Consider the following 42946-nt stretch of genomic DNA (forward strand, 5'->3'; position numbering starts at 1 on the left):
GGCGGGTGGCGGTGTCGCGGCGGAACGTGTTGCGGTGGGCGGGTGTGGCGGTGGCCGCGGGTGGTGCGATCGCGGAGGCGCGGCCCGCGCGGTGGGCGCGGTTGCGTGCCCGGTTGGACGGTGAGCTCCTGCTTCCTGGTGACGCGGCGTACGAGACGGCGCGGCTGCCGTTCAACTCGCTGTTCGACCACCACCGACCGGCCGCGATCGCCCGCTGCACGAGAGCCGAGGACGTCCGGCACTGCCTGGAGGAGGCCCGCCGGTCGGGTCTCCGGGTGGCCGCCCGAGGTGGCGGGCACAGCTACGCCGCCTACTCCACCCCGCACGACGGCCTGGTGATCGACCTCGCGCCGCTGGACGGCGTCGAGGTGCGGCCCGACGGCACCGCCGTGGTCGGCGCGGGCGCCCGGCTCGGTGACGTCTACGCGGCGCTCGCCGCCGCGGGCCGGTGCCTGCCGCTGGGCAACTGCCCGTCGGTCGGCATCGCCGGCCTCACCCTGGGCGGCGGCCTCGGCTGGGTCGGCCGCGCGTACGGCCTGACGTGCGACTGGCTGCGTGCCGCCCGGGTGGTCACCGTGGACAGCCGCGAGGTGACGGCCTCGGAGGACCGCGAACCCGACCTGTTCTGGGCTCTGCGCGGCGGAGGCGGCGGCAACTTCGGCGTCGTCACGTCGTTCGAATTCGCCACCGCGCCCGCCCCGGAGGTGCTGACCGTGTTCCGCATCCGGTTCCCGGCCGGGTCCGCGGCGGACGTGCTCGGCGCCTGGCAGCCGTGGAGCGTAGCGGTGCCCGAGGGGATCTCCAGCACCTGCGTGGTCCTGCCGGACGGCTCGGTGGACCTCACCGGCTGCTCGATCGGCCCGGCGGCTCTCCTGCTCGGCGAACTGGCCCACCTCGGCGTCGACGGTCCGCTGGAGCACGCCGAAGTCGACTACCCGACCGCGACGGCGATCATGACCCAGGGCCACCCACCCCGCAACGCCTTCCGCGCGTCGTCACGTATCGCCGATGACGGCTGGGACGACCCGGCGGCGGTGGCGGACACGGTGCGCGGCAAGGACAGCGCGCTGCTCATCGTCGGCGCGCTCGGCGGCGCAATCGACCGGTTGGGCCCGACCGACACCGCCTACCCGCACCGCGGTGCGCCAACGTCCGTCGAGGTCTTCGGCACTGTCGGCAACCTGCCTGCTGAGCATGTGACGCGCGAGGTGGACGACGCGCAGTCGGCGTTGGCGGGCCTGATCGGCACCGGGACTTACATCAACTACCTCGACCCGGAGCAGGAGGACTGGGCGGAGACGAGCTACCGCCACAACCTCCGCCGGCTGCGCACCATCGCCCGTCGCTACGACCCGGACCGCGTGCTGCGGTTCCCGCAGTCGGTGTCCTGAAAGCAAGAGATTAAAAGCATGTCCTCGCCGGACGGGCAGATCAGCAGGATGACATCCCTCGGTTCCGGCTTCCTCCGGGCACGTCCTTTTCCCCAATAGGAGGGCTTCGTGTCATCCCGCCGACCTGGCGCAGCCTTACCGCACGTGTCAAGGGCGGCGCGTCCACCTTTGCCTGCTACTTCACTGGAGCCTCGCGCCGCCCTTGACACGTGTGGTAACCCGGAGGGAGGTCGGTGGGATGACACGGAGTCCGGGACCACGCTGGGACAGCAGTTCCCGACACAACGAAACCCCGAACGGGACCGGGGGATGTCATCCTGCTGATCTGCCCGTCCGGCGAGGACGCTTTTCAAGCTTTCAAGCTTTCAAGCCTTCAAGCCTTCAAGCTTTCAAGCCTTCAAGCTCTTGCAGCCCCCACCTACAGGAGCGTCAGTTGCTCTTGAACCACAGGGCCATTCGGGGCCGAAGACGGCAGGCTGCCCTCCGGCCACAATCCCTCGTCGTCCCCAGGCACGCCGGACACGCCGACCGCGTCACGCTTGCCCCGCACGTCCAACCCGTGCCGCACCAACAACGGCTGGATCCGCCCAGCCAACCACCGTCGGTACCGGGCGTCCACATAGGACCCGCGCGCGTACAGCCGTCGGTAGTCGTCGACCAGGTCCGGCCGTTCCCGCACCAGCCACCGGGCGAACCACTCCCGCGCACCCGGCCGCAGGTGCAGCGGCAGGACGGTCACGCCGGTCGCGCCCGCCTCCGCGATCGAGGCCAGCAGCGCGTCCAACCGCTCCTCCGAGTCGGTCAGCTTCGGCAGCACGGGAGCGACGAACACGCCGCACGGCAACCCGGCGTCACGCACCCGGCGCACCAGCTCCAACCTCGCCTGAGGGCTCGGTGTGCCCGGTTCCAACCCCGACTGCAGCTCACGGTCCAGCAGCGCCAACGACACCCCGATGCCCACCGGCACCGACGACGCCGCCCGCGACAGCAACGGGATGTCCCGCGACAGCACCGTTCCCTTCGTGAGGATCGAGAACGGCGTGCCGGAGTCGGCCAGCGCCCGGATGATGCCCGGCATCAGCGCGTACCGACCCTCGGCCCGCTGGTACGGGTCGGTGTTCGTACCCATCGCCACGTGCTCCCGCTGCCAGCGACGGGACCGCAGCTGGGCCTTCAGCACGTCCACCGCGTTGACCTTCACCACCACCTGGGTGTCGAAGTCGCGCCCGGCGTCCAGATCGAGATACGTGTGCGTGTTGCGGGCGAAGCAGTTGTGGCTGACCAAACCGTTGGCGACGAAGTCGCCGGTGCCGGTGGTGATGTCGTACAACGTCCGCGTCACGCCGAGCGACTCCACCGACACCACCGCGAGCCCGGCCGTCACGGGCACCGCCATGCCCTCCACCGCGTTGCCGCGCGGGATCGCCGGGCACACCAGGTGCAGGAACCGCAGCCGCTCGGCCAGCCCGCCGACGATCCGCACCCCGCGCACCTCGACCACGTGCGACACGCGCAGCCGCGTCAACGCCAGCACCACCGCTTCGAACACCGCGCTGTCCGAACTGGACATCACCAGCTCGCCGCCGGTCGAGCTGCCGCGCGCGTCGAACACACCAGCCAGGAAGCCCTTCGACCACTCCTCCCCCGGCGTGGTCGGCCACTCCACCAGCTCGTTCTCCCTCGGCACCCGACCACCGGAGAACTCGCGCACGCGCGCCAGCACGTCGGGGTGGCTGGGCAGGCCGCCGCGCACCACACCCCACAGGTACCCGGTCCGGTACTCCGCGCCCTGCGCCGGCGGCGCGGCGAACCGGCCCGTCCCGACCAGCTGCGCGCCCTTGACCAGGTACGGCCGCTCCTCGAAGTCGTCGCACCGGCCGGGCGTGACGTGCTTCCAGCCCTCGTCGGTGAGGAACCGGTGGTCACCGCCCGCCACCACCCGCGTGCCGTCGCTCAACGTCAGCCGGTAGGCGGGCTTGGACGTCGTCCAGTGCGCCCGCACACGCGTGACCACGTACCGGCCCTCGGACGTCCCGAACACCTCCTCACCCACGGCCAGCTCGGCGATCGGTTTGGTGCGGCCGTCGGCCAGCAGCACGGGCGTGTCACCCGTCAGGCAGTACGTGCAACCGTGCGTGCACCCACGGTAGGGGTTGACCGTCCAGTTGAACGGCAACCCGCCACCGGGCACCTTGTTCAGCACGGACTTGGCGTTCACCTCGTGGAACACGACGTCGGCGAAGTCGGGAGTTCGTACGCTGCGCACCAGCCCCGGCAAACCCGGCAGAGCCTGCTGTCGGTCCGCCCCGTCCTTCTGCCCGTCCCATCGCATGTCCACATTCGAACACGTGTTCGAACCATGGTCAAACGGAGTGCCTGTGCTCGACATCATCCTGTGGCCGTTCAACAACACCGCGTTCACGTTCGCCGGCGCCGCCACCAGCTGGGGCGAGATCGCCGGTTTCGTCACCGGCGCGCTGTGCGTGTGGTTGGTCACCCGGCAGAACCCGCTCAACTGGCCGATCGGCATCCTCAACAACCTCGCCTTCCTGGTCCTGTTCGCGACCAGCGGCCTCTACGCGGACTCGGGCCTTCAGGTCGTCTACGTCGCGCTCGCGCTGTACGGCTGGTGGGCGTGGCTGCGGGGTGGCACCGAGCACACCCCGCTGCCGGTCAGCCGCACGTCCCGCGCGCAGTGGTGGTGGCTGCTCCTGGCCGGCGTGGCGGGCACCCTGCTGCTGGTGTGGGTGCTCACCACGTTCAGCGACTCGACCGTGCCGTGGCCGGATTCCGTGACCACCGTGCTCTCGCTGCTGGCCACGTGGGGCCAGACCCGCAAGAAGGTCGAGTGCTGGTGGCTGTGGATCGCCGCGGACGTGATCTACGTTCCGTTGTACGCCTACAAGGGCCTCTGGCTGACCGCGATCCTCTACGTCGGGTTCATGGCGCTGTGCGTGCTCGGCCTGCGCAACTGGACGAAGGCGCTGCGCGAGGACGAGCTGGTGGCCGCGTGACCGACTTCGACCACGTGTTGGTGCTCGGCAAGTTCTACCCCCCGCACGCCGGTCACCACCACCTCGTCCGCACCGCCGCCGCACGCAGCCGGCGCACCACCGTCACCGTGCTGGCGTCCAGCGCCGAGTCCATCCCGGTCGCGGACCGGGTGGCCTGGCTGCGCGCCGAGCACGCGGGCACGCCCGGCCTGGTCGTCCTCGGCGACGTGGACGACCACGAGATGGACTTCCACAGCGACACCGTGTGGGAGCTGCACATGGGCGTGGCCCGCGCGGTGCTCGCGCGACGGGCCATCCTGGACGGCGACCCCGCGTCGGCGACGGTCGACGCGGTGTTCTCCAGCGAGCACTACGGCGACGAGATGGCCAAGCGGCTCGGCGCCCGGCACGTCCTGGTCGACCTCGACCGCGCCGCGTTCCCCGTCTCGGGCACCGCGGTCCGCGCCGACCCCCGCCGCCAGTGGTCGCACCTCGCGCGGGCGACGCGGGTCGGCCTCTGCGCACGCATCGTCGTCCTCGGCGCCGAGAGCACCGGCACCACCACCCTGTCCCGCGACCTCGCCACCGCCTTGGACGCGCCCTGGGTGCCCGAGTACGGCCGTGAGCACACCGAGCTCAAGCTGGCCGCCGCCCGCGCGTTCGACCCGCGCGCCACCATCGACAGTCTCGTGTGGACGGTCGGCGACTTCCAGGACGTGGCGCGCAGGCAACGGCAACTGGCCGACGCCGCCGTGGACGGACCGGTCCTGGTGTGCGACAACGACTCGTGGGCGGCGACCGTGTGGGGTCACCGCTACCTCGGCGCGCCGCACCCCGACATCGCGCCGGACGCCCACCGCCCCGCCCTGTACCTGCTGACCGACCACGTCGGCGTGCCGTTCGAGCAGGACGGGTGGCGGGACGGCGAGCACCTGCGCGCCTGGATGACCGCCGAGTTCAAGACCCGCCTCACCGCGCGGGGCGTGCCGTGGCGGCTCGTCACGGGATCGCCGGACGAGCGGCTGCGGCAGGCCCTGGCGGCGTCCGAGGAGGCGGTCGCGGCGCACTTCCGGTTCGCGGACCCGTTGGCGCCTCAGACGGTCACCACGACCTGATCCAGGGACTTGCGGACCAGGTTGGGCACCACGCAGTCGTCGGCCGGGTAGCCGATCGGGATCACCGCGAACGCCTTCTCGTTGCGCGGGCGGCCCAGCACGTCGCCGAGGAACTTCATCGGCGACGGCGTGTGGGTCAGCGCGGCGAGCCCGGACAGGTGCAGCGCGGTCAGCAGCATGCCGACCGCGATGCCCACCGACTCGTCCACGTAGTAGTGCTTGCGGCGGGTGCCGTCGGGCTCCAGGTAGTAGCGCTGCTGGAACACGACGACCAGTTCCGGCGCGTCGGTCAGGTGCGGCTTGACGTCGTCGGTGCCGAGCGGGCGCAGGGCGTCCAGCCACTCCTCGCCGAGCCTGCCCGCGTAGGAGACGCGTTCCTCGTGCTCGGCGGCCTCACGGATGCGCCGGCGCACCTCGGGGTCTTTGACCAGCACGAACGTCCAGGGCTGCTGGTGGGCGCCGCTGGGTGCGGTGGAGGCGACCTCGACGGCGTCGAGCACCACCTGTTCGGGTACGGGATCGGAGGAGAACATGCGCACCGTGCGGCGTTCCCGCATCCGGGCACGCAGGTCGGCCGCCGTGCGCAGGGACTCGTCGACCGGCATCCTGGCCGGTCGGTACGGGACCGGCTCGAAGGACCGGCCGTGGATGGGTGTCCAGTTCGTGGTCACGCGGCGAGCGTCGCACCGACGGCGTCCCGGTTGAAGGGTTCACCCCGGAATTCGCACTGAAGTGTCCGGAATGCGGACGTACGGGGTGGGCGGGCACTATGTGCGCGTGCGCGCCAAGGACCTGATCGCCGCCCATGGACACGGGCACGGCGGACCCGTCGAGCCCTCGTCCCGACCCGTGCGCAAGTTGTTGCTGGTCCTGTTGCTGCCGTTCGTGCTCGCGACCGTCGTCGGCGCGCTGCTGCTGTACCCGTTCGGGCACGAGCAGCGGACGGGCGCGGAGGCCGGGCTGGCGCAGGTGCCGGTGCGCGGCGACGTGACCGCCGTGGCGCAGGGCGGGTGCGGCCCGGACCCCGCCGAGCCGGGCGCGACGGGCTGCGTGCTGGTGACCGTGCGGATGACCGACGGCGCCGCGACCGGCCGCGAGATCCGGGTACCGGTACCCGACCAGCCGGGCACGCCGAAGTTCGCCGTCGGCGACGCCGTGGTGCTCTCGTACGGCGGCGGCGACCCGAACGACAGCACCTCCTACCAGCTGGCCGACTTCCAGCGCGGTGTGCCGCTGCTGCTCCTCGCCGTGCTGTTCGCCGCCGCCGTGCTCCTGCTCGGCCGCTGGCAGGGCCTGGCCGCGCTGGGAGCGCTCGCGCTGAGCTTCGTGGTCCTCGTCCTGTTCGTCCTGCCCGCGATCCTCGCCGGCGAAAGCCCACTGGCCGTGGCCGTGGTGGGCGCCGGTCTGATCATGTTCGTCGTCCTGTACCTGACCCACGGCCTGTCCGCCCGCACGTCGACCGCGGTCCTGGGCACCTTGGTGAGCCTGGCCCTGATCGGCGTGCTCGGCGCCCTGTTCTCGGCGTTCGGCAAGCTGACCGGCCTGGACCAGGACACCGCCAACCTGGTGTCGCTGCTCGGGCACGGCATCGACACCCGCGGCCTGCTCCTGGCGGGCACGATCATCGGTGCCCTCGGCGTGCTGGACGACGTGACCGTCACCCAGACCAGCGCCGTCTGGGAACTGCGCCGGGCCAACCCGTCGCTGAACTTCCGCGACCTCTACGCCGCGGGCTCCCGGATCGGCCGCGACCACCTGTCCTCCGTGGTGAACACCCTGGTCATGGCCTACGCGGGCGCCGCACTGCCACTGCTGCTGGCCTTCTCGCTGTCCGGTCGGGACGTGGGCGAGATCCTCACCGCCCAGGAAGTGGCCCAGGAGGTCGTCCGCACTCTGGTGGGCAGCATCGGCCTCGTCGCCGCCGTCCCCATCACCACCGCCCTGGCCGCCTTCGTCGCCGGCCGCGAACCCGCACCGGCCACGCCCGAGGCGACCGCCGAACCCGCCGGAAGCGACGAGCCGACCCGGGCCCGCACCACCCCGCCGACCCGCAATCGCATCACCGGCGACCTGCGCACCGGCTACGACCCGGCCAAGGGGCCGTGGCGCCGCCCGTCGCCTACCGGGCCAGCAGGACCAGCAGCAACGCGATCGCGGCGGGGACGGACTGCACGACCAGGATCCGACGACTGACCGTCGCCGCGCCGTACAGGCCCGCCACGATCACGCAGACCAGGAAGAACACCGCGAACGCGAACCCCGTCGACCCCCTGACCACCAACGCGAGGATCAACCCGGCGGCCAGGAAGCCGTTGTAGAGGCCCTGGTTGGCGGCCAGCACCTTCGACTCGGCGGCGAACTCCGGCGTCGTGCCGAAGGTCGCCCGGCCGCGCGGCGTGGTCCAGAGGACCATCTCCAGCACGACGATGTAGAGGTGGATGGCCGCGACCAGCGCGGTCAGAACATCTGCGGCGATCTGCACGGATGGGTAACGTACTCGCATGCTGCGGACCGTGTTGGGCCTCACCGCCCGGGTCGCCACCGGGCTGGTGTCGGGCGTGCTCGCGCTGCCGCGGATCGCCGACGCGCTGGAGAAGCTGACCCCGCTGGCGCAGGCGTTGCCGCAGGTGGCGGAACTGCGGGGCACGCTGGAACGGCTGGAGCAGCTCGCCACGTTCCTGGCCAACGAGATGCCCGAGGCGTTGCACCAGCTGGAGGCGGTGCAGCAGCAGCTGGCCGAGCTGGAGCCCAGGATCGCCACGCTCACCGGGAACACCGGCCAACTCGACGAGTCGATCCGCGTGCTGGCCGCCGCCCTCGGCCCGTTGCAGGGCACCACGGAGCGGCTGGGCAGACTGGTGGACCGCCTACCGGACCGCAAGCGCCGCACGCAGGCGCTACCGGGATAATCGTCGGGTGGGACGGATCCGGAAAGCCGACGAGACCATCAGCCGGGAGGTCGACTCGGGCATCGCGGAACTGATCCCCGACCCCGACGTGCCGAGGGCGTGGATGCTGCGCCTGAACGGAACCCCGCAGTCCCACGTCGACCTGGACGACCCCACGCACCTGGAGTTCGAGTACCTGCGCAGGCTCGGCCACGTCGCCGACCTGGTCGCACCGGGCAGCGACCCGATCCGCGCCCTGCACCTCGGTGGCGGCGCGCTCACGCTGCCCCGCTACATCGCCACCACGCGCCCCCGCTCCAGCCAGCAGGTCGTGGAGATCGACGCGGCCCTGATCGACCTGGTCCGGGCCATCCTCCCCCTGGACCGCACCTGGCGCCTGCGGATCCGCAACGGCGACGCCCGTGCCGTGCTCGCCAAGGCCCCGGAGGCCACGTTCGACCTCGTCGTGACCGACGTCTTCGCCGGCTCCCGCACCCCCGCGCACCTGACGTCGGTGGAGTTCGTCGCCCTGGCCTCCCGCACCCTGCGCGCCGGCGGCGTCTACACCGCCAACATCGGCGACGGCGGGAAGCTCGCCTTCGCCAAGGCGCAAACCGCCACCGTCCGCGCCGTCTTCCCCCACGTCTGCGTGCTGGCCGAACCAGCCGTCTTCCGCGGCAGGCGGTTCGGGAACTTCGTGCTGGTCGCCTCCCACACCGAACTACCGATCGCCGCCCTGACCAGGCTGACCGCCGGTGACGCGTTCCCCGGCCGTGTCGAACACGACGACTCGCTGATCCGCTTCATCGGCGGCACCCCACCCACCACTGACACCACCGCCACCCAGTCCCCCGCACCCCCGAAGGGCACCTGGGGCCTCCCCGACGACTGACCCCGCCTCCGCCCTCTCGCGGACGGGTCAGGACTGGTCGAGGGTGGAGACGAAGCGGGAGATGGCTTCGGGGTTCAGCTTCTGGGCCAAGCGACCCGTGGGGGCCATGGAACCCAGCTGGTACAGCGGCCGATCGGCGGCGGCCAGGCCACGCGCCTCCGCCCGCAACTGGGCCACCAGCAGCTCGGAGAACACCAGTCCCGGGGCGTCACCGCGACCGGCCAGCACGTCGGCCAGCTTCCGCAGCGGCAGCACGCCCTGCTCGCGGCCGCCCGTGCCGGCGTAGATGGCCAGGGCGAGGTTGATCGCCTTACCCCCACCGCGCACGAACAGCCCCACCGTCCGCGCCCCACGCACATCCGTCACCAGCAGGTCCAGCTGCTCGGCCGTGTGGAGGTCGACCGAACGCGTTCCGAACGCCCGCACGGACAGGACGTGACCTTCCAGCCACACCCGCCGCCGCGCCTCCGACCACGCCAACATCAACAGCGGCACCGCGAACACCGCCGCCGTGACCAACCCGGCCGTCCGCCCCGCGAGCAGCCCCAGCAGCCCGCCGAACGCCGCGGCGACGATCAACGCGCCGATGGCGACCGTCCGCGCGCGCTTGCGCACCGCCTTCGGGTCAAGCAGGTCAAGGGCAATCCGCTCGCTCACCGGCCCAACGCCTCCAGCACCGAGATCACCACGTCCGCCAGCGGCACCTCGCGCTGGTCGCCCGACGACAACTCCTTCAGCTGCACGACCCCGGCCTCGATGTCGCGCTCGCCCAGCACCAGCGCGAACCGCGCACCGGACCGGTCGGCCCCCTTCATCGCACCCTTGAGGCCCTTACCACCATAGGACAGGTCGAACCGCACACCGGCGGCCCGCAGCGGCGCGGACAACGCGACCAGCCGCGCCTTGGCCGCCTCGCCCAGCGGCACGCCGTACACGTCGCACCGCGTCACGTCACCCGGCGTCACGCCCTCGACCTGGCACGCCAGCAGCGCCCGGTCCACCCCGAGCCCGAAGCCGACCCCGGACAGCGGCTGCCCGCCCAGTTGCTCCATCAACCCGTCGTACCGCCCGCCGCCGCCGATGCCGGACTGCGCGCCCAGCCCGTCGTGCACGAACTCGAACGTCGTCTTGGTGTAGTAGTCCAGCCCGCGCACCATCCGCGGGTTCTCCACGAACTTCACGTTCAGCTCGTTCAGGTAGCCCTTGACCTGCTCGTAGTGGGCCAACGACTCGGCCGACAGGTTGTCCACCATCAGCGGCGCGTCGGCGACCAGCTCGCGCACCTCGGGCCGCTTGTCGTCCAGCACCCGCAGCGGGTTCAGCTCCGCCCGCCGCCGGGTCTCCTCGTCCAGCGGCAGCCCCGACAGGAACGCCTGCAGCTTCTCCCGGTACCGCGGGCGGCACGTGGCGTCGCCCAGCGATGTCAGCTCCAGCCGGAACCCGGTCAGCCCCAGCGCCCGGAACCCGGCGTCGGCCACCGCGATGACCTCGGCGTCCAGTGCCGGGTCGTCCACGCCGATCGCCTCGACACCGACCTGGTGGAACTGCCGGTACCGCCCCGCCTGCGGCTGCTCGGCGCGGAAGAACTGCCCCGCGTACGCGAGCTTCACCGGCAGCTGGCCGCGGTCGAGGCCGTGCTCGATCACGGCCCGCATCACGCCCGCCGTGCCCTCGGGCCGCAGCGTGATGGACCGCCCGCCGCGGTCGGTGAACGTGTACATCTCCTTGCTGACCACGTCGGTCGACTCGCCGACACCGCGCGCGAACAACGCGGTGTCCTCGAAGACGGGCAGCTCGATGTAGCCGTAGCCGGCGCGGCGCGCGGACTCCACGAGCGTGTCGCGGACCGCCAGGAACTGCGCGGAGCTCGGCGGGAAGTAGTCGGGCACGCCCTTGGGCGCGGCGAACGTGGTCACGGTTCTACAGTCCTCGGTGCGGTGCGGGTGCCGGCGCGTCGTCGGGTGAGCCCAGGTCCAGCAGGAACGGGTTGCTCACGCGTTCGCGGCCGATGGTCGTCGTGGGGCCGTGGCCGGGCAGCACCACCGTGTCGTCGGCCAGCGTCAGCACCTTCGTGCGCAGTGACGTCAGCATCTCGCGGTGGTCGCCGCCCGGGAGGTCGGTGCGCCCGATGGAGCCGGCGAAGAGGGTGTCGCCGGACAGCACGAGCCGTCCGCCCTCCTCGGTGCCGGCGCGGAACATCACCGACCCGCCGGTATGGCCCGGGGTGTGGTCGACGGTCAGCCGGAGACCGGCCAGGTCCAGCTCGCCGCCGTCGGCCAGTTCGCGCACCTCGCGCGGTTCCCTCATCTCCAGGTTGCCGCCGAAGAAGGCCCGTGACTGGGCGCTGACGCCCTTGAGCGGGTCCGACAGCAGTTCCCGGTCACGCGGGTGGACCCACGCCGGGATGTCGTTGCCGTCGCAGACCGGGGCCACCGAGAACGCGTGGTCGAAGTGCCCGTGCGTGAGCAGCACGGCGACCGGGGACAGCCGGTGCTCGCGCAGGGCCTCGGCGATCGGCTCGGCCGCGTCCTGGCCGGGGTCGACCACCACGCACGGCCCGCCCGCGCCCGTGGCCAGGAGGAAGCAGTTGGCCTGCAGGGCTCCGGTGGGGAACCCGATCACCAGCACGGGATCACCTCTCGACGGCAACGGATCGGCAACGGATCCCTGTGGACCCCGTCCAGCAGCCTATCCGGCATACACCAGTCACATGCGTGCCCCCTAGACTGCTCTCCGATCGTCGCCGTCGACGCAGAGATCAGGGAGGTTGCAGGTGCCGACCAACGTGCAGCGCCGCGAGCAGGCCAAGCGGAAGCTGGAACGCCAGCTCGTCCGCAGGGCGGAGCGCGCGAAGCGGCGCCGGGTGATCGCCGTGGTCGCGACGGCGGTCGCCGTCGTCGTGGTCGCGGGCGGTGTGTACTTCCTCGCCACGACCGACTTCAGCAGCTCCGGCGACGACGCCGCCGCGGCCAGCTCGACCGCACCGGCGCCCGGCTCCGACGGCGCCCAGTCGATCGCCACCGAGCTGCACCCGGCGGTGAAGCGGACCACGCCCCTCCCGGCCCAGGTGACCTGCGAGTACCCGGCCGACGCGCAGCCCGCGAGCAAGGAGGTCAAGGCTCCCGCGGGAGGCCAGACGTCCGCGGAGGGCACGGTCGGCGCGACGCTGGCCACCTCGGTCGGCGACATCAAGCTGACCCTCGACCGCGCGCTGGCGCCGTGCGCGGTGAACAGCTTCGTCAACCTGGCCGAGCAGGGCTACTACAACGACACCACGTGCCACCGCCTGACCACGTCCGGCATCCAGGTGCTGCAGTGCGGTGACCCGAGCGGCACCGGCAGCGGCGGCCCCGGGTACAGCTTCAAGGACGAGGTGTGGCCGGAGCTGACCTACGGCCGCGGCCAGCTCGCCATGGCGAACTCCGGCCCGGACACGAACGGCAGCCAGTTCTTCATCGTCTACGGCCAGACCCAGCTCGAGCCGAAGTACACCGTGTTCGGCTCGGTGGACGCGGAGAGCCTGAAGCTCGTGGACGAGGTCGCCAAGGCGGGCACCGACCAGGGCCAGGGCGACGGCAAGCCGAACAAGGCCGTCGACATCAAGACCGCGACCGTCGTCAAGTAGTACCGCTTCGACCTTCGAAGGGCCGCCCGACCGGGCGGCCCTTCGCTGTGCGGTCCCCGGAGAACGCGCAGGGCCCGCCACCCGGGAGAGGAGTGCGGGCCCTTGCGTCTTCCCCGGCGGCCTGACCAGGCCGACCTGCGCCGATGCTCCCACCGCCCGATGACGTTTCGCTGACGCCACCGGGTTCACCCAGGCCTATTGAAATTCGATAGGTACCGAGCGATACTCGATGCATGAGGTACTTGGTCGCCGTCGTCGTGATCGCACTCGGCATCGCCGCCGTCGTCTTCGGGGAGGCCGACGACTCACCGGGCCTCCAGGGCATCGGCGCCCTGCTCGTCCTGGGCACGCTCGCCTACACCGCGCGCGCCACGATCGCCGCCCGGCGACGCCGCTAGCCGACTACGACGCCGACGTCACGCGGTACACGTCGTAGACGCCCTCGACGCTCCGCACGGCCTTCAGCACGTGGCCGAGGTGTTTCGGGTCGCCCATCTCGAACGAGAACCGCGACACCGCCACCCGGTCCCGCGACGTCGTCACCGACGCCGACAGGATGTTGACCTTCTCGTCGGCCAGCACCTTGGTCACGTCCGACAGCAGCCGGTGCCGGTCCAGCGCCTCCACCTGGATCGCCACCAGGAACACCGACGAGGACGACGGCGCCCACTCGACGTCCAGCAGCCGCTCCGGCGTCCTCAGCAGCTCGTCCGCGTTCGTGCAGTCCGTCCGGTGCACGGACACCCCGCCACCCCGCGTCACGAAGCCCAGGATGTCGTCACCCGGCACGGGCGTGCAGCACCGCGCCAGCTTCACCCACACGTCGGCCGCGTCCTTGACGATGACCCCGGCGTCCCCGGTGACCCGCCGCCGCGCCACGGTGGACGGCGTCGAGCGCTCGGCCAGCTCGTCCTCGGCGTGCTCCACGCCACCGAGCTGCGCCACCAACCGCTGCACGACGTGCCGCGCGGACGTGTGCCCCTCCCCCACAGCCGCGTACAGCGCCGACACGTCGGGGTAGTGCAGCTCCTTCGACAGCGCGCCCATCGAGTCGGCCGACACCAGCCGCTGCAGGGGCAGCCCGACGCGGCGGACCTCCTTGGCGATGGCATCCTTGCCGACCTCGATGGCCTCTTCCTTGCGCTCCTTCGCGAACCACTGCTTGATCTTCGCCTTGGCGCGCGGCGAGGCCGCGAACGACAGCCAGTCGCGCGACGGTCCCGCACCCTCGGCCTTCGAGGTGAAGATCTCGATGACCTCACCGTTCTCGAGCTTGCGCTCCAGAGCGACGAGCCGCCCGTTCACGCGCGCCCCGATGCACCGGTGACCCACCTCGGTGTGCACGGCGTAGGCGAAGTCCACCGGCGTCGACCCGGTCGGCAACGTCACCACGTCGCCCTTCGGCGTGAAGACGAAGATCTCCCGGGCGGCCAGGTCGAACCGCAGCGACTCCAGGAACTCGCCCGGGTCGGCGGCCTCCCGCTGCCAGTCCAGCAGCTGCCGCATCCAGGCCATCTCGTCGACCTCGACGCCCTTGCCGCTGTGCGTGCCGCGCGTCTCCTTGTACCGCCAGTGCGCCGCGATGCCGTACTCGGCCGTCCGGTGCATGTCGTAGGTGCGGATCTGCACTTCCAGCGGCTTGCCGTCCGGCCCGATGACCGTGGTGTGCAACGACTGGTAGACGCCGAACCGCGGCTGCGCGATGTAGTCCTTGAACCGGCCGGGCATGGGCTGCCACAGCGCGTGCACCACACCCATCGCCGCGTAGCAGTCGCGGACCTCGTCCACCTGGATGCGCACGCCGACCAGGTCGTGGATGTCGTCGAAGTCCCGGCCGCGCACGATCATCTTCTGGTGGATCGAGTAGTAGTGCTTCGGCCTGCCCTCGACCTTGGCCGTGATCCGGGCGCCCTCCAGCTGCTGCGACAGCTCCGTGATCACGCCACCCAGGTAGGTGTCCCGGGACGGCGCGCGGTTGGCCACCAGGCGCACGATCTCGTCGTACTTCTTCGGCTGCAGGATCGCGAAGGCCAGGTCCTCCAGCTCCCACTTCACCGTCGCCATGCCGAGGCGGTGCGCCAGCGGCGCCAGCACCTCCAGCGTCTCGCGCGCCTTGCGGGCCTGCTTCTCCGGCGGCAGGAACCGCATGGTGCGCATGTTGTGCAGCCGGTCGGCGAGCTTGATGACCAGCACCCGCGGGTCCTTGGCCATGGCGATGACCATCTTGCGGATGGTCTCCGCCTCGGCCGCCGCGCCGAGCTTGACCTTGTCCAGCTTGGTGACGCCGTCGACCAGCAGCGCGACCTCGTTGCCGAAGTCGACCCGCAGCTGGTCCAGCGAGTAGTCGGTGTCCTCGACCGTGTCGTGCAGGAGGGCGGCGACCAGGGTGGTCGTGTCCATGCCCAGCTCGGCCAGGATCGTCGCCACGGCCAGCGGGTGGGTGATGTAGGGGTCGCCGGACTTGCGCCGCTGGGGGCGGTGCTTCTCCTCCGCGACGTCGTAGGCGTGCTGCAGCAGCGCCAGGTCGGCCTTGGGGTGCAGGTCGCGGTGGACGGCGGCCAGCGGTTCGAGCACCTGCTTGACCGGCGCGGCGCGCTGGGCGGTGATCCGACGTGCCAGCCGCGCGCGCACGCGCCTCGTCGCCGACGGCGGCCGTGCGGGCACGGGCTGCGACGTCTGGGCGGGTTCGGTGTCCTGGCTCAACCACGCTCCTCGGGTCTAGGAACCGAGGATAACTCCGCAGCGGCGACGACTTCGGCGGTGAGCCGATGAGCGGTGCGGTTCACACGACGAGCAGCAGCGGCCGTTCAGCCCGACCAGTCGGCATTCACCAGCGTGAACGTCCCCGCGACCCCGCTACCGAAGCCCTCCGGGGACGTCACGAATCTCTCTCGGAAAATCCCGACCCCGGTGTGCTCAGACCGTCAGCAGGGCGTTGACCTCGCGGCCGGCCAGCCGCTCACGCCCGCCCAGCCCCGGGATCTCCAGCACCACCGACACCCCCGTCACCACGCCACCGGCCCGCTCGACCAGCTCGCACGCCGCCGCGGCCGTGCCACCGGTCGCCAGCACGTCGTCGACCACGACCACGTGCTGCCCCGGCACGACGGCCTCGGCCGGCAGCTCCAGCGTGGCCGTCCCGTACTCCAGGTCGTACGACACGCGGTGGGCGACGGCGGGCAGCTTGCCCGGCTTGCGCAGCGGCACGACGCCGTAGTGCCAGCCGTAGCCGAGAGCGGCACCCAGCAGGAAGCCGCGCGACTCGATCGCGGCCACGACCTGGGTGTCCGGGTGGATCTTGTCCTGCAGGGCGTCGACCACGGCGCGCAGCGCGTCCGGGTCGGCGAGGACCGGCGTGAGGTCCCGGAACACGACCCCCGGCAGGGGGAAGTCCGGGACCTCACGCAGCAGCCCTAGGGCGCGGTCCAGCTTCAACGGTGCTTCTTGCCCGTCGGGCGCCGCCGCGCGTCGCCTGCCTTGCCCGTCCGCGCCGGCACGCTCGCCGCCGCCGACAGGGCCTTCTCCTTGCGCAACTCGGCCTGCAGCGACTCGTCGTCGGTCGACTCCACGATGTCGCCACCGCCGGGGACCTCGCCGCCGGCCGCCTTGCGGGCCAGGTTGTCCCGACGCGCCCGCACCCGCGCGGCCTGCGCCTTGTAGCGGGCGTCGCGCATCTTCAGGTCCACCGCGACCGGGGTCGCGATGTAGATCGAGGACAGCGCGCCGATCGCGATACCGGTGAGCTGCACCAGCGCCAGGTCCTTCAGCGTGCCGACGCCGAGCAGGCCGACGCCGATGGCGAGCAGGCCGAGCACCGGCAGCAGCGCGATCAACGAGGTGTTGATCGAGCGCATCAGGGTCTGGTTCACGGCCAGGTTCGCGGCCTCGCCGTAGGTGCGGCGGGTGAGGCCGAGCAGGCCGCGGGTGTTCTCCCGGACCTTGTCGAACACGACCACCGTGTCGTACAGCGAGAAGCCGAGGATGGTGAGCAGGCCGATCACCGTCGCGGGCGAGACCTCGAAGCCGACCAGCGAGTAGACACCCGCCGTGATCAGCACGTCGTGGAACACCGCGACGAGCGCGGCGATCGCCATCGACAGCTCGAAGTACAGCGCCAGGAAGATCATCACCGCGACGAAGAACACGAGGAGCGCGATCAGCGCCTGGCTGGTGATCTCACCGCCCCACGAGGCTGAGACGGCGCTGTCGCTGATGGCACTCGCGCCGCCGGTGGGCTGGAGGTCCTCGGTCAGCGTGGTCTTGAGCTTGAGGACCTCGTCGGCGTTCAGCGCCTCCGACCGGATCTGGATGGTCGCCGAATCGCCGGTGCCCACGGTCTGCGTGGCCGCGGGCTCCTTGCCGAGTGCCTTCTCGAACGACTCCTTGGCCGCCTCGACGCTGATCACGCCGGACGCGCTCTGCGCGGGCATCTGGATGCGCGTGCCGCCGGTGAAGTCGATGCCCAGGTTGAAGCCCCGGAACACGATCGACCCGATGCAGACCAGCAGGATCAGGCCGAAGATCACGTACCAGCGCTTGCGCTTGCCGACGATGTCGAACGCGCCGTTGCCGACGTAGAGCCGCTGGAAAACGTTGCCCTTCTTCTTCTCGGCCACGTCAGACCTCCTTCACAGCGGTGCTCTTCGCACCCGACAGCGCGCGGTCGTCGACCGCGGCTTGGACGGCGCCGCCCAGACCCACCAGCTTCGGGTTGGACAGGCGCTTCGACTTGGAGATCATGCTGACCAGCGGGTGCGTCACCAGGAAGACCACGACCAGGTCGAGCACGGTCGACATGCCGAGGGTGAACGCGAAGCCCTTCACCTGGCCGACGGCGAGCACGTACAGGATGGCCGAGGCGAGGAAGCTGACCGCGTCCGCGGACAGGATCGTGCGGCGCGAGCGGACCCAGGCGCGCGGCACCGCCGACCGGAACGTCCGGCCCTCGCGCATCTCGTCCTTGAGCCGTTCGAAGAACACCACGAACGAGTCCGCGGTGATACCGATCGACACGATGAAACCGGCGATGCCCGCGAGGTCGAGGGTGAACCCGATCCAGCGGCCGAGCAGCACCAGCACCCCGTAGACGATCACACCGGAGAGGGCCAGCGACAGGATCGTCAGCACGCCCAGCAGGCGGTAGTAGAACAGGCAGTACACGAACACCAGCGCCAGACCGATGCCGCCGGCGATCAGGCCCGCCTTCAGCGACGCCAGGCCGAGCGTCGCGGACACCGTCTCGGCCTCGGAGGCCTCGAACGACAGCGGCAGCGAGCCGTACTTGAGCACGTTGGCGAGGTGGGTCGCCTCGGTCTGCGTGAACGTGCCGCTGATCTGCGTCGAACCGCCGAGGATGGGCTCGTTGATGTTCGGCGCGGACACGACCTGGGTGTCCAGCACGACGGCGACCTGCTGCTGCACGTTCGCCGAGGTGAACTTGCCCCACTTCTCGCCACCCTCGCCCTTGAAGGTGAGGTCGACCACGAAGCCCGCGCCCTGCGGGTCGGTGCCGGACACCGCGTTGTCGATGTCCTCACCGGTCAGCCGCGAGTACAGGCTGAAGTCGTCTTCCTTCACGCTGCCGTCGGCCGGCGGGGTGACCGGGGCCAGCACGTACTTCTCGGTGAGGTCCTGGTTGCAGGTCAGCAGCGGCAGCGCCGGGTCGTCGTTGCCGATCAGCGGGTCCTTGGTCGGACAGGTGAACGCGCCGAGCGCCTGGGACACGGTCTGCGCGTCCAGGGTCGTCAGCTGCGGGTCCTGCCGGCAGGTGCGGGACTCCTCGATGGCCTTGGTCGGGTCCTCCGAGTAGACGCCCTGGAACACCGCGCGGCAGTCGACCTGCGACTGCTGGCCCTCGCCCTCGGCGGGCGGCGCGGACGGGTCCGCGGGCGGCGTCGTGGTCTCGGCGGGCGGCGTGGTCGTCTCCGGCTGCCCCTCGAAAGCCGGTGCCGGGCGGCCCTGGGCGGTCGTGGTCGGCGCGACGGAGGCCGCGGTCTCGGTCGGCGCGGCCGAGCCCGTGGTCGTCGGCGCGGCGGAGCCCGACGTGGACGGCGGGGTGCTGCTCTCGGTCGGCGCCGGCGCGTTCGGCACCGGGGAGCCGATGACCTTGCGGAAGTTCAGCTTCGCCGTCTGACCGAGGCGCTTGGCGCCCTCGCTGTCGTCACCGGGGACGGTGATGACGAGGTTGGTGCCGTCGCGGACCACCTCGGGACCGGCCACGCCCAGGCCGTTGACCCGCGTCTCGATGAGCGCGCGAGCCTGGTTGAGCGACTCTTCGGACGGCGTTTTCCCATCAGGAGCCCGGGCGGTCAACGTGACACGGGTGCCACCCTGCAGGTCGATGCCGAGCTTGGGGGTCGCCTTGCCGTTCCCGGTGAAGAACACCAGGGAGTACAGCGCGACCACGATGAGGACAAATGCGCCCAGGTACTTCGCGGGGCGGATTTGCCCGGCCGGAGGTGCCACGGTCCGTCCGTCTCCTGATAGTTGACAAGGTCAGCGAAGCGGGAGCGTACCCCTGATGGTGTGAGCTGCGCGTCACTGCCTGGAGTCGGCACGTTGACAGTTGCCGGCTCCAGGCCGAGGGGTCCGCTGGTTACTTCTGGTTACTTCTTGCTCTCCTGCTGTGCGCGGTCGACGTCGGCGGTCTCGTCCGCGACGTCGTCTTCCACGTCGTCCACGACCGCGTCGGTCTCGGTGTCCACCGCGACCTTCTCGCGGATGGCCTGGCGCAGCCAAGTGGTGACCACACCGTCCGCGACCTCGAGGTCGATCGTGTTGTCTTCGTCGTTCACGCCGGCCACCGTCGCGAACAGCCCGGAGGTGGTCATGACCCGGTCACCCGGCTCCAGCGAGTTGAGCAGCGCCTGCTGTTCGGCGACCGCCCGCTTCTGCTTCCGGGCGCTGAGGAACAGCGGCACCGCGAGCAGCACGAGCAGCAGCGGGAAGAGCAAGGATTCCATGATTCTCCGATCAACCGGACGAGTCTCGGGCTGCCTGATCAGCGCCCGGTACGTCCGAATTTCTGGGGTGCCGACGCCGATTGTGCCAGGTGAGTTATCCCGATCACTCGGTGGCGTCGTCGAACAGGGATCGGGTGGCCTCGCCGGGTGCCTGCGGCGGCGGCCGCAGGCCGAGGTGCGACCAGGCGGCGGCGGTGGCGACCCGACCACGGGGAGTGCGCGCCAGCATGCCCGCGCGCACCAGGTAGGGCTCGCAGACCTCCTCGACCGTGGTGGGCTCCTCACCCACCGCGACGGCCAGCGTGGAGACGCCGACGGGTCCACCGCCGAACGACCGGACCAACGCGCCCAGGACCGCCCGGTCCAGCCGGTCCAGACCCAGTTCGTCCACGTCGTAGACCTTCAGGGCGTCCCGGGCGACCTCCAGGGTCACCGCGCCGTCCGCGCGCACCTCCGCGTAGTCCCGGACCCGGCGGAGCAGGCGGTTGGCGATGCGGGGCGTGCCGCGGGACCGGCCCGCGATCTCCCGGCCGCCGTCCTCGCGCAGGTCGACGCCGAGGATCTTGGCGGACCGGCGGACGATCAGCTCCAGCTCGTCGGGGCTGTAGAACTCCATGTGCCCGGTGAAGCCGAACCGGTCCCGCAGCGGGCCGGTCAGCGCGCCGGACCGGGTGGTGGCGCCGACCAGCGTGAACGGGGCGATGTCGAGCGGGATGCTGGTCGCGCCGGGCCCCTTGCCGACGACCACGTCGACCCGGAAGTCCTCCATCGCCAGGTACAGCATCTCCTCGGCGGGGCGGGCCATCCGGTGGATCTCGTCGATGAACAGCACGTCGCCCTCGACCAGGTTCGACAGCATCGCGGCCAGGTCGCCCGCGCGTTCCAGGGCGGGACCGGAGGTGATGCGCAGCGAGGCGCCCAGCTCGGCGGCGATGATCATGGCGAGGCTGGTCTTGCCGAGGCCGGGCGGCCCGGACAGCAGGACGTGGTCGGGTGGCGCGCCGCGGCGCAGCGCACCGCGCAGGACCAGTTCGAGCTGTTCGCGGACCTTGGGCTGGCCGACGAACTCGTGCAGGTCCTTCGGCCGCAGGGTCGACTCGACGTCCCGCTCGGTCGGGTCGGGCAGCGGGTTGAGGGTGTCGTCGGCGTAGTCGTCTTCGTGGTTCATCGCTTGCGGCCCAGGGTGGCCAGGGAGCGGCGGAGGACCTCGGAGGTGCCCAGCGTGCCGTCGGCGGCCAGCACGGCGTCCACGGCCTGCTCGGCCTGCTTGGCCGGGAAGCCGAGCCCGAGCAGCGCCTCGGTGACCTGCGCGCGGACCTGGCCGGTGTGGTCGCCGGTGGCGGTCGGCGCGGGCGCGAGTTGGCCGACCTTGTCGCGCAGTTCGATGATCAGCCGTTCGGCGCCCTTGCGGCCGATGCCCGGCACCTGGGTGAGGACGGTGATGTTGCCCTCGGCGAGGGCGGCGCGCAGCTTGTCCGGCTCCAGCACGGCCAACGTGGCCAGCGCCAGCCGCGGCCCGATGCCGGAGACGGTCTGCAGGAGGCCGAACAGCTCGCGGGCCTCGGTGTCGGCGAACCCGAACAGCGTCAGCGAGTCCTCGCGCACCACCAGGGCGGTGGCCAACAACGTCTCCTCGCCGCGGCGCAGCGTGGCCAGCGTGGCGGGGGTGGCCTGCACGGCGTAGCCGACGCCGCCGACCTCGACGACGACGTGGTCGAGCCCGATGGACAGCACCTGCCCGCGCAGTGACGAGATCACTGGCTCCTACCTCCGGTCTTCGTCGGCTTGGCCGCCGCCTTCGCGCCGGCCTGCGCCAGTCTCGCGCGGTGCGTCCGGGCGATGTCGGCGGCCCTCGCCTGAGCCTCCTCCAGCCTCGACCGCATCGGCGCGCGCCACAGGTGGCAGATGGCCAGCGCCAGCGCGTCGGCGGCGTCGGCGGGCTTCGGCGCGGTCTTGAGGCCGAGCAGCTTGGTGACCATGGCGGTGACCTGGGCCTTGTCCGCGCGACCGGAGCCGGTCACGGCCGCTTTGACCTCGCTGGGCGTGTGGAAGACGACCGGCAGGCCGCGGCGGGCCGCGGACAGCGCGACCACACCGCCCGCCTGCGCCGTGCCCATCGCGGTGCGGACGTTGTGCTGGCTGAACACCCGCTCGATCGCCACGACCTGCGGCTGGTAGCGGTCCAGCCACTGCTCCACGGCGTCGGAGAGCTGGAGCAGCCGCAACGCCAGGTCGACGTCCGCCGGGGTGCGCACCACGTCCACCGCGACCGGCCGCACGGTGCGGCCCGCGCCGCCGTCGACCACCCCGAACCCGCACCGGGTCAAGCCGGGGTCGACTCCGAACACGCGCACGCTGGTCCCCTCAACCGCCGACGAACACCCGTTCGAACCTTAGCCGGTGATCACGGTGAGGACCCTTCATGACACGCGCACGGTGACGAACAGGCACCCCCAGATCGACACAGCGTCACGAGGTCACTACAGTGGCTCGGTCGACTGATCGACTCCAGTGGCGGCGTGAGCGAGGTGCCATGACCGTGAGGCGGTTCGGCGTCATCTGCGGCGCCGTCTGCGCTCTCGTGATCGGCATCGTCAGCCTCGTCGTCTCCGGGGTGTTCGACCGGCCGACGTCGGTCGCGATCGACAAGTTCACCCAGCTGCTCGCCGCGAGCGCCGCGATGATGTCGTACTGGCGGGCCGCGCGGGGACGGCACGGCGTCGCGCGGCACTGGCGGCTGTGGATGGCGGCGGCGATGGCGAGCCTGGTCGTCGGGCTGGCCGTGTGGATCTGGGGCCAGGTGTTCCTCGGGGTGGCGCTGCCCTCCTCCACGCTGGCGCCGATCGGTTTCATGCTCGTGCCCGCGCTCACGCTGTGCGCGATCCTGGTGCTGGCGCACGGCGGTCCGGGCAACCTGCCCGGTCACCGCAGCCGGCTGGTGGTCGCGCTGGACGGGCTGATCGTGGTCGGCTCGCTGTTCGTGCTCACGTGGGTGTCGCTGCTGGAGTCGATCGTGCGCGCGTGGGCCACCTCCGGCCCCGGATTCGCGACCGTGGTGGCGCACCCGGCGGCGTACCTGGTGATGCTGGTCGTGCTGCTGGTGTCGTCGTGGACGCACCGCTCGGTGCGGCAGCTGCCGGTGCTGTTCATCGCGTTGGCGGGCCTGGCGCAGTCGTCGTCGGGCTGGGCGTTCGCGTACCTGGTGAGCAAGGGCGCCACCACCATCCCGACGGCCGCCGACATCGGGTTCATGGTGTGCCCGGCGATGTTCTTCCTCAGCTCGATCGCGCCGAGCAGCGCCGCGCGGGAACGGGTCGGCTCGACCCGGCTGCGCGCGGGCGAGCTGCTGCACCTGCTGGTGCCGTACCTGCCGATGCTGGTCACGGGCCTGTTCATCGTGGTCGGCACGGCGACCGGCGTGCGGCTCAACCCGCTGGAGATCTACGTCGGGCTCGGCGTGGTGCTGCTGGTGATCGCGCGGCAGCTGCTGACGCTGATCGACAACGTGAAGCTGCTGGAGCAGCTGCGCGACAGCCGGGAGAAGCTGCGGCACCAGGCTTACCACGACCCGTTGACCGGGGTGCCGAACCGGGCGCTGTTCCGGGAACGGCTGGACGCGGCGCTGGCCGGCACGTCGCCGGTGGTGGTGCTGTTCATCGACGTGGACGGGTTCAAGGACGTCAACGACAACTACGGCCACGCCGAGGGCGACGCGGTGCTGCGGATCGTGGCGTCACGGCTGCAGGCGTGCGTGCGGCCGCAGGACGTGGTGGCGCGGCTGGGCGGTGACGAGTTCGGCGTGCTGGTCGACGGCTACCCGCAGCCGCCGGAGGAGATCGGGAAGCGGGTGCTGGGCGCCCTGGACGAACCGCACCGGACCGCGAACGGCTCGCACGTGATCCGCGCGTCGATCGGGATCTCGCACCGCGACGCGTTCGACCCGACGCTGACCGCCGACGACCTGATCGGCACGGCGGACGCGGCGATGTACACGGCCAAGCGGCTGGGCAAGGGCATGGTCGTGGTGCACGGCACGGTGGAAGCGGAACTCACGTGAACGGGGTCGGGTGGTGAAGGCCGAAGAGGTCATCGCGGAATTAGGGCTGGTCGAGCTGCCGGTGGAGGGCGGGTGGTTCGGGCAGTCGTGGCGTTCGCCCGAGGTGTCCGCGATCTACTACCTGCTGCGCGAGGGCGAGTTCTCCGGTGTGCACAGGCTCGACCACGTGGAGATCTACGCGCACCACGCCGGCGCGCCGTTGCGGATGCTGCTGCTGCACCCGGACGGCTCGGTGACGCAGCCCGTGCTGGGCCCCGATCTCACCGCCGGACAGCGACCGCAGGTCGTCGTCCCCGCCGGGGTGTGGCAGGCCAGTGAGCCGGACGGCGAGTGGTCCCTGGTCGGCACGGTGGTGGTGCCGCCCTACACCGACGACATCGTCACCTTCGGTGAGGCCGACACCCTCGCCCCGCGCTACCCCTCGCACGCCGACCTGGTCCGCCGGCTCTGCCGTCGTTGACCGGTCAGCCCATGGTCTTCTGGCCGTCGATGGTCTCGCGCAGGATGTCCGCGTGGCCCGCGTGCTGGGACGTCTCGGCGATCAGGTGCAGCAGCACGCGGCGGACGGTCCAGGAGGCGCCAGGCTCGAACCAGGGGGCGACCGGCAGCGGGTGGGCGGTGTTCAGGTCGAGGTCGGCGAGCAGCCGCTCGGTCTTGGCGGCGGTCTCCTCGTAGTCGGCGAGGAGTCCTTCGAGGGTCTCGTGCTCCAGCATCCGAGAACCGTCGACCCAGTCCTCCGCCACGTTCTCGACCGGCTCCGGGCCGCTGACCGCGAAGCGCATCCAGCCCTCTTCCGCGTTGCGGACGTGCTTGATGAGGCCGCCCAGGCAGAGCGCGCTCGCGGTGGGCGTCAGCCGCGCCTGCTCGTCGGTGAGCCCTCGCACGGTGTAGCGGAGGAAGCCGCGGTGCTTGGCCAGGGTCGAGAGCAGGTCGGTGAGCTCGGTCGAGGCGGTGGTGGTGGCGGTCATCGGGGGTCCTGCCTTTCGTTTCGGTGGTGACACCACGCTAGAAGCCAATGCGGACAGATTCGGTCCTCGATTCCGATCCACGGTGAAATCCGTGCCGCCGACCTACGCTCGGCGGCGTGGACCTCCCCGTGATGCCACCCGTGCGGCCGATGCTGGCCAAGGCCGTGCACTCGGTGCCGCGCGAGCCAGGGCTCGTCTACGAGCCGAAGTGGGACGGGTTCCGGTGCGTCGTGTTCCGCGACGGCGCCGAACTGGAGCTCGGTTCCCGCAACGACCGGCCGTTGACCAGGTACTTCCCCGAGGTGGTCGAGGTGCTGCGGTCCGGGCTGCCGCCGCGCTGCGTGGTGGACGGCGAGATCGTCATCGTCACGCCCGAGGGGTTGAGCTTCGACCTGCTGCAACTGCGGCTGCACCCGGCCGCGTCGAGGGTGCGCAAGCTCGCCGTGGACACCCCGGCCGGGTTCGTCGCGTTCGACCTGCTCGCGCTCGACGACCGGGACCTGACCTCGACGCCGTTCGGCGAACGCCGCCGGCTGCTGGAACAGGTGCTGTCCGACGTGCCTGGCCTGTACCTGACGCCCGCGACGGACGACCCGGACCAGGCCGAGGACTGGTTCACCCGGTTCGAGGGCGCCGGGTTCGACGGTGTGGTGGCCAAGCGCACGGACCTGCCGTACGAGCAGGACAAGCGGGTGATGTGGAAGGTCAAGCACGAGCGCACGGCGGACTGCGTGGTCGCCGGGTACCGGCCGCACAAGGACGGCGAGGGCGTGGGGTCGCTGCTGCTGGGGCTGTTCGACGACGCGGGCGCGCTGCACCACGTGGGCGTGGCGAGCAGCTTCACCGCCGCACGTCGCCGTGAACTGCTGGCGGAGCTGGCGCCGTTCCGGGAGGACGCGCTGGTGGACCACCCGTGGGCGGAGTGGGCCGCGATCGACGCGGCCACGCCGGGCGCGCAGAGCCGGTGGGCGCCGACCAAGACGCTGACCTGGGAGCCGGTCCGGCCGGAACTGGTCGCCGAGGTGCGCTACGAGCACCTGCAGTCACGGCGGTTCCGGCACACGAGCAGGCTGGTCCGGTTCCGGCCGGACCGCTCGCCCGAGTCGTGCACGTACGCCCAGCTCGAAGAGGTCGCGCCGGCGGAGCTGATGGACATCTTCGGGCTGCCCGAGCGCGGCTGAGCACGTGGTCTCGGGCTGAGCCAGGGCATCACGCGGCGGCCGGCAGCGCGCGGGCGTCGTGGGCGTCGGCGGCGAGCAGCGCCCGGCCGTCGTCGGTCAGCCGGGCCGGTCCCGGTCGCGCCGCGATCAGGCCCGCCCGGGCCAGCCGGGGGCCGACGAACTGGTCGCAGCAGCGGAGGCCGTCGACCAGCAACGTGCCCGCGGCGTACTCGCACCGGCCCGCCGCGACGGCGCGCAGCACCGCCCGGTCCCTCGGGGTGATGGCGGTGATGGCGGTGGTGTCCATGACGGTCTCCCTCCGTGCGTCGGGTGTCTCTACCCGTACGACGAAGCGGACCTCCCCGGAATCGACACGCACCCGCGGGGAATCCGGGTGTACCGATTCCGAGCGTCAGTCGGCCGCCTTGGCGGCCTGCCGGCACGCGTCCACGAGCTGCGGCCACCGGCCCGCCCGGTCCCGGTTGATCGACAGCGGCGACGGGTGGGGCGCGTTGAACACCTTCAGCTTGTGGCCGCGGCCGGACAGCGTCCAGCCGGTGCCCGCCGGCCTGCCCAGCACCACGACCGCCTTGAGCGCGGTCAGCATCCGCAGCAGCTCCACCAGGTACGGCACGGCCGCGCGCAAGTCAGCGGGCGTCGGCTCGCGGCTGGACAGGTACCAGGGCACCACGTTCCAGCTCAGGCTCACCCGCCGCGACAGGTCCGCCTCCGCCATCGCGGCGAACACGTTGGCGGCGGTCGGGTCGTCGTTGTCCGGGGAGTTGAGGCCCGAGCCCGCCGAGGCGGGCCCGGGCGACTCCAGCAGCAGCAAGACCTTCGAGTTCACGCCGCCGCTCGCCGGGTCGAACATCGGCACGTCGACCTTGCGCTCGGTGGCGATGCGCTCGGCGAACTCCGTCAGCTTCGCCACGTGGGGAGCTTTGAGCAGGGCCTTCTTCCGTGCGACGACCACGGGGTTGCGGTGTGCCCTCGGGGTGGAGGGGAAGACGTCCATGGTTGGCTAGCGTTCCCGCCTTGATCAGGCACTACCATCCGCCGTCCGGGCGGCACCGCGGGGCCGCGGCACTAACTCACGTGGCTGCGGGGCTTGTCCTCCAGGACGCCGTCGACGTAAGTGTCGACCTTCTCGTTGTAGAACGCGACCAGGCCCGCGACCTGCCTGCTCTCCGGCAGCGGCGTGCGGTAGCCCCAGACGACGTTCTCGTGGGTCTCGTCGCCGATCACCACCGACCAGTACTCGGCGGTGCCCTTGTAAGGGCAGCTCGTGCGCAGGTCCGTCGGCCGCAGGAGGTCCTGCCGGACGTCGGTCAGCGGCAGGTAGTAGCGGGCGGGCAGGCCGGTCTCGAACAGGATCACCGGGCGGTGCGAGTTCGCCACCTCGACGCCGCCGACCTCCACCCGGATGTGCCTGCTGCTCTGCAGCGCGTCGATCCTCGTGTACGGGTCGCGCGGGTGCACGTAGACCGGCTCGTCCTCCTCGAACCACTCGTCCATCGCGTCCCAGTCCAGCCGGACCAGGTCGTGCAACGCCGGAAGCGGCGAGTCGGGGTACCGCAGCCCCGCGCCCGCCGCCGTGGCCGCGCCGGTCTTCACGTCGAACACCTGCCCGTTGCCCCGGCTGGGCGACCGCTTCACCTCACCGGTGGGCACCAAAGTCGCCCGCACGTCCTCCGCCGGGAAGTAGTACGTGGGGTAGTACGGCTTCTCCCACACCAACGCCGGCCGCGTGGTGTCCACGACCAGCTCACCCGCCAAGTAGGCCCGAACCCGCTTGGTCCCGGTCTCCACCCGCACCCGTCCGCGTTCCGCAGCACTCATGATGTCGAAACTACGCCCGAGCGGGGCCCGCGGGCAGCCGCCGCCCTTCTCCGCTGTTGCCCAGTAGTCCTTGGGGTTGAGCCCTTCCCGGCGAACTGGCACGCTCGATCCACGTGATCGACGCCCACGCGAAGACGTACCTGCACGACGACCTGCGCTGGGTGCGCGAGTCGCTGCTCTCGAAGCTGGACGGGTTACCCGAGTACGACCTCCGCCGCCCGTTGACCACCACCGGCACCAACCTGCTCGGCCTGGTCAAGCACCTGACCCTCTCGGAGTCCCGCTACTTCGGCGAGGTCTTCGACCGGCCGTTCCCCGAACCCCTGCCCCGGTGGGACGACCTGTCCGCGCGCGGCACCGACATGTGGGCGACCGAGCACGAGACCCGTGCCGAGGTCCTCGACCGGTACCGACGCGTCCGGGAGCACGCCGACGCGACGATCGAGGCGCTCGCGCTCGACGCACCCGGCCACGTGCCGTGGTGGCCGCGGCCCGCCGTGACGCTGTTCAACGTCCTGGTGCACGTGCTCACCGAGACCAACCGGCACGCCGGTCACGCCGACATCCTCCGTGAGGGGCTGGACGGGCCCGAAGCCGCGCAGCAGGGCAGGGACGCCGCCTTCTGGGCGCAGCGGCGCGCGACGATCGAGCGCGCCGCCAAGGCCGCGACGACCTGATCTAAGGCGACACCGCCCCGAGCCGGGACGTCTGCTCGGCACGGGCCGTCGCGATGGACGCGGCCAGGTCGCGGGTCTCCTGGTCCGCGCCGCTGTCCTGCTCACCGCGCGCCAGCAACGCGCCCTGCGCCAGGTGCTCGCGCAGCTTCGCGGGCAGGCCGGACGGGTCCAGGCGCAGGCCCGCCAGGTCCGCCTCCGACACCAGGCCCGGCATCTGGTGGCCCGCGTGCACGTTCTCGTCCGACAGCCCGGCACGGTCGCGCAACCGCTTGAGCCTCACCAACTCCTGTTCGTGTGACGCCTTCAGCTCCGCCGCGAACGGCGCCAGTTCGGGCGGCGCGAGGGCCAGGGCGGGCAGCAGCTGTTCGTTCATCGGGATCATCAGCTGGATCCACGCCGTGTCCGTGCCGTTGAACGGTGACGGTGGCGCGGACGACGTCGGCGGAGTGGACGGCGGGGACGAGCAGGCCGCCAGCACCAGCAGAACGGCCAGGACCGGGAAACGGAGTTTTCGGGACATCGTTGTCCTCCTGCCGACAGGCGGCTGGGAGAGCGCTCTCCCGACCGAGGGTGCCGGTTGGGCCGCCCGGGTGTCAACACCGGGCTCATTGACAGATCCGTAGTCGGTTCGCAACACTTCGAGCCGGGTTGAGAGAGCGCTCTCCCGCACCTTGACCCGACGATCCGGCAGGAGACGCCATGTACCGCCTCCGATCCGCCAGCACGGTGTTCGCGCTGCTCTTGGGACTCGCAGTGGTCCCGGGCACGGCGAACGCCGCGCCCGTGCTGCTCTCCCAGGGCAAACCGGCCACGGCGTCCTCGACCGAAGGACCCGGCATGCCCGCGTCCGCCGCCGTGGACGGCAACGCGGGCACCCGCTGGGCCAGCGCGTGGAGCGACCCGCAGTGGCTGCGGGTCGACCTCGGCGCCACCTCGACCCTCAGCCGCGTCGAGCTCGACTGGGAAGCCGCCTACGCCACCTCGTTCCAGCTCCAGGTCTCCGCCGACGGCAACGCCTGGACCACCGTCCACACCACGACCGCGGGCACGGGCGGCAGGCAGGGCTTCGACGTCACCGGCTCGGGCCGGTACGTCCGCGTGTACGGCACCCAGCGCGCCAACGGCTACGGCTACTCGCTGTGGGAGTTCCGCGTCTACGGCACCCGGGGCACCACTCCCCCGCCCGGCACGGGCGTGCACGTCACCGGCTCGCAGGGCAACTGGCAGCTCATGGTGGACGGTCAGCCGTGGACGGTGAAGGGCCTGACGTGGGGGCCGCCGGCCGCCGACGCGGCCCGGTACATGCCGGAGCTGAAGTCCATGGGCGTCAACACCTTGCGCACCTGGGGCACCGACGGCACCACCAAGCCCCTGCTGGACGCGGCGGCGGCCAACGGCATCAAGGTGATGACCGGCTTCTGGCTGCAGCCCGGCGGCGGACCCGGTTCCGGCGGCTGCGTCAACTACGTCACCGACACCACCTACAAGAACGACATGCTGAACACGATCCGCCAGTGGGTGACCGCCTACAAGGACCACCCCGGTGTGCTCATGTGGAACGTCGGCAACGAGTCCATCCTCGGCCTGCAGAACTGCTACTCCGGCACGGAGCTGGAGAACCAGCGCGTCGCGTACGCCAAGTACGTCAACGAGGCCGCCCGCGCCATCCACGCCATCGACACCAACCACCCCGTCACGAACACCGACGCGTGGACCGGCGCCTGGGTCTACCTCAAGGCGCACGCCCCCGACCTCGACGTCTACTCGGTGAACTCCTACGGCAACGTGTGCCAGGTCCGGCAGGACTGGATCAACGGCGGCTACACCAAGCCGTACCTGCTCACCGAAGCCGGTCCGGCCGGTGAGTGGGAGGTGCCGAACGACGTCAACGGCGTGCCGAGCGAGCCGACCGACGTGCAGAAGCGGGACGGTTACACGCGGGCGTGGGAGTGCATCACCGGGCACACCGGCGTGTCGTTCGGCGGCACGTTGTTCCACTACGGCACGGAGTACGACTTCGGCGCGGTGTGGTTCAACCTGACCCCGGCGGGCAAGAAGCGGCTGTCGTTCTACTCGGTGCAACGGGCGTTCGGCGGCGCGACGCCGGCCAACACCCCGCCGGTGATCACCGCCATGAACCTGCCCACCACTGTCGCGGCGGGCGCGCGGCTGGACGTCGACGTGGCCGTGAGCGACCCGAACGGCGACCCGATCACCTGGTCGGCGGCGTTCAACAGCAAGTACATCGACAACAGCGGCGGTCTGGCGGGCGCGCCCGTGCGGGTCGACGGCAACCGGCTGTCCGTCACCGCACCCGACCGGCTCGGCGTGTGGAAGGTGTACGTGATGGCCGAGGACGGCCGGGGCAACATCGGCATCGAGACCAAGTCGGTGCGGGTGGTCGCGCCGCAGCCCGCGGGCACCAACGTGGCGTCGCACAAGCCCGTCACCGCGTCGTCCTACCAGCAGGTGGGTGACGGCGCGCCGTTCCCGCCGTCGAACGCCGTGGACGGCGACGCGGGCTCCCGCTGGGCCACCGACTGGTCCGACCCGCAGTGGCTGCGGGTGGACCTGGGCGCGGTGACCGCGTTCCAGCACGTGCAGCTGGTGTGGGAGGGCGCGTACGGCCGGGCGTACGAGGTCCAGGTGTCCGACGACGGCACGACCTGGCGCCCGGTGTACGGCACCACGACCGGCAACGGTGGCGTGGACTCGATCGACGTCACGGCCACCGGCCGGTACGTGCGGCTGCACGCCACGCAACGCGGCACCGGCTGGGGTTACTCGCTCTACGAGTTCGGCGTCTACCGGCGCTGACGCCGAACACCGAAGGGCCGGGGGGACGACCTCTCCCCGGCTCTTCGGCCGTCGCGCCACCGAGCGCGGCCACTGCGGTGACGACGCGCGGTCGAGGGGCGTGCCGCGGACCGGCCGCGGCACGCCCCTGGTTCGTTCCGTCAGCTGCCGCGAACGCGCTGGATCGTGTCGCGGTACCACAGCGCGCTGCTCTTCGGCGTGCGGACCTGCGTGTCGTAGTCCACGTGCACCAGGCCGAACCGCTTGTCGTAGCCGTAGGACCACTCGAAGTTGTCCATCAGGGACCACGCGAAGTACCCGCGCACGTCCGCGCCCGCCGTGCGGGCCTTGGCCACGGCCGCGATGTGCGACTCCAGGTACGCGGTGCGGTCGTCGTCCTGCACGAACCCGCTCTCGTCGGCCTTGTCGTCGAACGCGGCGCCGTTCTCCGTGATGACCATCGGCACGCCCGGGTACTCCTCGCCGATCTGCACGAGCAGGTTGGTGAAGCCCTCGGGCACGATCTCCCAGTCCATCGCGGTCACCGGGCGGCCGTAGCGGACCTCCCGGCACACCGGCACGCCGTCGGCGTCCTCGGTGTTGCCCGCCTCGTCCACGCCGGAGAACTTCGAGCTGGAGTAGTAGTTCACGCCCAGCACGTCGATCGGCTGCTTGATGATCTCCAGGTCGCCCGGCTCCTCGGGGATCTTCACCCCGCGCGCGGCCAGGTCGTCCACCACGTCGGCCGGGTAGTGGCCGCGCACCAGCGGGTCGAGGTAGATCCGCCGGGACAGGCCGTCCGCGCGGCGGGCCGCGTCGTGGTCGGCCTCGCTGTCGGTGGCGGGGCGGGCGTGGCTCATGTTCAGCGTGATGCCGAACTCCATCGGCTCGGTGGCCGCCTCGCGCATCCGCTGCGTCGCCAGGCCGTGGCCGAGCAGCAGGTGGTGCACGGCGTGGATGGCCGCCTCGAAGTCCTGCCTGCCGGGCGCCTGGCGGCCCTCGTAGTAGCCGAGCATCGCCGAGCACCACGGTTCGTTGAGCGTGGTCCAGTGGCGCACCCGGTCCGACAGCGCGTCGAACACCAGCATCGAGTAGTCGGCGAACCGGTAGGCGGTGTCGCGCGCCGGCCAGCCGCCCGCGTCCTCCAGCTCCTGCGGCAGGTCCCAGTGGTAGAGCGTGACCCACGGGGTGATGCCCTTGCCCAGCAGCTCGTCCACCAGCCGGTCGTAGAACGCCAGGCCGGGTGCGTTCACCGGGCCCCGGCCGCCGGGCTGCACGCGCGGCCAGGCGACGGAGAACCGGTAGGTGTCCACGCCGAGGGAGCCGATCAGCGCGACGTCCTCGGGCATGCGGTGGTAGTGGTCGCACGCGACGTCGCCGTTGTCGTCGTTGTGCACCATGCCGGGCGTCCGGCAGTAGGTGTCCCAGATGGACGGTCCGCGACCGTCCTCGTCGTACGCCCCCTCGATCTGGTACGCGGAGGTCGCCACGCCCCAGCGGAACGAGGCGGGCAGGGTGTCGATCGCGGGGTCGAGCCCGACGGTCGGCGCCGTGGTGTCCATGGATCTCCCTCGGAGGTCGGAACCCGTTGTCGTGAACGGGGTCAGAACCCGTTGTCGTGAACGGGGTGCAGCCAGCAGGCCACGGTGCGGTCGGCAGGAGCCTCGTGTTGTGAGGGAACTCCGAGCACCGGGACCTCCACACCGCAGCGCTCCATTGCGTGCGGACAACGTGGGTGGAACGCGCAGCCGGGCGGCATGCCGCGCAGGTCCGGCGGTGAGCCGGGGATGCCGGTCAGCTCCCGCTTCGGTCCGCGCAGCGCGGGGAACGAGTTGAGCAGGCCGTGGCTGTAGGGGTGCAGCGGGTCGCGGTAGAGCGCGGCGGAGCCGGCCTCCTCCACGATCCGGCCGCCGTACATGATCGCGATCCGGTCGGAGAACTCGACCAGCAGGGACAGGTCGTGGGTGATGAACACGACCGAGAACCCGAGCCGTTCCCGCAGTTCGACGAGCTGGCGCAGGATCTGCCGCTGCACCACCACGTCCAGCGCGGTGGTCGGCTCGTCCATGATGACGACCTTCGGCTCCAGCGCCAGCGCCATGCCGATCATCACGCGCTGCCGCATGCCGCCGGACAGCTGGTGCGGGTAGCTCTCCAGCCGGTCGGCGGAGATGCCGACCAGGTGCAGCAGCTCGCGGGCACGGGCCAGGCGGGACGCGGCGGTGCTGCCCGGGTCGTGCGCCTTGATCACGTCGGTGAGCTGGGTGGAGATCCGGTGCACCGGGTTGAGCGAGTTCATCGCGCCCTGGAACACGATCGCGGTCTCCGCCCAGCGGAACTTCCGCAGCGCGGCGTGGTCCATCCGGAGCACGTCGACCGGGTCGCCGCCGTCCGGGTGGTAGAGCACCTCGCCGCCGGTGATCACGCCCGGCGGCGGGAGGAGCCTGGTCAGGCCGTAGGCCAGGGTGGACTTGCCGCTGCCGCTCTCGCCCGCCAGGCCGAGGACCTCGCCCCGGTGCAGGGTGAGGTCGACGTCGCGGATGGCGTGCACCGCGTCCTCGCCCAGGCCGTAGTCCACGTTCAGGCCGCGGATCTCCAGCACCGCGTCGGTCACGGCGTCTCCCTTCCCTCGGGCCCGGCCTTCGTCGCGAGCACCGGCGTGAAGCCGACGCGCATCCGCACGGTGTGGCCGTCGGCGGTCTTGACGTTGGTCTTGCCGCCGCCGCGCAGCCGCGGGCTGACGAACTCGTCGATGCCGAAGTTCACCAGCGACAGCGCGGTACCCAGGAGCGCGATGGCCAGGCCGGCGGGCACGAACCACCACCACGCGCCCTGCGCGAGGGCCTGCTGGCTCTGCGCCCAGTACAGGACGGTGCCCCAGTTCCAGTCGCCGCCCGCGCCGATGCCGATGAACGCCAGCGTGATCTCCAGGGTGACCGCGAAGATGACCGTGCCGACGAAGCCGGAGGCGATGACCGCGGTGAGGTTGGGCAGGATCTCGAACAGGATGATCCGCCACGTCTTCTCGCCGGTGGCGCGCGCGGCCTCGACGTAGTCGCGCCCGCGCAGCGACAGCGTTTGCGCCCGCAGCACGCGCGCACCCCAGGCCCACGACGTGAAGCCGATGACCAGCGCGATGGTGATCGTGCTCGTCTCCGGCAGCGTCGAGGTGATGATGATCATCAGCGGGAGCGCCGGGAGCACCAGGAACACGTTGGACAGCGCGGAGAGCAGCTCGCTGCCCGCGCCGCCGAGGTAGCCGGACGTGACGCCGACCAGCACCGACAGGATCGTCGCCACGATGCCCGCGATGAACCCGACGAGGATGACGCTGCGCGTGCCGACCACGACCTGGCTGAAGATGTCCTGGCCCAGGTGGGTGGTGCCGAACCAGTGCGCGGCCGACGGGCCCTGGAGCAGGTCGTTGCTGCGCCCCGACGGGTCGTAGGGCGCGATCCACGGCCCGATGATCGCGACCAGGGCGAAGAAGCCCAGGATCACCAGGCCGGTGGTGGCCTTGGGGTTGGCCACGAACCGCAGCCTGCGGCGCTTCGCCGGCGCCGCGACCGGGGTGGCCGTTCCGGTGGTGGGGACCACGGTCATGGCTCAGCCCTCCCGTCGGGTGCGCGGGTCGAGCGCGAGGTAGGCCACGTCGGCGAGGAAGTTCGCCAGCAGCACGGACAGCGTGATGATCAGGAAGATGCCCTGCATGAGCGGGTAGTCCTTGGCGCCGACGGCCTGGAACAGCTGCAGGCCCAGGCCCGGGTAGGAGAACACGATCTCGACCAGCAGCGTGCCGCCGACGATGAAGCCGAGCGACAGCGCGAAGCCGGAGACGTTGGGCAGCAGCGCGTTGCGCGCCGCGTACCCGACCATCACCCGGCGGTCGGGCAGGCCCTTGGCGTGCGCGACGGTCACGTAGTCCTCGGAGGCCACCGTGACCATCATGTTGCGCATGGACAGGATCCAGCCCGCCATCGAGGAGACCAGGATGGTGAACGCGGGCAGGATGCCGTGCTGCACCACGCTGCCGATGAACTCCAGGTCCGGGTTGGGCACCAGGCCGTTGTCGTAGGCGCCGGAGGCGGGGAAGAAGCTGTCCGGGCCGGTGAGCAGCGCGATCGCGATCAGGCCGAGCCAGAAGTACGGGATGGACGACACGAACGTGGTCACCGGGATCAGCGCGTCGGCCCACGAACCGCGCCGCCACCCGATGCCCGTGCCCAGCGCGGTGCCGATCAGGAAGCCGAGCACGGTGGTGATGCCGACCAGGCCCAGCGTCCACGGCAGGCCGTCGCCGAGCACCTGCGACACCGGTGACGGGAAGTAGGTGAACGACAGGCCGAGGTCGCCGCGCAGCAGCTGGCCGAGGTAGGTGAAGTACTGCTCGGCCAGGCTCGCGTCCTTGTCCAGCCCGAACAGCACGTACAGCGACTGCACGGCCTCGGTGGTCATCTGGCCGCGGGACCGGGTGATCAGCGCCTGCACCGGGTCGCCGGGGATGGCGCGCGGGATGAAGAAGTTGATGGTGATCGCGGCCCACGCGGTGAACACGTAGAACGCGATCCGCTTCAGGAGGTAGCTCACAACACCACCTCGCCGCCGTGCCGCACCTCGGCGACGCGCAGCTTGACCTTGTCGCTTTCGGCCAGGTCGTCACCGTACAGCCAGCAGGCGGCGAAGTGGCCCTCACCGTCGCCGATGGCGAACCGCGGCGGCACCTTCTCGGCGCAGACCTTCATCGCGTGCGGGCAGCGCGGGTTGAAGCGGCAGCCCTGCGGCGGGTTGATCAGCGACGGCGGCTCGCCCGTGCCGCCGTCCTTCTCCTGCACGGCGGGCCGGTCGGGGTCCGGCGCGGAGTCGATCAGCAGCTGGGTGTACGGGTGCGCGGGCCGCTGGGTGACGGTCTCGCTGTCGCCGCCCTCGACCACGCGCCCGGCGTACATCACGAACGTCTCGTCGGCGAAGTAGCGGGCCGACGCGATGTCGTGGGTGATGTAGAGGATCGCCAGGTGCAGGCGTTCCTTGAGGTCGCGCAGCAGGTTCAGCACGCCGAGCCGGATGGAGACGTCCAACATGGACACCGGTTCGTCGGCCAGCAGCACCTCGGGGTCGGCGCCCAGGGCGCGGGCGATGGCCACGCGCTGGCGCTGGCCGCCGGACAGCTCGTGCGGGAACTTGTCCACGTACCGCTCGGGCGGGGTGAGCTGCACCCGGGTGAGCAGGTGGGCCAGCGCCTCTTCCAGCTCCCGCGGCGTCTTGCCCGCGTTGCCGTGGATCCTCAACGCGCGGGTCAGGTGGTAGCGCACCGTGTGCACGGGGTTCAGCGACGCGAACGGGTCCTGGAAGATCATCTGGACCCGCTTGCTGTACGCCCGGAAGCGCTTGCCACCCTTGGTCTTGACCGGCTCGCCGTGCAAGCGGATCGCACCGGCGGTCTGGGGGTAGAGCTGCGCCAGCAACCGGGCCACCGTCGACTTGCCCGAACCGGACTCGCCGACCAGCGCGGTGACCCGGCCGCGGTGCAGCCGGAGCGTCACGTCCTCGACCGCGCGCACCGAGCGCGTGGTCTTCGACAGCAGCTCACGCCCGCGTTTGCGGACCGGGAAGTGCTTGGTCAGGCCATCGGCCTCCAGGACCACGTCAGTGGTCCCGGAGGCCGACGGTGCGGTGCTCGTCGTCATGCGGCCGGCTTCAGGTGCAGGACGACGTCGAGCGCGTTCTCCAGCGTGGGCTGCAGCGGCGCGTACTGGTTGGACTCGTCCGGCCAGCCCTCCCAGTTCTTGGTGCTGTACTGGCCGCCCGCGTTGGCCGCGGAGGTGATGGCGACCGGCATGTCCCGCACGAAGATCTGCTGGAGCTTGTGCAGGGCCGCGTTGCGGGTGGTGTCGTCGGCGGCGTTGGCGTACTCGTTGAGCAGCGCGGTCGCCTCGGGGTTCTCGTAACGGCCGTAGTTGCCGTTGATGCCGCCCTCGCCGATCGGCTTGAACAGCGCGCCGTTCATGATGTTCTCGTAGATGTCGTACGGCGTCGGACCGTTGTTGGTCCAGTGCAGCGCGGCCTGGAAGTCGCCGACGTCGAGCGCCTTGCTCCACGCGTCGGCGTTCGGCAGGTCGACCGTCGCCTCGATGCCGATCTTGGAGACGTTGTCCTTGATGATCTCCAGGTTCGTCACGTAGTCCGACCAGCCGGACGGCACGGTCATCTTCAGCGTGACGGGCTGGCCCGCCGGGTCCTTCAGCTTGTCGCCCTCGAAGGTGAAGCCGGCGCCGGTCAGCTCCTTCTTCGCGGCCTCGACGTCGACCGTGACGATCTTGTCCTTGAACTCGGGCGCGATGTAGGAGTCGCCGGCGGGGGTCGGGATGCCGGTGATGTTGTCGACCTTGGGGTAGAAGTACCCGGCCTCACCCTGCATGAAGATGTCGTCGCGGTTGATCACCATGTTGACCGCGCGGCGCAGGGCCGGGTTGTCCCACGGCTTGACCTTGGTGTTGAACCACAGGCCGTGGATGCCGAGCACCGGCGGGAAGTAGAGCTTGTAGTGCTCGGGGTCCTTGGAGGTGTAGACGGCCTCGTAGTTCGGGATGAACACGAAGCTCCACTCGGCCGCGCCGGTCGCCAGGGCGGTGGTCTGCGCGTTGTTGTCGCTGTAGGAGGTGTAGCGGACCTCCTTGACCTTCGGCAGCTCCTGCCAGTACGAGTCGCGCACGGTCAGCGTGACGGTCTGCGGCGTGAACGACTTCAGCGTGTACGGGCCGCTGCCGACCGGGGTCTTGACCGTGTCCGTGCTCGGCTCGGCGATCGTCGACCAGATGTGCTTGGGCACGATCAGCTGCTCGAGGATCTTCTTCTGGTTGACGAACTGCGACTTGGGGAAGCCGACGTCGACCTTGTTGCCGGAGGCGGAGATCGTGTCGTAGGGGACGGAGTCGACGTTCAGGCCGGGGTTCTTCTTCAGCAGCTCGAAGGTGAACGCCACGTCCTCGGCGGTCAGCGGCTTGCCGTCGGACCACGTCGCGCCGTCGCGGATGGTCAGGCTCAACTTGTGGTAGTTCTCCGACCACGTCCAGTCCGTGGCCAGCCACGGCTTGGGCTTCTCCGCGGGCTTGGTCTCGTTCACCATCGCCAGCGGCTCGAAGATCAGCCGGCGGTAGCCGAGCGAGCTGGCCGCGGACGTGTTGAGGAACGGGTTGTTGTTCTCGGTCTGCGGACCGTTCGGCATGCCCACGTTGAGCACGCCTTGGTTCGTGCTGTTCGCACCGGGGTTCGAGGTCGAACAGGCGGCCGAGAACAGCAGGGCTGCCGCGACGGCGAGGGCGGACGTTCGCCTGAGTCGCATGGGTTCTCCTTGTCGGGCTGGGGAGGGGCGAGCGCTCGTGAGTGCGGGCCGCGGGTGCCATCGCGGCTGGGACGCTGGACGCGTCCTCGTGTCGCTGCAGACTCAACCCCGGTGAGACAAGTCACGTCAATAACGAACAGGTTACAAACTTAGTCTAATTTTAAGTCGCAAACTAAGGTCCGTGCCGTGGCTCCGAAGCGCACCACCGTCCGCGACCTGCGTCGGCAGAACCGGTCGACGCTGCTGTCGACGCTGTTCTTCGACGGGCCTTTGAGCAGGTACGAGCTGTCCCGGCTGTCCGGGCTGTCGGCGGCGACGGTGTCGAACGTGACCGGCGAGCTGGTCGACGACGGGCTCGTGGTCGAGGCGGGCTCGGTCGACTCGGACGGCGGCCGGCCGCGGGTGCTGCTGCGCGTCAACCCCGCGTTCGGGCACGTCGTCGGGGTGGACGTGGGCGAGACCGGGATCAAGGTCGAGCTGTTCGACCTGACGTTGACCCAGTTGGCCGCGTTCGACCACGCGCTGTCGCCGTCGTCGCCCGCCGCGGTGGCGTCGTTGATCGCTTCGGCGGTGCGCGACGTGGTGGCTTCGGCCGGGGTTTCCGCGTCGACCGTGCTCGGCGTCGGGATCGGCGTTCCGGGGACGGTCGAACAAGGCGCCACCGCGGTCGTGCACGCGCCGACCATCGGGTGGGCCGGCGTGCGGCTGGAGGAGCTGGTCGCGGCGGCGTCGGAGTCCGCGTGGCCGTTGTACGTGGAGAACGGGGCCAAGACGCAGGGCCAGGCCGAGATGTGGTTCGGCGCCGGGCGTGGCGCGCGGCACGTGGTGATAGCCCTCATCGGGTCCGGCGTCGGCGCGGCGGTCGTGACCGACGGTGGCGTGTACCGGGGTGCGACCAGCTCGGCGGGCGAGTGGGGGCACACGACCATCGTGTACGGCGGTCGGCCGTGCCGCTGCGGTGCGCTCGGGTGCCTGGAGGCGTACGTGGGCGCCGAGGGCATCCTCGACCGGTACCGCAAGGCTCGCGGGCGTGAGCTGCCCGGCGGTGACGAGCAGTCGACGGTGGCCGCGCTGATCGACGCCGCACCCCGCTCGAAGACCGCCGCCCGCGTGCTGGAGGAGACCGCCGGCTACCTGGGCGCGGGCATCGCGAACCTGGTGAACCTGTTCAACCCGGAGCGGATCGTGCTCGGCGGCTGGGCGGGCCTCGCGCTGGGCGCGCACCAGCTGGACCGGATCGTCGCCGCGACCCGCGCCCACGCCCTGCGGCACCCGTACGAGCAGATCTCGATCGAACTGGGCCGCCTGGGCCCGGACGCCGTCGCCGTGGGCGCCGCCACCCTCCCCGTCGCCGCCCTGCTGGACCGCGCCGCCGACCCCCGCAAACCGGCCACCCGCGCCGACATCGCCTGACCACCCGCGTGTCCTACCTCCAGAACGCGAGAGTCCAACGTTCAGAACGGGTGAGTTGAACACTCGGAGTGGTTGACAGGGCGGGTCGGATGGGCCGACGCTGGTCGGGAGAGCGCTCTCCGAGGCAAGGGGTGGTGGCGTGGACGAGCCCGATTTCGACCTGCTGGTCGGCAAGTTGGACGTGGCGCGCAAGGTGCGGCTGCTGACCGGGGCCACCGTCTGGCGGACGCACGACGAGCCGGACATCGGACTGCGGTCGATCGTCGTGTCGGACGGGCCGATCGGGGTGCGCGGCCAGGGCTGGGACGAACGCAGCACGTCCCTGGCGCTCCCCTCCTCCACCGCGCTCGCCGCCACCTGGGACGTCGACCTGGTGCGACGGCTCGGCGTGCTGCTGGCGTCCGAGGCGCGCCGCAAGGACGTCGACGTGCTGCTCGCACCCACGCTCAACCTGCACCGGTCGCCGTTCGCCGGGCGGCACTTCGAGTGCTACTCCGAAGACCCCGTGCTCACCGCGCGCATCGGCGCCGCCTACATCACCGGCGTGCAGAGCGGCGGCGTCGCGGCCACCGCCAAGCACTACGTGGCCAACGACTCCGAGACCGAACGCATGACGCTCGACGCCGACGTGGACGAACGGACGCTGCACGAGGTCTACCTGGTCCCGTTCGAGGCGGCGGTCGAGGCGGGCGTGTGGGTGGTGATGTCGGCCTACAACGGCGTCAACGGCACCACCATGTCGGAAAGCCCGCTGCTCGCCGAGCCGCTCAAGGGCGCCTGGGGCTTCGACGGCCTGGTCGTCTCCGACTGGGGCGCGGTCCGCTCCACCGCACCGTCCGCGAACGCCGCCCAGGACCTCGCCATGCCCGGCCCGGAGAGCCCGTGGAACGACCTGGTCGCCGCCGTCGAGAACGGCGAGGTGCCCGAGAGCGCCCTGGACCGCAAGCTCGAACGTCTCCTCCGACTGGCGTCCCGGGTCGGCGCGCTCAACGGCGCGACACCCCTGAAACCCGAGGTCACCGCGCCGCACGACCTGCTGCGCGAGGCGGTCGCGGCGAGCACCGTGCTCCTGCGCAACGACGGCACCCTTCCGCTGTCCCCCGGCGTGAAGGTCGCCGTCCTCGGTCCCAACGCCGCCACCGCCCGCATCCAGGGCGGTGGCAGCGCGGGGGTCTACCCCGAGTCGGTCGTGTCGTTCCTGGACGGCATCGAGGAGGTCGCCGACGTCGTGCACACCCCCGGCGTCCGACTGCAGAACCGCCCCTCTCCCCTGACCACCGCCAACGCCCGGCACCCGCACCACGACGAGCCCGGCGTGCTGGTCCGCCTGCTCGACGCCGACGGCACCGAACTGACCACCGAACACCGCTTCCTCGGCCGCATCCTGGAGGTGCCCCTGGTCGAGGGCGCGCACACGGTCGAGGTCCACGGCAGGCTCACGGTGGACGTGACCGGCGAGTGGACCCTCTCCGTCGCCGGCTTCGGCCGCCTCACCCTCGACGTCGCCGGCGAACGCCTGGTGGACTCCGACGTCCCCCTGGACACCGACGACCCGGCCGTCATCCACCTGACCCCGCCGTACCGACAGGCCACAGCGCACCTCACCGCGGGCACCACCGTCGACCTCGTGGCCCGCCGCGAACTGCGCACCCACACCGGCATCGCGACCGTCCTCGCCGCCGACCCACCCCGCCTGAGCGGCGCCGACGAACTCGCCCACGCCGTCGAACTCGCCCGCACGAGCGACGTCGCCGTGGTCGTGGTCGGCACCACCGACGAGATCGAGAGCGAGGGCTTCGACCGCACGTCCCTGGCCCTGCCGGGACGCCAGGACGAACTGGTGCGCGCGGTCCGCGCCGTGAACGACCGCACGGTCGTCGTGGTCAACTCCGGCGGCCCCGTCGAGCTGCCGTGGCGCGACGAGGTGTCCGCCGTCCTGCTCACCTGGTTCCCGGGCCAGGAGGCCGGCCACGGCCTGGCCGACGTCCTCTTCGGCCGGCGCGAACCCGGCGGCCGCCTACCCACCACCTGGCCGGCGACCCAACACGACCTACCCGTGTCGAACGTCGTACCCGACCACGGCATCCTGCGCTACGACGAGGGCCTCCACCTCGGCTACCGGGCGTGGCACCGCTCCACCACCCACCCGGCCTACTGGTTCGGCCACGGCCTCGGCTACACGACCTGGACCTACGAGGACGCCACCACCACCGCATCCGGCGTCCGCGTCCGCCTGCGCAACACCGGCGACCGCCCCGGCCGCGAGGTCGTGCAGGTCTACGTGACCCGACCGGACAGCGCCGTCGAACGCCCCGAACGCTGGCTCGCCGCCTGGGCCGTCGCAACCGCCGAACCGGGCCGAACCACAACCATCGACATCACCGTGCCCGCCCGGGCCTACCAGCACTGGACGACCGACGGCTGGACCACCGAACCCGGCCGCTTCACCCTGCTGATCGGCCCCTCATCCGCCAACACACCACTGACCATCCAGCATTGACCCACCACCCCCAACCACACCCGCCCACGCCTCCCCGCCGCCGGCCGGCCGTTTTCTCCGGCTAACGTGAGAAATGCGATTTAGGTTGTCAAAGGTTGCATCTATCACCCAAACGAACGACACCCCATCGGACCGCAACCAACCCGCAGAGGCCCTCAAACGCGGCCACAACGGACCCGCAGCCAACCCGCAGAGGCCCGATTTTACATGGGGTTAGGGTGCTTTAGGCTGGTCGAAGCCGGGCAGGCTTGGCGGGCGCTTTATCCGCCAGGCCTGCCCGGCTTTGGCCTGCCTGGAGTGCCCGTAAGCTTGATCTTTAACCTCGGGGTTG

The 42946-nt window shown here is 71.1% G+C and carries 40 protein-coding genes; 15 read left to right on the top strand and 25 right to left on the bottom strand.

The genetic code is table 11. The features are described from left to right. Positions 1 to 5: 5 nt before the first annotated feature. Positions 6 to 1391: an FAD-binding oxidoreductase gene (locus A6A25_RS27695; protein ID WP_158073831.1), complete on the top strand. Its 1386-nt coding sequence runs from the start codon at positions 6 to 8 to the stop codon at positions 1389 to 1391. A gap of 418 nt (positions 1392 to 1809) precedes the next feature. Here A6A25_RS27695 and A6A25_RS27700 read toward each other — a convergent pair whose 3' ends face one another. Then, positions 1810 to 3723, bottom strand: coding sequence for an intein-containing Rv2578c family radical SAM protein (locus A6A25_RS27700; protein WP_198932885.1), 1914 nt, complete (start codon positions 3721 to 3723; stop codon positions 1810 to 1812). 46 nt (positions 3724 to 3769) lie between these two features. On the opposite strand from A6A25_RS27700, the gene pnuC reads away from it, so the two are divergent. Next, positions 3770 to 4405, top strand: a complete 636-nt coding sequence (gene pnuC / locus A6A25_RS27705) for a nicotinamide riboside transporter PnuC (RefSeq protein ID WP_241828951.1) — start codon at positions 3770 to 3772, stop codon at positions 4403 to 4405. Then, on the top strand, positions 4402 to 5499 hold the full coding sequence (locus tag A6A25_RS27710; RefSeq protein WP_073895083.1) for an AAA family ATPase: 1098 nt from the start codon (positions 4402 to 4404) through the stop codon (positions 5497 to 5499). Before pnuC ends, A6A25_RS27710 begins: the two co-directional genes overlap by 4 nt. Here A6A25_RS27710 and A6A25_RS27715 read toward each other — a convergent pair. After that, entirely contained in the window at positions 5478 to 6104 is a 627-nt protein-coding gene (locus A6A25_RS27715; RefSeq protein ID WP_083668746.1) for a nitroreductase family protein, read from the bottom strand. The two genes, A6A25_RS27710 and A6A25_RS27715, sit on opposite strands and share 22 nt — an antisense overlap. A 136-nt stretch (positions 6105 to 6240) precedes the next feature. Between A6A25_RS27715 and A6A25_RS27720 the strand changes: the two genes are divergently transcribed. Further along, entirely contained in the window at positions 6241 to 7692 is a 1452-nt protein-coding gene (locus tag A6A25_RS27720) for a YibE/F family protein (RefSeq protein WP_143193458.1), read from the top strand. Here A6A25_RS27720 and A6A25_RS27725 read toward each other — a convergent pair. Next, positions 7619 to 7981 carry a DUF1304 domain-containing protein gene (locus A6A25_RS27725; RefSeq protein ID WP_073895087.1) on the bottom strand — a complete coding sequence of 121 codons (363 nt, stop codon included), beginning with the start codon at positions 7979 to 7981 and terminating at the stop codon, positions 7619 to 7621. The genes A6A25_RS27720 and A6A25_RS27725 overlap by 74 nt on opposite strands. Positions 7982 to 8000: 19 nt before the next feature. Here A6A25_RS27725 and A6A25_RS27730 point away from each other — a divergent pair, with 19 nt between their 5' ends. Both A6A25_RS27730 and A6A25_RS27735 read left to right on the top strand, forming a co-directional pair. Next, complete coding sequence (locus A6A25_RS27730; RefSeq protein ID WP_073895089.1) at positions 8001 to 8408, top strand: hypothetical protein; 408 nt, start codon at positions 8001 to 8003, stop codon at positions 8406 to 8408. Between the two features lie 7 nt (positions 8409 to 8415). Beyond that, entirely contained in the window at positions 8416 to 9279 is an 864-nt protein-coding gene (locus tag A6A25_RS27735; protein ID WP_073895091.1) for a spermidine synthase, read from the top strand. A gap of 27 nt (positions 9280 to 9306) precedes the next feature. Here A6A25_RS27735 and A6A25_RS27740 read toward each other — a convergent pair whose 3' ends face one another. The 3 genes from A6A25_RS27740 to A6A25_RS27750 are packed head-to-tail and all read right to left on the bottom strand — an operon-like array spanning position 9307 to position 11907. After that, positions 9307 to 9936, bottom strand: a complete 630-nt coding sequence (locus A6A25_RS27740) for a hypothetical protein (RefSeq protein WP_073895093.1) — start codon at positions 9934 to 9936, stop codon at positions 9307 to 9309. Next, positions 9933 to 11195, bottom strand: a complete 1263-nt coding sequence (gene hisS / locus A6A25_RS27745; RefSeq protein WP_073895096.1) for a histidine--tRNA ligase — start codon at positions 11193 to 11195, stop codon at positions 9933 to 9935. The genes A6A25_RS27740 and hisS overlap by 4 nt, the downstream gene beginning before the upstream one ends. A gap of 4 nt (positions 11196 to 11199) precedes the next feature. Next, positions 11200 to 11907, bottom strand: a complete 708-nt coding sequence (locus A6A25_RS27750) for an MBL fold metallo-hydrolase (protein WP_073895098.1) — start codon at positions 11905 to 11907, stop codon at positions 11200 to 11202. A gap of 145 nt (positions 11908 to 12052) precedes the next feature. Here A6A25_RS27750 and A6A25_RS27755 point away from each other — a divergent pair, with 145 nt between their 5' ends. Both A6A25_RS27755 and A6A25_RS44900 read left to right on the top strand, forming a co-directional pair. After that, the gene (locus A6A25_RS27755; RefSeq protein ID WP_073895100.1) at positions 12053 to 12904 is read left to right on the top strand and encodes a peptidylprolyl isomerase; all 852 of its coding nucleotides are present in this window, start codon (positions 12053 to 12055) and stop codon (positions 12902 to 12904) included. A gap of 233 nt (positions 12905 to 13137) precedes the next feature. Next, entirely contained in the window at positions 13138 to 13302 is a 165-nt protein-coding gene (locus A6A25_RS44900; protein ID WP_198932887.1) for a hypothetical protein, read from the top strand. 4 nt (positions 13303 to 13306) lie between these two features. Here the strand turns inward: A6A25_RS44900 and A6A25_RS27760 are convergent, their stop codons facing one another. The 8 genes from A6A25_RS27760 to ruvC all read right to left on the bottom strand — a co-directional run bounded on the left by A6A25_RS27760 (position 13307) and on the right by ruvC (position 22220). Then, on the bottom strand, positions 13307 to 15607 hold the full coding sequence (locus A6A25_RS27760) for a RelA/SpoT family protein (RefSeq protein WP_073895102.1): 2301 nt from the start codon (positions 15605 to 15607) through the stop codon (positions 13307 to 13309). A gap of 213 nt (positions 15608 to 15820) precedes the next feature. Further along, positions 15821 to 16339 carry an adenine phosphoribosyltransferase gene (locus tag A6A25_RS27765; protein WP_073895104.1) on the bottom strand — a complete coding sequence of 173 codons (519 nt, stop codon included), beginning with the start codon at positions 16337 to 16339 and terminating at the stop codon, positions 15821 to 15823. Then, positions 16336 to 17520 (bottom strand): protein translocase subunit SecF, encoded by a 1185-nt coding sequence (gene secF / locus A6A25_RS27770; protein ID WP_073895106.1) that lies wholly within the window; start codon positions 17518 to 17520, stop codon positions 16336 to 16338. Before secF ends, A6A25_RS27765 begins: the two co-directional genes overlap by 4 nt. Position 17521: 1 nt before the next feature. Continuing rightward, a complete protein-coding gene (gene secD / locus A6A25_RS27775; RefSeq protein WP_073895108.1) occupies positions 17522 to 19369 on the bottom strand; it encodes a protein translocase subunit SecD in 1848 nt (615 codons plus the stop codon). Positions 19370 to 19509: 140 nt separating this feature from the next. Further along, complete coding sequence (gene yajC / locus A6A25_RS27780) at positions 19510 to 19866, bottom strand: preprotein translocase subunit YajC (protein WP_073895109.1); 357 nt, start codon at positions 19864 to 19866, stop codon at positions 19510 to 19512. A 103-nt stretch (positions 19867 to 19969) separates the two neighbouring features. Next, positions 19970 to 21034 carry a Holliday junction branch migration DNA helicase RuvB gene (gene ruvB, locus A6A25_RS27785; protein WP_073895112.1) on the bottom strand — a complete coding sequence of 355 codons (1065 nt, stop codon included), beginning with the start codon at positions 21032 to 21034 and terminating at the stop codon, positions 19970 to 19972. Then, the gene (gene ruvA, locus A6A25_RS27790; RefSeq protein WP_073895114.1) at positions 21031 to 21624 is read right to left on the bottom strand and encodes a Holliday junction branch migration protein RuvA; all 594 of its coding nucleotides are present in this window, start codon (positions 21622 to 21624) and stop codon (positions 21031 to 21033) included. The genes ruvB and ruvA overlap by 4 nt, the downstream gene beginning before the upstream one ends. Then, positions 21621 to 22220: a crossover junction endodeoxyribonuclease RuvC gene (gene ruvC, locus A6A25_RS27795; RefSeq protein WP_073895116.1), complete on the bottom strand. Its 600-nt coding sequence runs from the start codon at positions 22218 to 22220 to the stop codon at positions 21621 to 21623. Before ruvC ends, ruvA begins: the two co-directional genes overlap by 4 nt. A gap of 179 nt (positions 22221 to 22399) precedes the next feature. On the opposite strand from ruvC, the gene A6A25_RS27800 reads away from it, so the two are divergent. Next, positions 22400 to 23923 (top strand): GGDEF domain-containing protein, encoded by a 1524-nt coding sequence (locus A6A25_RS27800; RefSeq protein WP_073895118.1) that lies wholly within the window; start codon positions 22400 to 22402, stop codon positions 23921 to 23923. Positions 23924 to 23933: 10 nt separating this feature from the next. Continuing rightward, positions 23934 to 24383, top strand: coding sequence for a cupin domain-containing protein (locus A6A25_RS27805; RefSeq protein ID WP_073895120.1), 450 nt, complete (start codon positions 23934 to 23936; stop codon positions 24381 to 24383). 4 nt (positions 24384 to 24387) lie between these two features. On the opposite strand, the gene A6A25_RS27810 is transcribed toward A6A25_RS27805, so the two are convergent. Next, a complete protein-coding gene (locus A6A25_RS27810; protein ID WP_073895122.1) occupies positions 24388 to 24891 on the bottom strand; it encodes a DinB family protein in 504 nt (167 codons plus the stop codon). A 116-nt stretch (positions 24892 to 25007) separates the two neighbouring features. On the opposite strand from A6A25_RS27810, the gene A6A25_RS27815 reads away from it, so the two are divergent. Continuing rightward, entirely contained in the window at positions 25008 to 26072 is a 1065-nt protein-coding gene (locus A6A25_RS27815) for an ATP-dependent DNA ligase (RefSeq protein WP_198932888.1), read from the top strand. Positions 26073 to 26100: 28 nt separating this feature from the next. Here the strand turns inward: A6A25_RS27815 and A6A25_RS27820 are convergent, their stop codons facing one another. From A6A25_RS27820 to A6A25_RS27830, 3 genes are all read right to left on the bottom strand, one after another. Further along, a complete protein-coding gene (locus A6A25_RS27820) occupies positions 26101 to 26358 on the bottom strand; it encodes a hypothetical protein (RefSeq protein WP_073895124.1) in 258 nt (85 codons plus the stop codon). A gap of 105 nt (positions 26359 to 26463) precedes the next feature. Then, on the bottom strand, positions 26464 to 27066 hold the full coding sequence (locus A6A25_RS27825; RefSeq protein WP_073895126.1) for a uracil-DNA glycosylase: 603 nt from the start codon (positions 27064 to 27066) through the stop codon (positions 26464 to 26466). Between the two features lie 71 nt (positions 27067 to 27137). After that, entirely contained in the window at positions 27138 to 27890 is a 753-nt protein-coding gene (locus A6A25_RS27830; protein WP_073895128.1) for a DUF427 domain-containing protein, read from the bottom strand. A gap of 113 nt (positions 27891 to 28003) precedes the next feature. Between A6A25_RS27830 and A6A25_RS27835 the strand changes: the two genes are divergently transcribed. After that, complete coding sequence (locus tag A6A25_RS27835; protein ID WP_073895130.1) at positions 28004 to 28567, top strand: DinB family protein; 564 nt, start codon at positions 28004 to 28006, stop codon at positions 28565 to 28567. 1 nt (position 28568) lies between these two features. Here the strand turns inward: A6A25_RS27835 and A6A25_RS27840 are convergent, their stop codons facing one another. Next, the gene (locus tag A6A25_RS27840) at positions 28569 to 29087 is read right to left on the bottom strand and encodes a hypothetical protein (RefSeq protein WP_073895132.1); all 519 of its coding nucleotides are present in this window, start codon (positions 29085 to 29087) and stop codon (positions 28569 to 28571) included. Between the two features lie 179 nt (positions 29088 to 29266). Here A6A25_RS27840 and A6A25_RS27845 point away from each other — a divergent pair, with 179 nt between their 5' ends. Then, positions 29267 to 31384 carry a discoidin domain-containing protein gene (locus A6A25_RS27845; protein WP_073895134.1) on the top strand — a complete coding sequence of 706 codons (2118 nt, stop codon included), beginning with the start codon at positions 29267 to 29269 and terminating at the stop codon, positions 31382 to 31384. 140 nt (positions 31385 to 31524) lie between these two features. Here the strand turns inward: A6A25_RS27845 and A6A25_RS27850 are convergent, their stop codons facing one another. Genes A6A25_RS27850 through A6A25_RS27875 form a run of 6 tightly spaced genes read right to left on the bottom strand, consistent with a single transcriptional unit; the run spans position 31525 to position 38702 of the window. Beyond that, entirely contained in the window at positions 31525 to 32925 is a 1401-nt protein-coding gene (locus tag A6A25_RS27850) for a GH1 family beta-glucosidase (protein WP_073895136.1), read from the bottom strand. A 41-nt stretch (positions 32926 to 32966) separates the two neighbouring features. Next, on the bottom strand, positions 32967 to 33977 hold the full coding sequence (locus A6A25_RS27855; RefSeq protein WP_073895138.1) for an ABC transporter ATP-binding protein: 1011 nt from the start codon (positions 33975 to 33977) through the stop codon (positions 32967 to 32969). Continuing rightward, positions 33974 to 34966, bottom strand: coding sequence for an ABC transporter permease (locus tag A6A25_RS27860; protein ID WP_073895140.1), 993 nt, complete (start codon positions 34964 to 34966; stop codon positions 33974 to 33976). The genes A6A25_RS27855 and A6A25_RS27860 overlap by 4 nt, the downstream gene beginning before the upstream one ends. A 3-nt stretch (positions 34967 to 34969) precedes the next feature. Then, a complete protein-coding gene (locus A6A25_RS27865; RefSeq protein ID WP_073895142.1) occupies positions 34970 to 35950 on the bottom strand; it encodes an ABC transporter permease in 981 nt (326 codons plus the stop codon). Beyond that, the gene (locus A6A25_RS46925) at positions 35947 to 37047 is read right to left on the bottom strand and encodes an ABC transporter ATP-binding protein (RefSeq protein ID WP_073895145.1); all 1101 of its coding nucleotides are present in this window, start codon (positions 37045 to 37047) and stop codon (positions 35947 to 35949) included. The genes A6A25_RS27865 and A6A25_RS46925 overlap by 4 nt, the downstream gene beginning before the upstream one ends. Next, on the bottom strand, positions 37044 to 38702 hold the full coding sequence (locus A6A25_RS27875; RefSeq protein ID WP_073895147.1) for an ABC transporter substrate-binding protein: 1659 nt from the start codon (positions 38700 to 38702) through the stop codon (positions 37044 to 37046). Before A6A25_RS27875 ends, A6A25_RS46925 begins: the two co-directional genes overlap by 4 nt. A gap of 186 nt (positions 38703 to 38888) precedes the next feature. On the opposite strand from A6A25_RS27875, the gene A6A25_RS27880 reads away from it, so the two are divergent. Next, entirely contained in the window at positions 38889 to 40115 is a 1227-nt protein-coding gene (locus A6A25_RS27880; RefSeq protein ID WP_073895149.1) for an ROK family transcriptional regulator, read from the top strand. Between the two features lie 139 nt (positions 40116 to 40254). Then, the gene (locus A6A25_RS27885; protein WP_073895151.1) at positions 40255 to 42615 is read left to right on the top strand and encodes a glycoside hydrolase family 3 C-terminal domain-containing protein; all 2361 of its coding nucleotides are present in this window, start codon (positions 40255 to 40257) and stop codon (positions 42613 to 42615) included. The last annotated feature ends 331 nt before the right edge of the window (positions 42616 to 42946 follow it).

Origin of the sequence: Saccharothrix sp. CB00851, from assembly GCF_001905065.1 — a bacterium.
GTDB lineage: Bacteria > Actinomycetota > Actinomycetes > Mycobacteriales > Pseudonocardiaceae > Actinosynnema.

Excerpts from the sequence above, each read along its gene's own strand:
- A6A25_RS27730 (WP_073895089.1), top strand. The coding sequence starts at position 8,001 with ATGCTGCGGACCGTGTTGGGCCTCACCGCCCGGGTCGCCACCGGGCTG.
- A6A25_RS27700 (WP_198932885.1), bottom strand. The coding sequence starts at position 3,723 with ATGCGATGGGACGGGCAGAAGGACGGGGCGGACCGACAGCAGGCTCTG.
- ruvB (WP_073895112.1), bottom strand. The coding sequence starts at position 21,034 with ATGAACCACGAAGACGACTACGCCGACGACACCCTCAACCCGCTGCCC.
- A6A25_RS27860 (WP_073895140.1), bottom strand. The coding sequence starts at position 34,966 with ATGACCGTGGTCCCCACCACCGGAACGGCCACCCCGGTCGCGGCGCCG.
- A6A25_RS27715 (WP_083668746.1), bottom strand. The coding sequence starts at position 6,104 with ATGCCGGTCGACGAGTCCCTGCGCACGGCGGCCGACCTGCGTGCCCGG.
- A6A25_RS27845 (WP_073895134.1), top strand. The coding sequence starts at position 29,267 with ATGTACCGCCTCCGATCCGCCAGCACGGTGTTCGCGCTGCTCTTGGGA.
- A6A25_RS27875 (WP_073895147.1), bottom strand. The coding sequence starts at position 38,702 with ATGCGACTCAGGCGAACGTCCGCCCTCGCCGTCGCGGCAGCCCTGCTG.
- A6A25_RS27840 (WP_073895132.1), bottom strand. The coding sequence starts at position 29,087 with ATGTCCCGAAAACTCCGTTTCCCGGTCCTGGCCGTTCTGCTGGTGCTG.
- A6A25_RS27720 (WP_143193458.1), top strand. The coding sequence starts at position 6,241 with ATGCGGACGTACGGGGTGGGCGGGCACTATGTGCGCGTGCGCGCCAAG.
- yajC (WP_073895109.1), bottom strand. The coding sequence starts at position 19,866 with ATGGAATCCTTGCTCTTCCCGCTGCTGCTCGTGCTGCTCGCGGTGCCG.
- A6A25_RS27830 (WP_073895128.1), bottom strand. The coding sequence starts at position 27,890 with ATGAGTGCTGCGGAACGCGGACGGGTGCGGGTGGAGACCGGGACCAAG.
- A6A25_RS27800 (WP_073895118.1), top strand. The coding sequence starts at position 22,400 with ATGACCGTGAGGCGGTTCGGCGTCATCTGCGGCGCCGTCTGCGCTCTC.
- A6A25_RS44900 (WP_198932887.1), top strand. The coding sequence starts at position 13,138 with ATGAGGTACTTGGTCGCCGTCGTCGTGATCGCACTCGGCATCGCCGCC.
- A6A25_RS27810 (WP_073895122.1), bottom strand. The coding sequence starts at position 24,891 with ATGACCGCCACCACCACCGCCTCGACCGAGCTCACCGACCTGCTCTCG.
- A6A25_RS27820 (WP_073895124.1), bottom strand. The coding sequence starts at position 26,358 with ATGGACACCACCGCCATCACCGCCATCACCCCGAGGGACCGGGCGGTG.
- A6A25_RS27825 (WP_073895126.1), bottom strand. The coding sequence starts at position 27,066 with ATGGACGTCTTCCCCTCCACCCCGAGGGCACACCGCAACCCCGTGGTC.
- A6A25_RS27850 (WP_073895136.1), bottom strand. The coding sequence starts at position 32,925 with ATGGACACCACGGCGCCGACCGTCGGGCTCGACCCCGCGATCGACACC.
- A6A25_RS46925 (WP_073895145.1), bottom strand. The coding sequence starts at position 37,047 with ATGACGACGAGCACCGCACCGTCGGCCTCCGGGACCACTGACGTGGTC.